51 protein-coding genes (2 of these 51 running past the window's edge) are annotated in these 57,671 nt (G+C 44.9%); 27 read left to right on the top strand and 24 right to left on the bottom strand.

The window, feature by feature from the left end:
* The 3 genes from WH95_RS06955 to mnmC all read left to right on the top strand — a co-directional run.
* Positions 1-577, top strand: partial view of an OmpA family protein gene (locus tag WH95_RS06955; RefSeq protein WP_046504901.1) — the 3' portion only. Its footprint begins 281 nt before the window's first position; the window shows 577 of its 858 coding nt (coding positions 282-858); its start codon lies beyond the left edge, outside the window; the stop codon is at positions 575-577.
* Positions 578-721: 144 nt separating this feature from the next.
* A complete protein-coding gene (locus tag WH95_RS06960; RefSeq protein WP_052741850.1) occupies positions 722-2,761 on the top strand; it encodes an AsmA family protein in 2,040 nt (679 codons plus the stop codon).
* A 126-nt stretch (positions 2,762-2,887) separates the two neighbouring features.
* Positions 2,888-4,897: a bifunctional tRNA (5-methylaminomethyl-2-thiouridine)(34)-methyltransferase MnmD/FAD-dependent 5-carboxymethylaminomethyl-2-thiouridine(34) oxidoreductase MnmC gene (gene mnmC / locus WH95_RS06965; RefSeq protein WP_046504904.1), complete on the top strand. Its 2,010-nt coding sequence runs from the start codon at positions 2,888-2,890 to the stop codon at positions 4,895-4,897.
* A gap of 38 nt (positions 4,898-4,935) precedes the next feature.
* Here mnmC and hutC read toward each other — a convergent pair whose 3' ends face one another.
* Both hutC and folE read right to left on the bottom strand, forming a co-directional pair.
* The gene (hutC, locus tag WH95_RS06970) at positions 4,936-5,658 is read right to left on the bottom strand and encodes a histidine utilization repressor (RefSeq protein WP_046504908.1); all 723 of its coding nucleotides are present in this window, start codon (positions 5,656-5,658) and stop codon (positions 4,936-4,938) included.
* A 358-nt stretch (positions 5,659-6,016) separates the two neighbouring features.
* Positions 6,017-6,628 (bottom strand): GTP cyclohydrolase I FolE, encoded by a 612-nt coding sequence (gene folE, locus WH95_RS06975; RefSeq protein ID WP_046504911.1) that lies wholly within the window; start codon positions 6,626-6,628, stop codon positions 6,017-6,019.
* A gap of 134 nt (positions 6,629-6,762) precedes the next feature.
* On the opposite strand from folE, the gene hisI reads away from it, so the two are divergent.
* Positions 6,763-7,155, top strand: coding sequence for a phosphoribosyl-AMP cyclohydrolase (gene hisI, locus WH95_RS06980; RefSeq protein ID WP_455349764.1), 393 nt, complete (start codon positions 6,763-6,765; stop codon positions 7,153-7,155).
* A gap of 219 nt (positions 7,156-7,374) precedes the next feature.
* On the opposite strand, the gene hutH is transcribed toward hisI, so the two are convergent.
* Both hutH and hutU read right to left on the bottom strand, forming a co-directional pair.
* Positions 7,375-8,910 (bottom strand): histidine ammonia-lyase, encoded by a 1,536-nt coding sequence (gene hutH, locus WH95_RS06985; protein ID WP_046504916.1) that lies wholly within the window; start codon positions 8,908-8,910, stop codon positions 7,375-7,377.
* Positions 8,907-10,571: a urocanate hydratase gene (hutU, locus tag WH95_RS06990; protein WP_046504919.1), complete on the bottom strand. Its 1,665-nt coding sequence runs from the start codon at positions 10,569-10,571 to the stop codon at positions 8,907-8,909. Before hutU ends, hutH begins: the two co-directional genes overlap by 4 nt.
* A 160-nt stretch (positions 10,572-10,731) precedes the next feature.
* Here hutU and WH95_RS06995 point away from each other — a divergent pair, with 160 nt between their 5' ends.
* The 18 genes from WH95_RS06995 (at position 10,732) to WH95_RS07080 (ending at position 32,828) form a co-directional block, all read left to right on the top strand.
* Positions 10,732-11,820, top strand: a complete 1,089-nt coding sequence (locus WH95_RS06995) for an aminoglycoside phosphotransferase family protein (RefSeq protein ID WP_046504922.1) — start codon at positions 10,732-10,734, stop codon at positions 11,818-11,820.
* Between the two features lie 80 nt (positions 11,821-11,900).
* Positions 11,901-12,764 (top strand): pyridoxal kinase, encoded by an 864-nt coding sequence (pdxY, locus tag WH95_RS07000; protein ID WP_052741851.1) that lies wholly within the window; start codon positions 11,901-11,903, stop codon positions 12,762-12,764.
* Positions 12,765-13,101: 337 nt separating this feature from the next.
* Entirely contained in the window at positions 13,102-14,553 is a 1,452-nt protein-coding gene (gene cysG / locus WH95_RS07005; RefSeq protein WP_046504924.1) for a siroheme synthase CysG, read from the top strand.
* Between the two features lie 28 nt (positions 14,554-14,581).
* Complete coding sequence (locus WH95_RS07010) at positions 14,582-14,896, top strand: DUF2849 domain-containing protein (protein ID WP_052741852.1); 315 nt, start codon at positions 14,582-14,584, stop codon at positions 14,894-14,896.
* Positions 14,897-14,900: 4 nt separating this feature from the next.
* A complete protein-coding gene (locus WH95_RS07015; RefSeq protein ID WP_046504926.1) occupies positions 14,901-16,553 on the top strand; it encodes a nitrite/sulfite reductase in 1,653 nt (550 codons plus the stop codon).
* Complete coding sequence (locus WH95_RS07020) at positions 16,546-17,316, top strand: phosphoadenylyl-sulfate reductase (RefSeq protein ID WP_046504929.1); 771 nt, start codon at positions 16,546-16,548, stop codon at positions 17,314-17,316. Before WH95_RS07015 ends, WH95_RS07020 begins: the two co-directional genes overlap by 8 nt.
* A gap of 90 nt (positions 17,317-17,406) precedes the next feature.
* Positions 17,407-17,940 (top strand): DUF934 domain-containing protein, encoded by a 534-nt coding sequence (locus WH95_RS07025; protein WP_046504932.1) that lies wholly within the window; start codon positions 17,407-17,409, stop codon positions 17,938-17,940.
* A gap of 49 nt (positions 17,941-17,989) precedes the next feature.
* Positions 17,990-18,346 carry a ferredoxin FdxA gene (gene fdxA / locus WH95_RS07030; RefSeq protein WP_046504934.1) on the top strand — a complete coding sequence of 119 codons (357 nt, stop codon included), beginning with the start codon at positions 17,990-17,992 and terminating at the stop codon, positions 18,344-18,346.
* Between the two features lie 186 nt (positions 18,347-18,532).
* Positions 18,533-18,856 carry a hypothetical protein gene (locus tag WH95_RS07035; RefSeq protein ID WP_157845910.1) on the top strand — a complete coding sequence of 108 codons (324 nt, stop codon included), beginning with the start codon at positions 18,533-18,535 and terminating at the stop codon, positions 18,854-18,856.
* Between the two features lie 68 nt (positions 18,857-18,924).
* On the top strand, positions 18,925-21,441 hold the full coding sequence (gene hrpB, locus WH95_RS07040; protein ID WP_046504938.1) for an ATP-dependent helicase HrpB: 2,517 nt from the start codon (positions 18,925-18,927) through the stop codon (positions 21,439-21,441).
* 118 nt (positions 21,442-21,559) lie between these two features.
* The gene (locus WH95_RS07045; protein WP_046504939.1) at positions 21,560-22,321 is read left to right on the top strand and encodes a DeoR/GlpR family DNA-binding transcription regulator; all 762 of its coding nucleotides are present in this window, start codon (positions 21,560-21,562) and stop codon (positions 22,319-22,321) included.
* 293 nt (positions 22,322-22,614) lie between these two features.
* A complete protein-coding gene (locus WH95_RS07050; protein WP_046504941.1) occupies positions 22,615-23,571 on the top strand; it encodes an ABC transporter substrate-binding protein in 957 nt (318 codons plus the stop codon).
* A gap of 107 nt (positions 23,572-23,678) precedes the next feature.
* Positions 23,679-24,710, top strand: a complete 1,032-nt coding sequence (locus tag WH95_RS07055; protein WP_046504944.1) for a quaternary amine ABC transporter ATP-binding protein — start codon at positions 23,679-23,681, stop codon at positions 24,708-24,710.
* Positions 24,711-24,835: 125 nt separating this feature from the next.
* A complete protein-coding gene (locus tag WH95_RS07060) occupies positions 24,836-26,716 on the top strand; it encodes an ABC transporter permease (protein ID WP_245622942.1) in 1,881 nt (626 codons plus the stop codon).
* A gap of 14 nt (positions 26,717-26,730) precedes the next feature.
* Positions 26,731-27,618: a phosphotransferase gene (locus WH95_RS07065; RefSeq protein WP_046504947.1), complete on the top strand. Its 888-nt coding sequence runs from the start codon at positions 26,731-26,733 to the stop codon at positions 27,616-27,618.
* Positions 27,615-30,074 (top strand): GcvT family protein, encoded by a 2,460-nt coding sequence (locus WH95_RS07070; protein WP_046504949.1) that lies wholly within the window; start codon positions 27,615-27,617, stop codon positions 30,072-30,074. Before WH95_RS07065 ends, WH95_RS07070 begins: the two co-directional genes overlap by 4 nt.
* Positions 30,075-30,287: 213 nt before the next feature.
* Positions 30,288-31,466, top strand: coding sequence for an iron-containing alcohol dehydrogenase (locus tag WH95_RS07075; RefSeq protein ID WP_204247735.1), 1,179 nt, complete (start codon positions 30,288-30,290; stop codon positions 31,464-31,466).
* 633 nt (positions 31,467-32,099) lie between these two features.
* Positions 32,100-32,828 (top strand): hypothetical protein, encoded by a 729-nt coding sequence (locus WH95_RS07080; RefSeq protein ID WP_046504951.1) that lies wholly within the window; start codon positions 32,100-32,102, stop codon positions 32,826-32,828.
* 181 nt (positions 32,829-33,009) lie between these two features.
* On the opposite strand, the gene WH95_RS07085 is transcribed toward WH95_RS07080, so the two are convergent.
* Both WH95_RS07085 and WH95_RS07090 read right to left on the bottom strand, forming a co-directional pair.
* Positions 33,010-34,236, bottom strand: a complete 1,227-nt coding sequence (locus WH95_RS07085; RefSeq protein WP_204247736.1) for a TIGR03862 family flavoprotein — start codon at positions 34,234-34,236, stop codon at positions 33,010-33,012.
* A gap of 108 nt (positions 34,237-34,344) precedes the next feature.
* Complete coding sequence (locus tag WH95_RS07090; protein WP_046504956.1) at positions 34,345-34,584, bottom strand: hypothetical protein; 240 nt, start codon at positions 34,582-34,584, stop codon at positions 34,345-34,347.
* A 278-nt stretch (positions 34,585-34,862) separates the two neighbouring features.
* On the opposite strand from WH95_RS07090, the gene WH95_RS07095 reads away from it, so the two are divergent.
* The 3 genes from WH95_RS07095 (at position 34,863) to WH95_RS07105 (ending at position 37,469) form a co-directional block, all read left to right on the top strand.
* On the top strand, positions 34,863-35,591 hold the full coding sequence (locus WH95_RS07095; protein ID WP_046504958.1) for a hypothetical protein: 729 nt from the start codon (positions 34,863-34,865) through the stop codon (positions 35,589-35,591).
* 25 nt (positions 35,592-35,616) lie between these two features.
* Positions 35,617-36,435, top strand: a complete 819-nt coding sequence (locus WH95_RS07100) for a hypothetical protein (RefSeq protein WP_046504960.1) — start codon at positions 35,617-35,619, stop codon at positions 36,433-36,435.
* Between the two features lie 122 nt (positions 36,436-36,557).
* Positions 36,558-37,469, top strand: coding sequence for a tetratricopeptide repeat protein (locus WH95_RS07105; protein ID WP_082114030.1), 912 nt, complete (start codon positions 36,558-36,560; stop codon positions 37,467-37,469).
* Positions 37,470-37,507: 38 nt separating this feature from the next.
* Here the strand turns inward: WH95_RS07105 and WH95_RS07110 are convergent, their stop codons facing one another.
* The 8 genes from WH95_RS07110 to WH95_RS07145 form a co-directional block, all read right to left on the bottom strand.
* Positions 37,508-38,488 (bottom strand): type II secretion system F family protein, encoded by a 981-nt coding sequence (locus WH95_RS07110; protein ID WP_046504964.1) that lies wholly within the window; start codon positions 38,486-38,488, stop codon positions 37,508-37,510.
* Entirely contained in the window at positions 38,485-39,501 is a 1,017-nt protein-coding gene (locus tag WH95_RS07115) for a type II secretion system F family protein (RefSeq protein WP_052741853.1), read from the bottom strand. The genes WH95_RS07110 and WH95_RS07115 overlap by 4 nt, the downstream gene beginning before the upstream one ends.
* Positions 39,498-41,129: a CpaF family protein gene (locus WH95_RS07120; protein WP_046504966.1), complete on the bottom strand. Its 1,632-nt coding sequence runs from the start codon at positions 41,127-41,129 to the stop codon at positions 39,498-39,500. Before WH95_RS07120 ends, WH95_RS07115 begins: the two co-directional genes overlap by 4 nt.
* Positions 41,129-42,373, bottom strand: coding sequence for a P-loop NTPase (locus WH95_RS07125; RefSeq protein WP_046504968.1), 1,245 nt, complete (start codon positions 42,371-42,373; stop codon positions 41,129-41,131). The genes WH95_RS07120 and WH95_RS07125 overlap by 1 nt, the downstream gene beginning before the upstream one ends.
* Before the next feature lie 14 nt (positions 42,374-42,387).
* Entirely contained in the window at positions 42,388-43,119 is a 732-nt protein-coding gene (locus WH95_RS07130; RefSeq protein WP_046504971.1) for a CpaD family pilus assembly lipoprotein, read from the bottom strand.
* Positions 43,120-44,502, bottom strand: a complete 1,383-nt coding sequence (locus WH95_RS07135; RefSeq protein ID WP_052741854.1) for a type II and III secretion system protein family protein — start codon at positions 44,500-44,502, stop codon at positions 43,120-43,122.
* The gene (gene cpaB, locus WH95_RS07140; protein WP_052741855.1) at positions 44,502-45,395 is read right to left on the bottom strand and encodes a Flp pilus assembly protein CpaB; all 894 of its coding nucleotides are present in this window, start codon (positions 45,393-45,395) and stop codon (positions 44,502-44,504) included. The genes WH95_RS07135 and cpaB overlap by 1 nt, the downstream gene beginning before the upstream one ends.
* A gap of 155 nt (positions 45,396-45,550) precedes the next feature.
* A complete protein-coding gene (locus WH95_RS07145; RefSeq protein ID WP_046504974.1) occupies positions 45,551-45,742 on the bottom strand; it encodes a Flp family type IVb pilin in 192 nt (63 codons plus the stop codon).
* A gap of 296 nt (positions 45,743-46,038) precedes the next feature.
* Here WH95_RS07145 and WH95_RS07150 point away from each other — a divergent pair, with 296 nt between their 5' ends.
* Positions 46,039-47,532 (top strand): cobyric acid synthase, encoded by a 1,494-nt coding sequence (locus WH95_RS07150; protein ID WP_046504976.1) that lies wholly within the window; start codon positions 46,039-46,041, stop codon positions 47,530-47,532.
* A gap of 40 nt (positions 47,533-47,572) precedes the next feature.
* Here the strand turns inward: WH95_RS07150 and WH95_RS07155 are convergent, their stop codons facing one another.
* The 8 genes from WH95_RS07155 to WH95_RS07190 form a co-directional block, all read right to left on the bottom strand.
* Positions 47,573-48,259, bottom strand: coding sequence for a fumarylacetoacetate hydrolase family protein (locus WH95_RS07155; protein WP_046504978.1), 687 nt, complete (start codon positions 48,257-48,259; stop codon positions 47,573-47,575).
* Positions 48,260-48,332: 73 nt separating this feature from the next.
* Positions 48,333-48,704, bottom strand: a complete 372-nt coding sequence (locus WH95_RS07160; protein ID WP_046504982.1) for a HesB/IscA family protein — start codon at positions 48,702-48,704, stop codon at positions 48,333-48,335.
* A gap of 75 nt (positions 48,705-48,779) precedes the next feature.
* The gene (locus WH95_RS07165; protein WP_046504984.1) at positions 48,780-49,181 is read right to left on the bottom strand and encodes a DUF59 domain-containing protein; all 402 of its coding nucleotides are present in this window, start codon (positions 49,179-49,181) and stop codon (positions 48,780-48,782) included.
* Positions 49,181-50,464, bottom strand: a complete 1,284-nt coding sequence (locus WH95_RS07170) for an aminotransferase class V-fold PLP-dependent enzyme (protein WP_455349763.1) — start codon at positions 50,462-50,464, stop codon at positions 49,181-49,183. The genes WH95_RS07165 and WH95_RS07170 overlap by 1 nt, the downstream gene beginning before the upstream one ends.
* A 29-nt stretch (positions 50,465-50,493) precedes the next feature.
* Positions 50,494-51,819, bottom strand: a complete 1,326-nt coding sequence (sufD, locus tag WH95_RS07175) for a Fe-S cluster assembly protein SufD (protein WP_046504987.1) — start codon at positions 51,817-51,819, stop codon at positions 50,494-50,496.
* Positions 51,819-52,568, bottom strand: coding sequence for a Fe-S cluster assembly ATPase SufC (gene sufC / locus WH95_RS07180; RefSeq protein WP_046504989.1), 750 nt, complete (start codon positions 52,566-52,568; stop codon positions 51,819-51,821). Before sufC ends, sufD begins: the two co-directional genes overlap by 1 nt.
* Positions 52,569-52,620: 52 nt before the next feature.
* Entirely contained in the window at positions 52,621-54,078 is a 1,458-nt protein-coding gene (gene sufB / locus WH95_RS07185; RefSeq protein ID WP_046504992.1) for a Fe-S cluster assembly protein SufB, read from the bottom strand.
* A gap of 35 nt (positions 54,079-54,113) precedes the next feature.
* Entirely contained in the window at positions 54,114-54,575 is a 462-nt protein-coding gene (locus WH95_RS07190) for an SUF system Fe-S cluster assembly regulator (RefSeq protein ID WP_046504994.1), read from the bottom strand.
* Between the two features lie 358 nt (positions 54,576-54,933).
* Here WH95_RS07190 and upp point away from each other — a divergent pair, with 358 nt between their 5' ends.
* Positions 54,934-55,566, top strand: a complete 633-nt coding sequence (gene upp, locus WH95_RS07195) for a uracil phosphoribosyltransferase (protein ID WP_046504996.1) — start codon at positions 54,934-54,936, stop codon at positions 55,564-55,566.
* A 55-nt stretch (positions 55,567-55,621) separates the two neighbouring features.
* On the opposite strand, the gene WH95_RS07200 is transcribed toward upp, so the two are convergent.
* Positions 55,622-56,371: a substrate-binding periplasmic protein gene (locus tag WH95_RS07200; RefSeq protein ID WP_046504999.1), complete on the bottom strand. Its 750-nt coding sequence runs from the start codon at positions 56,369-56,371 to the stop codon at positions 55,622-55,624.
* Between the two features lie 134 nt (positions 56,372-56,505).
* Positions 56,506-57,671, bottom strand: partial view of an MFS transporter gene (locus tag WH95_RS07205; protein WP_046505002.1) — the 3' portion only. The gene runs 28 nt beyond the window's last position; 1,166 of the gene's 1,194 nt are visible here — the last part of the coding sequence; its start codon lies off the right edge, out of view — the gene reads right to left on this strand; its stop codon occupies positions 56,506-56,508.

Consider the following 57,671-nt stretch of genomic DNA (forward strand, 5'->3'; position numbering starts at 1 on the left):
TCTTTCTTCCGCACATGATCGTTTGGCATCTGCCTTGGCAAATGGTGCCGCTAATGTTGCGCCAACATCTGCTGCGAGTGCACAGGTAATGTTTGATTGCTGGATCCAAGAGCAGGAAGAGAACATTCAACCTGATCACATTGCCGCTTGTCGTGATGGTTTCCTGGCTGCAATGGCTAAAGTTGATGCCGCCATGGCTCCAAAGCCAAAAGCGCCTGCTCCGGCACCTGCTCCCGCTGCTGCGCCTGAACCATATGCAATTTACTTTGATTTTGATTCAGACGTGCTGACTGTTGATGCACAGGCAGAGGTTTCTGTTATCGTGGCTGCTGTGAAAAAGCATTCACCTTCAAAAGTGATTGTTGCTGGCCATACAGACACTGCTGGTTCTTCCGAATATAACCAGAACTTGGCAAACAGACGTGCTGCTGCAGTTGTAAGTGCGCTAGAAAGTCACGGCGTTGCTGCTTCTATCGTTCAAAGTCAGGGCGTGGGTGAGAATGCTCCGGCTGTTGATACAGGTGATGGTATTTCTGAATTCAGAAACCGTCGTGTTATCGTGACACTTGTGAAGTAATTCACATGTCTGGCTGATAAGTGCCAGAATCAAAAGGCGGTACTGGCTTAATGCGGGTACCGCCTTATTGTTATATTCGTCTATACCCTTCAATAAACCGTGTCATTTGCATGATTTTCACCAAATCGTGTAATGGAGACTAAAATGAAAAAAATACTCTTATCAATCGGCGGCTTAATTTTATTGGTCATTGCTGTTCTATTGATTGCTCCCTTCTTTATTTCTCTTGAAGATTACAAGCCTGAAATCGCAGCAAAAGCAAAAGAAGCGACAGGACGCGATTTGAAAATTGGAGGGGAAATCTCTCTTAGCCTTTTCCCGACTGTTGCTGTCGAAGTTAATGACGTTGCTTTGGCAAACTATGAACAGGGGCAAAGCAAAGATATGGTAACCCTTGAGCAGATGGCGCTTGAACTACAGGTTATGCCATTGCTATCAAGTCAGGTTGTGATTGATCGCTTTGTTCTTATCAAACCAGTGATTAATCTTGAAGTTGATAAAACTGGCAAACCGAACTGGGAACTAGAAGGTGCGCAAACATCCTCAACTGATGCCACAGCGACTGACAGTTCTGATAGTTCAGGCGGGGAAAGCGGTTCTGGCCTTAGTGGTCTGTCTTTAGGTGATGTTCGTATTCAGGACGGTGAATTGCACTTCACTGATCTTGCATCTGGCACGAAAGAAGATATCGAAGCGCTTAACCTTGAGGTGTCACTCGAGGCACTAAATAAACCGCTGTCTCTTGACGGTCGATTGGACTGGAAAGCTGAGACGATTAACCTGAAAGCTGATGTTGCAAACCTGGAAAGTTTGATGAACGGCGGCAGTACAGCGCTTGAGGCATCTGTTACGTCATCACCAGTAAACTTTAGTTTCAATGGAACCGCTCAACAGGCTACTGCTTTTGCGCTTGCTGGTGCTCTTGATCTTGATGTGCCATCGGTGAAGAATCTAACCAACTGGGTTGGTGCGCCGATTGAAAGTCAAAATGAGGAAACTTTTGGTCAACTGTCTGTAAAGGGGCAACTTGATCTGAATGGTCCTGTGGTTGCGTTTGATGATGTCTCACTTGCCTTTGATGCTTTAACCGCTCAGGGAGCCTTGAAGATTGATAGTTCTGGTTCGGTGCCAAATATCGTCGCAGCTCTTTCTACTGGTGTTCTCGATATTACACCTTATCTTCCTCCTGAAAATGCTGCTGCGAATGATGTATCTACTGAAAGCTCTACGGGTAGTGCTTCGACAACACCAAGTTCCGGCGCTGATCAGGGATGGGATGACACGCCGATGGATTTTTCAGGTTTGAAGGCTGTGAATGCAGATCTTGCTCTTAAATCCGAGGGTGTACAAATTCGCAAGATCACAATCGGTGTCAGTGAACTTGCTATTTTACTTCAGGGCGGTAAGTTAACCGCAGATCTGAAACAGCTCGCACTATATGACGGGCAAGCGCGTGGTAAAGTTGTTCTGGATAGCTCTAAGGCGACCCCGACAACTGCAATCAATTTTGATTTATCTGCTGTTCAGGCTGAACCACTGCTTTCAGATAGTGCTGATTTTGAAAAGCTTCTGGGGACCCTTAGTTCCAAAGCAAGCCTGACAACACAGGGTGCTTCTCAGAAGGCAATGGTATCTAATCTCAACGGAACCGGAGACTTTATATTCCAAGATGGCGCGGTTAAGGGGGTCAACATTCCTGGGCTAATTCGTAATGTGTCATTGGATGCCTTACAGAACTCTTTTGATGATGCACAATCAACTGATTTTGCAGAACTATCTGGTACTTACACAATTCAGCAAGGTGTCGTCAGCAATCAGGATTTAAGCATGATTGCGCCTTTGTTCAGGCTTTCTGGTAAAGGTACTGTGCCGATGCCACCCAAGACCCTGAATTATCGTGTCGAGCCTAAACTCGTTGGTGATCTCGAAGGGCAGGGCGGTGATACCGGTGCCAAAGGTATTGCTGTGCCTTTAATGATTACCGGATCTTGGAGCGATCCTAAGATAGCACCAGATCTTGCGGGTGCGCTAACTGATCAGCTGAAAGATCCGTCAGCTCTTATTGAAGGCGTTGCAGGTGGCGAAGGAGGTGCAAAGCTTCCTCTTGGCGATGGTGATGCTGGTGGGGTTGAAGAAGTCATCGAGAAGCCAAAGGATGCATTGAAAAAGCTCTTTGGTAACTAGGTCGCCCCCTAGAATTAGAAGCCAGCTATCATATCGATAGCTGGCTTTTTCTATTTTATGATGACTGTTCTTTCCTTTAATCGCTCAAAAAGTTAAAAGTCATCATCTCCTTTTACGAGCTTTTGTATGACTGAATGTAATAAAGCCGAACTTGAATGGCGGGATGATTTCGTCCCGGTATCTACCAAATATGACGATGTCTATTATTCTCTGGCCAATGGGTTAGAGGAAAGTGCCTTTGTTTTTCTTGAGGGTATTGGTGGCAAAGGTCTTTGGGAAAACAAACAGAATGTTGTCATCGGAGAAACCGGGTTCGGAACGGGGTTAAACTTTTTAGTTACATGGCGGGAATGGAAAAAAACATCCGGGCCAGATCAACACTTAACTTTTGTTTCTGTTGAAGGCTTTCCACTTGATCGTGATCAGTTACATAAAGCGTTGGAACCATGGGATGGGCTTGGGGGTATTAGGGAAGCGCTAGTTAATGCTTACCCTGATCTAAGCCCCGGTTTTCATACCGTGGAGTTTGAGCAAGATAATATTACCTTAATTCTTCTTTTTGGGGATGTAAGGGATGTTTTGACCAAGTTTACCGGAAAGATTGATGCCTGGTTTCTGGATGGTTTCGCCCCAAATAAAAATCCTGATATGTGGAATGCAGAAGTTTACGAACTCTTGGCAGCAAAATCAAAGCCCGGTACAAAATTGGCCAGCTTTACAGCTGCGGGGCATGTCCGGCGTGGATTAGAGGATGCTGAATTTAGAATTGAAAAACGTAAAGGCTATGCCTTTAAACGTGAACGTATTGTTGGTGTTTTTTCTCCAGATAAAATTGATGAAAATAACGAGAGATTTCATCCGGGATCTTTACCTTGGTTTGATATTCCAAAAACAAACAGCAAACCTAAAAAAGTAGCTGTTATTGGGGCTGGAATAGTCGGTAACTGTCTGGCCTATAGTCTCTCGCGTGCGGGTGTCGAGGTTACTCTAATCGACAAAGCGTCGTCTGTTGCCGAAGGGGCATCAGGGAACCCGGCTGCGGTATTTGAGCCTAAATTAATGCGTAATGGTACGGTATTGGGGCAATATCTGGCGTCTTGTTATCTTTTTGCTTTGAGGTTTTATGAAAAACTTGCGGAGCAAACGGGGTTGGATATCTGGCATCATCAATGCGGGTCTATGGATCTGATCAGAGACGACAAAGAGATTCAGCGTCGTCAGTCTTTTGTTTCTTCCAATGTTCTTCCCGGGGATCATTTTTCTATTGTGGATGCCAATCGTGCATCTGAAATTGCGGGTATTGAGTTGGCATCACCCGGTGTTTGGTATCCGCACGCTGGGTGTCTTAATACGGCAACGCTTGCCAGGGCTTTAACTGATAAGATCGATGTCCGGCTCAATTGCAAAGTGACATCGCTGGAGCAGTTTACAGAGCAAGGAAAATGTAAATGGAAACTCTCTGTTTCAGGCAGCGGCGAAGATTTGCAGTTTGACAGTGTTGTCCTTGCCAATGCCTTTAATGTCAGGAATTTTGCTCAATCTGAAAGCCTGTCTGTCATTATGAACAGGGGACAGGTTAGCATGTGCCTTCCAAATAAGATCAGTGCTAACTTAAAAACCATTGTGAATGGCAGTGGGTATATTACGCCTGCGATTAGGGGACAGCATGTTTTTGGTGCTACTTTCGAACGGCTCTATTGCTATGATGAGGCAGAAGAAAGATCTGTTACAACAGAACGCCACGACCATAATTTGTCACTTCTAGACGAAATTGTTCCTAATCTTTCTACGCAGATAGATGCGACCGATTTGGATGGAAGAACCTCAGTTCGGGGAACAACTTTTGATCGTCTGCCGTTGGTTGGCCCGGTTTATCGCGAAGAGCAATATCGTACTGATTATGCTGGCCTGAAAAATGGTGTGAAAAGCAAGCCTCTGTGGCCACGGGGCGAGTATCATGAAAATCTGTTTTGTGCCGTAGGCTTTGGGTCCCGAGGTTTTTTGACGGCACCCTTAATGGCAAACTATCTGGTGAAATTGATAACCGGGTGTAATGCCTTGCCAATCCCGAAGGATATAAGAGATGCAATTCACCCTGCGCGTTTTTTGATGAGAGATCTCAAAAAAGGATTATAAACGGCCGATGAATGTAATGTGGTTTCTCTAACGCCACATTACCCCTGAAATGTTCCGCCCAGGCTATAGCGATCACCCGGGTGAATAAGCTTGGCATAGGTAACGGTTTTCCTCTCTGACCACGTCCGTCGTCTTAGTAACAGACATGGCGTTCCCAGCGGAATTTGCAGTAACTCAGCCTGTTTATCTTCTGGCGCAATCGCAAAAATGCTGTGCTCTGCGTTATCTAACGGCGCGGCTTTCACCAGATAGTCATAGGGGGTGATATTGCTAAAATCCTGATTTAGATAATCGGGTGCAGCGGCGGGGTTAACGAAACGATCTTCTAGTTGAATGGGGACGTCGTTTTCCTTGTGAATAATAATCGAATGGAAAACAGGTGCATTCAATTCAAGATCCATCACGCCCGCGATATGGGCAGAAGCCTTTTCCTGGGCGAGCAGAATGATGTCATTACTATACTCGCTATTACGGGATCTGACTTCTTCGGCAATACTTTTGATTGAAAGTACAGCAGATTGGGGGCGGGGTTCAGCAACAAAAGTACCAGCACCTTGAACCCGCATCAGCCAGCCATCAGCAGTCAATTCTCTCAAAGCCCTGTGAATAGTCATGCGAGACATATTTTGGCTTTGGGTCAGCTCGTTTTCGGATGGAATTTGAAAACCAGGCTTCCACTGACCGGATTGGATGTGTTCAATGATGTGCTCTTTCACCTTTTGGTAAAGAGGTACTTTTTTGTCGAGACTCCCAGCGTCCATATCGAAATTCCCACGCGGTTAAGCGTTACCTGAGGTATTTATTATTTTTTGTCGTTGTGCAATAAATGCATGTTTTTACAGTGTATTTCCAGCAAAAACTCATCTAGTTGCTGAAAATACACTGTATTTATGTCATTCGCCTACAAAAAACAATTATCAGTTATTGAATTTCGTTCGCTTATTATTTCGGCTTTCTGCTCTAAAATTGTCCAAAATCAACTAGGGAGATGTTGTTAAAGGCACTGTCCCATGCTGGGTTTTTGTTGACGCTCGTTTATTTGTAAAAGAAGCGCCAAATAGAAACAGATCCTGTCATGATCCTTCTTTATTTCGATTAGTATCTATGAGAGTTCGGGTTTCAAATTTTTGTTATTAGGTTCATAAATTCAGCTCTAGTGCGGGGGTCTTTTCTGAATAAACCTAACATACGGCTTGTGACTGTACTGGTCTCGGTTTTATGGATGCCGCGTGTCGTCATGCATTGATGTCCGGCATCAATAACAACTGCAACACCCCTCGGTTTTAGTACGCGTTCAAGGGTATCAGCAATTTGAGCTGTCAAGGTTTCCTGAGTTTGTAGGCGTTTAGCGTAAACATCTACCAAGCGAGCAAGCTTACTTATACCTACTACTCGTTTGTCAGGAATGTATGCAACATGTGCCTTACCTAAAATTGGCACAATATGGTGTTCGCAGTGCGATTCCAACCGTACGTTTTTTATGATGACCATTTCATCATAACCTTCGACTTCCTCAAATGTTCTGGCAAGTATCTCATCTGGGTTCATTCCATATCCAGCAAAGAACTCCTTATAGGCATTTATCACACGTTTAGGTGTGTCAATTAATCCTTCGCGATTAGGGTCATCACCTGCCCATGAAATAAGAGTTTTTACGGCTTGCATTGCCTCTTCACGGCTAGGGGAATTTTGATGCTCCGAGGAAACATTAGGCTTCGCTACTTTTGTCATATAATTTTACCATTGATTGATGTTTGTTATGTTATAACATATCATTATGAGGTTGATCTATTGTTGGCAACCCTGAAGTTAAGAGATTAAAGGGTAAAATATACAGAGTTCCAACTAAGCTGTGGTTACTTAAAATACGGGAGAGCGGCATGAATGCCGATATTGCAAAATTAATAAATTATAATGAAGCAGGGTTGGTTCCCGCTATTGCTCAACAGTACGATACAGGTGAAGTACTAATGCTTGCCTGGATGAATAGTGATGCTATTCAAGAAACGCTGGAAACTAACCAGGTTTGTTATTGGTCGCGCTCGCGTAAAAAACTTTGGCGTAAAGGGGAAACCTCGGGCAACTGCCAAAAGTTAATAGAATTTCGTTTTGATTGTGATGACGATACGATCTTGATGTTTGTTGATCAAACCGGACCTGCTTGTCACACGGGCAGACCAAACTGTTTTTATCATTCGGTTCAAGATGGACAAGTTTCGGTTATCAGTGAACCGCTTAAAGAAAACATACAAAGCTAAAACTAATTTTGCTTGTTTAGAACAACCTTTAATGATGCCTTATCTTATTTTGTTGGTGGCGAGATCGATAAATTAGGTAGAGAATTGTAATTTTCAACTTCATTGTGGTTCGATTTATTGTTGATGATAGTCCCTAATTCAGTGGAGTTGGGCGGATGTTATAGCCCCTTTGAAAGGAGCTATAACATCAATGACTAACAATTACAGTTTACAAGTAATTTATTGTTCTAGACTTGGCAGAAAGTCAGCTTTTGATATGTTGTTGAAAGTTCCATCCCAAACCAGATTTTCTGCAGATTCCAAGTCATCCGCAAAATAGCGATCCTGTTCAAAGAAGGCTACGTCTTTACGGAGCCTTGCCATAACTTTCTCCAGTGTCGGAGAGGTCTTCAACGGCTTGAGGAAATCAATACCTTGGGCTGCTGATAAAAGCTCAACTGCTAACACACCTGCTGTATTTTTTGCCATGTCTGACAAACGCCTTGCGGCAAAGGTCGCCATGGAAACATGGTCTTCCTGGTTTGCTGATGTTGGCAGGCTGTCAACACAGGCGGGATGGGCAAGAGATTTATTCTCTGATGCCAGGGCCGCAGCGGTAACTTGCGCAATCATAAAGCCAGAGTTGAGACCGCTTCCTGCAACGAGGAATGGGGGCAGGCCGGACATGGAGCTGTCCATCAAGAGTGCAATACGACGTTCTGACAGAGCACCCATTTCCGAAATAGCAAGGGCGAGAACGTCAGATGCCATGGCTACGGGTTCTGCATGGAAGTTACCGCCTGAAAGAATGTCACCTTCTTTTGTGAAAACCAATGGGTTATCAGATACGGCATTGGCTTCACGTTCAAAAATTGTCGCTGCAAAACGGAGGTGATCAAGGCAAGCACCTAATACTTGAGGCTGACAACGTAGTGAATAAGGATCTTGTACCTTTTCGCAATCAGCGTGGCTGTCTTTAATAGGGCTGGCATTCAGGATGTCTCTGAAAACTTCAGCGACATCGGCCTGACCAATCTGTCCTCGGGCTTCTTGGATACGCGGGTCAAATGGTACATGCGATCCTTTTGCTGCTTCAACGCTCATAGAGCCTGCAACGGTGCTCGCTATCATCAGGTTCTCAGCACGGAATAAACCGACAAGAGCAAGTGCAGTTGAAACTTGAGTTCCGTTTAACAAAGCCAAACCTTCTTTGGGGCCTAGCACCTTTGGTTTTAAGCCAATGCGCTCCAGCCCTTCCTTGGCAGACATAATTTCACCTTTGTACCGGGCTTTTCCTGCACCGATTATCAAAGACGACATATGGGCGAGAGGCGCTAGATCACCAGAGGCTCCAACGGATCCTTTTGAAGGGATACAAGGATAAAGACCTTCGTTGTAGAAGGTGATCAGGTAATCAAGAACTTCCTGTCTGATGCCTGAAAATCCTTGCGCAAGTGACGTCACTTTAAGTGCAAGAATAAGGCGTACAACTTCATCATCAAGCAACGGTCCCATACCCGTTGCGTGAGACAGGACAAGGTTGCTCTGTAATTCTTCCAGCTGTTCGTCATCAATCCGGGTTGAAGCAAGGCGCCCAAACCCGGTGTTGATACCATAAACGGTTCTGCCATCTCTCAGCACATCGCGAACGGTTTCTGTTGATGCCGCAATTTGTGCTTTGCAAGCCGGATCCAGCTCGATTTTGACATTGTCAAATGTCAGAGACCGAAGGGTCGCGAGTGTTAATTGACGGGGTGTCAGGACCAGTGATTTCATTTATCTGACTCCATAGGAAGGTCGAGATTGTTATCCCGAGCACATTTTTTAGCAATTTCGTATCCGGCATCTGCATGACGCATAACACCTGTTGCGGGATCATTCCAGAGAACGCGTCCCAATCGTTTGTCCGCTGCTTCTGTGCCATCGGCACAGATTACCACGCCAGAATGTTGCGAGAAGCCCATGCCGACACCTCCGCCGTGATGAAGGGATACCCAGGTTGCTCCACCGGCTGTGTTCAACAAGGCGTTGAGCAAAGGCCAGTCTGAGACTGCATCCGATCCGTCCATCATACTTTCTGTTTCACGGTTCGGGCTGGCAACGGATCCTGAATCCAGATGGTCGCGCCCGATAACGACGGGGGCTTTAAGTTCGCCATTGCGAACCATTTCGTTAAAGGCGAGGCCTAGTTTATGGCGTTGCCCCAATCCAACCCAGCAAATACGGGATGGCAGGCCTTGGAAATGAATGCGTTCACGCGCCATGTCCAGCCAGTTGTGCAGATGCGGGTCATCCGGGATAAGTTCTTTGACTTTCTGATCCGTTTTATAAATATCCTCTGGATCACCGGAAAGTGCAGCCCAACGGAATGGTCCGATACCCCGACAAAAGAGAGGACGGATATAGGCAGGGACAAAACCGGGGAAATCAAATGCGTTCTCAACACCTTCTTCCAGCGCCATTTGGCGGATGTTGTTACCGTAATCAACTGTGGGGATGCCCTGTGCGTGGAAATCAAGCATGGCTTGGACCTGAACTGCCATGGATTTCTTTGCCGCAGTTGTGGTCCCTTTGGGATCTTTTTGAGATCGTTCAACATACTCACCCCAAGTCCAACCTTGTGGGAGGTAACCGTTCAGGGGATCATGTGCGGATGTTTGATCCGTTACAATATCCGGGCGTACGCCACGTTTGACAAGTTCCGGGAAGATATCTGCTGCATTGCCAAGCAAACCAACCGAGATAGCCTTTTTGTTGGCGACGGCATCGTTGATGATGTTAAGTGCTTCATCAAGGTCACTGCATTTTTTATCCAGATAACCGGTGCGGATACGCATATCAATGCGGTCTTCCTGACACTCGACTGCCAGCATAGAAGCCCCAGCCATTGTGGCGGAAAGAGGTTGGGCACCGCCCATACCGCCGAGGCCACCCGTGAGGATCCAGCGACCGGAGAGGTCACCGTTATAGTGTTGGCGTCCGGCTTCTACAAAAGTTTCGTACGTACCCTGAACAATACCTTGGCTGCCGATATAGATCCATGATCCTGCGGTCATTTGGCCGTACATCATCAAGCCTGCTTTATCCAGCTTGTTGAAGTGCTCCCAGTTTGCCCAGTTTGGTACAAGGTTAGAGTTGGCAATAAGAACACGAGGGGCATCTGGATGCGTCGGGAAAATGCCAACGGGCTTGCCGGATTGTACAAGAAGCGTCTGATCGTCTTTGAGTTTTTTCAGGCTTTCGACGATTTTATCGTAACATTCCCAGTTTCGGGCTGCGCGGCCAATTCCGCCATAAACCACCAGTTCTTCAGGGTGTTCGGCGACATCTGGATCCAGATTATTCATCAACATTCTAAGCGGTGCTTCACTTAGCCAGCTTTCACATGAAAGTTCTGGGCCGTGCGGGGCGCGGATTGTGCGTGTGTTCTTTTTCATTTGTCCAACTTTCCGACTCAGGAATATGTATATACAAAATAACTTGTCTATACATCTTGTCAATATCCTGAATGGTACATCTGCTGTTTTTCCTTTTCTCTTTTGGATATAAGGTGAAAAGCTATTGAGAATATGTGTGTTTTGTTAAGTGGAGTTATTGGTGAACATTACCGCCGATCAAAGAGAACAACAGAGAATCGCTTTTATAAAGAATGCAGGTTGGGAAGGTGCGGCCGTCGAGGCTTTGCCTGTTGATGCTTCTGCACGGTGCTATTTCAGGTTAACCAAAGGACGTGAGACAAGAATTGTTATGGACGCACCGCCGGGGATTGCGGAACCTGTCGCCGTATTCGCGCAGGTCGGGCGTCATTTATTCTCCTGTGGGGTTTCCACACCTGTTATCCATCATGAGGATATTGAGAACGGCTTTCTGTTATTGGAAGATTTTGGCGATAAGACCTATGCAAAGCTTTTGAAAGCAGGGTGGGATGAAGAAAAGCTCTATGAACTTGCCGTTGATGTGCTGGTTACAATGCATTCATCCCAAAAGCTGGCTCAAATTGATATGCCGCCCTATGATCTGGCTTTTTTAATAAAAGAAGCGCTCATAATGGCAGACTGGTATATACCAAGCGTAAAGGGCGAAGCCTTGTCTGTTGAGGCACGACAAGATTATGTATCTGCTTGGTGCCAGGTTTTTAAGTCCCTTCCAGAGTTACCTATAACGTTGGTTTTGCGGGATTTTCATATTGATAATCTTATGATTCTGGATGGGCGCGAGGGGGTTGCATCATGCGGCCTTTTGGATTTCCAGACGGCTGTACTTGGGGCTGCGCCTTATGATCTGATGTCGCTGGTGGAAGATGCCCGCCGTGATATTGACGATGGTTTGAGGATAAGAATGATCAATCGTTATCTCAAGGCGATGGAAATAGACAGAGAAAGCGACGAAGGGCAGACGTTTATGTCCTGGTATTATGTGCTTTCTGCGCAGCGCCATGCCAAGGTGCTCGGGCTATTTACCCGTCTCTATTCGAGGGATCAAAAGGATGCCTATTTAAAACATGTAAAACGAGTTAGCAGTTTGATGAGTATCTCATTGCAAAATGATATTTTAAAACCTGTAAAGAGCTGGTTTGACACATACTTCCCTGATTATGTGGTTGAGCTTGAGTCTCAAACTATTGATCAAGAAAAGGTTCTGAGGTCAGCTACTTTAACGGAAGGTTATCCTGTCTCGCTCTCTTGATTGTGTCTGAAGAGAACTCTGGGAGAAATACTTTTAGTAAGTCAACGGGTGACTGTTGAATGGATGTAAGGGAAATAGCCATGCCATCAATTATTTCTGCCCAGTCTCATGTCTGCTATGGGCATGTTGGAAATTCTGCAGCGGCATTCCCTATGCAAAAGCTTGGGGTCTCTGTTCATTCTGTTCCAACGACAATTCTATCTAACCATCCTGCACACTCTAGCTTTTATGGGCAAGCTGTCGAGTGTGAGCTGTTACAAGATCTCTTTTTCGGGCTGGAAGAACGGGGGGCTTTTCACGGAAGTGCAGGATTTCAGAGTGGTTACCTTGCGACACAGGATAATGGAAATGTCATTGAGAAAGCCGTTAAGCGATTTAAAATTTGTAATCCCCAGGGGATATATTGTCTGGACCCGGTTATGGGGGATGTTGGAAAAGGTTTTTTTGTGCAGGCGGGAATACCAGAGTTAATTGCGCAAAACTTATTGCCGCTAGCTGATATTATAACGCCGAATAAATTTGAGTTTGATTATCTTGCTGCAACGAGCTGTCAGAGACCGGTTTGTCAAAGCCATGGTGATATGGTCGCTACTGCCCGAAAGCTCATGGATGATTTTGCTCTACGCTGCGTGGTGATTACTTCTGCTGATTTTGGCAACGAAGACACAACACATACGTTGGTGGTTCGTCCAAATGATGCAATGTTGTTCTCCACGCCATTTATACAAAACGGCCCTTCGGGGACGGGGGATCTTTTCACCGGCATGTTGATGGCCAGAATACTTCTGGGGCAAGATGAGATTGATGCTGCCGAGCTATCTTTGAATGCTGTGTATTCCATAATAAAGCATACTGTGGTGTCTGGTTTGAAGGAACTGGATATAATCACACATCAAAACTGTATTATTGATGTTGGCGATGAAATTACACGAAATAAAGTGTAGATATGAAAATAATTTTTTCTGGCGGATTTATATTTTTCTTGCTTGAAAGGGGGCTAAAGACCTTTTCTTGTAGAATAGGTTTTTGTTCAAAAAGTCACATATTTTCAAGTAATGTATTGAAATTGTTGATATAAATCATTTTGAACAAAAAATAGAACCTTATTTTTTTAGGTATCTCACTTATTAGTTTTATATTTTACTTATTTTTAGTGTTGAAATTTAAAAAATTTCATTTTTACTTGTAATTTTTTCAAAACGTGTCATCTATTCACTGTGAGTTAATGTAATTGAGAAAATAATTTCTCCAAATTATGTGTAAAATGGATGTGAGGGTGTCATGGATCACTTTCCGATTTTCCTGTCTCTTAAGGGGCAGAAAGTTGTTTTGGTTGGTGGCGGCGACTTAGCTGCAAGGAAACTGCGTCTGCTTCGTAAGGCTGATGCAGCAGTAACTGTGATCGCACCTTCACTCTGTCCTGAGATTGAAGAGCTCGTTGCGCAGGCTGAGATTGATCATGTCGGGCGCAAGTTCCTGAATGACGACGTTACGGGGGCAAGCCTTGTGTTTGCGGCAACCGATATCGAAGAGATTGATGCGGCAGTTGCACAGGCTGCGCGGGCACAGGGTATCAAGGTTAATGCCGTAGATCGCCCGGAGCTGTCTGATTTCATTATGCCTGCAATTGTTGATCGTTCTCCGATTGTTATTGGTATTTCCAGTGGTGGTTCTGCGCCAATTCTTGCCCGTAACCTACGCGAGAAGATCGAAGGTATGTTGCCGCCGGCACTCGGGCGCCTCGCATCTTTTGCGGATAGTTTTCGCGGGGCTGTAAAAGGCACGATTTCTAGTGGTAATGAGCGCAGAAAGTTTTGGGAAAATTTCTTTGATGGCCCTATCGCTGAATCTGTTCTTTCCGGGCGTGAGGTTTCTGCTCGCGAGAATATGCTGGGGCTGATTAATCGGAACTGGAAACAGGAAAATGCCGATGGGCATGTTGCCATCGTAGGTGCTGGCCCCGGTGATCCGGACCTTCTTACCTTTCGCGCGATGAGATTTATGCAACAGGCTGATGTCGTTGTATATGACCGACTGATTAGCGATGAAATTCTGGATTATGTACGCCGCGATGCCGATCGTATTTATGTCGGCAAAGCGCCGGGACAGCACAGTCATAGCCAGGACGAGATTAATGACATCCTTGTTCGCGAAGCACGCAAAGGACTGCGTGTCGTTCGTCTGAAAGGTGGCGACCCGTTTGTCTTTGGTCGTGGCGGAGAAGAAATGGATGTCCTGCAATCTGCGGGAATTGAAGTTGATGTTGTGCCGGGTATTACGGCTGCAGTCGGCTGTGCCGCGGCATCGGGTATCCCCTTAACCCATCGCAAGCATGCATCAATGGTGACTTTTGTTACCGGGCAGGCGGGTGATGATATGACGGCTGCTGATTGGTCAGGGTTGGTCAACAGTCGTCAAACGCTGGTCTTTTATATGGGGCTGAAAAATGCCGGGCAAATTTCTGATCGCTTGATTAAACACGGCCAGGATCCAAAGACCCCAATCGCGATCATCGAGAATGGAACGCGTGTTGATCAAAGGGTTCTTCCCGGACAGCTTTTTGAGGCTGCTGAGATGGTTCAGCGGCATCAGGTTACAGGCCCTTCATTGATCGTTGTGGGATCAGTCGCGGCCTATGCCGATAGATCGGATTTACAGCAGATTACAAATGCTGCGTTGGAAAATAAAAATACGGCTTCCTTTTTGAATGAAGTCGCCGTTGCCGCTCAATAAACGGTACGTTTTGGAGAGAGTAAAGAAAATGTCATTGCAAATTATGACTGCGAACAGACTGCTGGGTGGTGGTGTTGTCTATTTGGGTGAAAATCAAGAATGGACAGATCATTTTGCCGCGGCAAAGGCCGTCGAAGATAATGATGGCGCAGAAGCGTTATTGGCCGAGGCAGAAAAGGCCGAAGCAAATCAGCTTATTGTTGGTCCTTACCTGATTAAAGTTGAGCGAAGTGACACCGGGCTTCAGCCGCTTTCAGTCAAGGAAGGTATCCGGGCGAAAGGCCCAACCGTTGAGTATGGCCACGGCAGCAAGGCCAACTCTCTCGGACAAGCGAAGGAATAACGACATGTATCGCTATGACGAATTTGACTATGACTTTGTTCAACAACGTGTTGCACAGTTTGGTGATCAGGTCGAACGCCGTATTGAAGGTGACTTGACGGAAGATCAATTCAAACCTTTGCGGTTGATGAATGGCCTTTATTTACAGCTCCACGCCTATATGCTCCGCGTTGCTATTCCCTATGGAACTTTCAATTCGGCGCAAATGCGTAAACTGGCCCATATTGCCCGCAAGTACGACCGCGGCTATGGTCACTTTACAACGCGTCAAAACATTCAATATAACTGGCCTGTGCTTAAGGATGTTCCAACCATCCTCAAAGAGCTTGCCGAAGTAGAGATGCATGCGATCCAGACCAGTGGTAACTGCATAAGAAACACGACATCTGATCAGTACGCAGGGGCTGCCGCAGACGAGATCGAAGATCCGCGTGTATACTGTGAGATCATTCGTCAGTGGTCTTCGTTGCACCCGGAATTCACTTTCTTGCCTCGTAAATTCAAGGTTGCTGTGACAGGCGCAACAACTGACCGTGCTGCGATCCGTGTTCACGACATTGGCTTGGCGATTGTTAAAAATGATGATGGTGAAGTCGGCTTTGAAGTTCATGTTGGTGGCGGTCAGGGGCGTACGCCAATGATTGGCAAGGTTGTTCGTGAATTCCTGCCTAAAGAACACCTGTTATCTTATCTTGAAGCCATTTTGCGTGTGTATAACCAGATCGGTCGCCGCGATAACAAATACAAAGCCCGTATCAAAATACTGGTGCATGAAACAGGTATTGATGAAATCCGTCGCCTGGTCGAAGAAGAGTGGAACCGGATCAAGGATACGGCCTTGAATCTGCCGTTGGAAGAAGTTGATCGCATTAACGATTACTTTGCGCCACCGGCTTTTGAGACACTGGATGCGACATCCCGTTCGTTTGAGGTTAAACGCTTTGAAGATCGCGGCTTTGCAACCTGGGTTCGTGCCAACGTTGTAGCACATAAAAAGCCGGGCTATGCCATTGCGAATATCTCTTTGAAGCCTGAAGGCGAAGCGCCGGGTGATATCACTGATGATCAAATGGAAGTCGTTGCAGATCTGGCCGAAAAGTACAGCTTTGATGAAATTCGGGCGACACATGAACAAAACCTTGTTTTGCCACATGTAAAGCTTGATGACCTGTATGATGTGTTCCTTGGTTTACAGGAAGCAGGCTTGGCAACGGGTAATCTGGGTTTGATTTCCGATATGATCGTCTGCCCCGGGCTGGACTATTGCGCCCTTGCAAATGCACGATCAATCCCGGTTGCTCAGGCCATTAGCAAACGTTTTGCTGATATTGAACGCCAATACGATATCGGGGAACTAAAGCTAAAGATTTCCGGGTGTATCAATGCCTGTGGTCATCACCATGTGGGACACATTGGTATTCTGGGCGTCGATCGTAAAGGCGAAGAATATTACCAGATTACCTTGGGTGGAAATGCCAACGAAAATGCTGCGATAGGCAAGATCATCGGGCCGTCATTTGCCTATGATAAAATTGTCGATGCTGTGGAGACTGTGGTGAACACCTATCTCGAAATCCGTGACAGTGCCGAGGAGAGCTTCCTTGATGCTTATAACCGGGTTGGCATGGCTCCGTTCAAGGAAAGACTTTATGCTTAAGGCATCGACCTTGTTACCAAAAGAAGGAAGCGCACGAGAGCGTCTTGAGACGACTAAATCCCGCGCAGCAGAATTGCTGGACAGTGTTCGGAATTTGTCGACCCATGATGCGCTTGTCCGTTTGATTGAAGATGAATTTAAAGGCCGTGTTGCACTTGTCTCTTCTTTTGGGACAGAGTCAGCCATCCTTTTGCATCTGGTTGCCCAGGTCAATCCAAACACGCCTGTCATTTTTATGGATACAGGAAAGCTGTTTGGTGAAACCCATCGGTATCGGCGTCAGTTGACTGAGTTTCTTGGGCTTACTGATGTGCGTCAGATTTTACCCGAAGAAGCGAAAGTTTCTGAAAAGGATCCCAAAGGTATTCTTTGGAATCAGGATACGGATATGTGTTGCTGGGTGCGTAAGGTTGAACCGATGAACCGTGCGCTTGATGACCTTGATGCCTGGATTTCCGGCCGCAAAAGGTTCCAGTCTGTCACACGAGCCAAGTTGGAACTTGTCGAGGCAGAAGGGTCCCGAATCAAAATCAATCCGCTTGCCTATTGGGAACGCGACGAGATTACAGCTTATTTCAATAAGTATAATCTGCCGCGGCACCCGTTGGAAGCTGATGGTTATCCCTCTGTCGGCTGTATGCCTTGTACGGATCGGGTTGAACCGGGTGAAGATCCACGCAGCGGGCGCTGGAAAAATCAGGATAAAACCGAATGCGGTATTCATTTCCTTGATACAGGTGCTGCAAGAAACAAAACAGCATAAGCTTTATGGTTTTTGTTGGACGAAATTTTAACCTAGCCGAAGCTGGAGAAAGTTCTTGGTTCGGCAGATTGAAGAGAAAAGAGAAGTAAAATGCCGCTCATAAAAGATGGTCGTCAGATTGCTGATACATGGACCAAGTTGGATGATGAAGTCGAAGTTCCTGCCGGGGCGTCAATTATTGTATCCCTTGATCGCTGGCAGAATGAAAAAGAGACTTTGATTGGGCTTGGCCTTGAACTTGGCGTTTTGCTCGAAAGTAATCAATCGCCAGAATTGATCGAAGATGATTTAGATAAGCTCTCTTTGGTCGCCTTGAATTTTCCGGCTTTTGGTGACGGTAGAGCCTATTCCTATGCACGCGTTCTAAAAGAGCGTTACGGGTTTGAGGGTGAAGTCAGAGCTGTCGGTGATGTGTTGTATGATCAGATCCAGCTTATGCAACGTTGTGGTTTTGATACCCTTGAAATCGAAAGTGAGGCGACGCTTCGTTCTTTGAACCGGAATAAATCTGCGGATGTGAATGTGTTTTACCAGCCGACAGGTGATGGTGAAGCAACGGCGTCTTCTTTGCGTAAACGCTTGATTGAAAGCCATAAAGAGCTTGGTTACGACAAAGCGTCTTAATTTTATTTTGTCAGTCATTTGCATTTTTGGCTGATCACTGGAGTACGTTATGACCTATGTCGTTGCGGATAATTGCATTAAATGCAAATACATGGATTGCGTCGAAGTTTGCCCAGTAGATTGTTTCTACGAGGGGGAAAATACGCTTGTCATTCACCCTGATGAATGTATCGATTGCGGGGTTTGTGAGCCGGAATGCCCTGCGGAAGCAATCTTGCCGGATACAGATCCTGAAGCTGAAAAGTGGTTGGAAATGAATACCAAGTATGCCGAGATCTGGCCCAATATTACTGAGCAGGGGCAGCCACCCGCGGATGCTGATGAATTCAACGGCATGCCCGGGAAATACGAAAAGTTTTTCAGCCCGAACCCGGGTGGTCAGGAAGCAGAGAAAAAAGCTAGCTAAAGTTTTGTTTCAGTCTGTTAGTTATGAGGGGCATCCTGTCGGGTGCCCCTTTGTGTTTCTTGTTTATGGAAAGCAGTAAGAGAAATAAGGCATTATTGGTTCCTTTACCATTCTGGGATATCAAGAATAATATAGCCGTACGAAATGTGTGGTTTCCTTATGCCTAGAAGCCACGGAATTCTTGATATGATAAATATGTTAAACAAAGCATTTCTTCCACTGATTATCGGAGGGATTATCAGTGGAGTCCTTTGGACCAATCCGGTTTTGGCTGAGTGTCAAAAACCGGATTATGATCCACCTAAATGCACGAACCAGTATATTGAAATTCAATTTCTGGATGCCAAGGATTTTGAGAGCTGTAAAAAAGAAGTCACTTACTTTCTAGAACGTTTGGATATATGGTCGAAGTGCGTTGCCGATGAAGCGCGTCTAAAGGGTGATGAAGCTATCAAATTGTTTAATTGCAAGGTAAATGGGACTGTAAATTGTCTCGAGACTTCTGGTTAGAAGCAATGGGGGATCTTTTCTTGCCTAATCTCTAGATATCTCAGAGTTAGTGATGATATAAGCCTGACATGACTGGCTTACCCATAGATTCCGTTCTTCCTCAAATCGCTCAAAAACTTGCTGAAAACCCTTCGCTTGTGCTTCAGGCCCCTCCGGGTGCCGGTAAGACAACGGGTGTGCCTTTGCATCTTTTAGGATCAGATTGGCTTGGCGATAATAAAATAATTATGCTTGAGCCAAGGCGATTGGCTGCACGAACAGCTGCGACCCGAATGGCAGATTTGTTGGGTGAAGATCCGGGGGAGACGGTTGGCTATCGTATTCGTTTGGAGACAAAGGTCAGTGCCCGAACCAAAATCGAAGTTGTTACAGAGGGTGTTTTAACCCGGATGTTACAAAGCGATCCTGAACTATCAGGCGTGGGACTGGTTATCTTTGATGAGTTTCACGAACGAAGTTTGCAAGCCGATTTAGGGCTTGCACTTTGTTTGGAAGTTCAGGCTGCACTTCGGGACGATCTCAGGCTTTTGGTGATGTCGGCGACTTTGGATGGGCAGGCTGTCTCGCGCCTTATGGATGAAGCACCTGTTATTACCAGTGAGGGGCGGAGCTTTCCCGTTGATATAAGGTACGGACGGGAAACTCAGCGCAAGAATATCCCGTTTGATATGGCTGACAAGATAGAAGATGTTCTTCGGGAAGAAGAAGGGAGTATTCTTGCTTTTCTGCCGGGTGTTGGTGAAATTAAGCGGGTTGAAAGCCTCTTAAAGGCAAAACAGGGGATAACAGGCGTGGATGTCTATCCTCTCTATGGTGATTTGCCTATGGCGAAACAGCGAAAAGCCATTGAACCTGCCGGGAATGGTAAACGCAAAGTTGTTTTGGCTACTTCTATCGCTGAGACAAGTTTAACCATTGATGGCATTAAAATAATTGTTGATTGCGGTTTTCGGCGCAGTCCCCGATTTGATCCGTCATCTGGCTTGACTAGACTGGAAACTATTCGTGTTTCAAGGGCATCAGCAGACCAAAGAGCTGGTCGCGCCGGGCGATTGGAACCGGGTATTTGTTATCGTTTGTGGCCTGAAGCTCAAAACGGGGCCTTGGCATTACAGGACAAACCTGAAATTCAAGATGCTGATCTCTCTTCGCTCGTGCTTGAGCTTTTGAATTGGGGGACGAGTGATCCTGAAGATTTAAGTTGGTGCACGGTTCCCCCCCGGGCCGCATGGAAACAGGCAATGGAGTTGCTCCGGTCCTTGGGGGCTATAGATCATAGTGATCATATTACGGATCACGGCAAAAAAATGTCTGGGCTTCCGGTTCACCCCAGACTTGCTCATATGCTTGTAACCGGCAAGAAAGAGGACGCTGGGTGGCTTGCCTGTATTATTGCGGCGTTATTAACCGAAAGAGATATTTTTCAACAGGGTACAAGTAAAACACCGACCGATCTTTTGGTGCGTATTGGTGCCTTTACATCAAAATCGGATGATAAAGGCTTTCGGTTAGATTCTTACCGCGTGAAACAGGTTAAACGCACAGCAGAACAATATGCCAGAGCGTTGGGTGTAAAACCGGCTAAAGAATTCGATACAGCCTTTGCCGGAGGGCTTGTCTCGCTTGCCTATCCTGATCGTATTGGAAAGCTGCGTAAAAGTGCTGTGGGGCGTTTTAAACTTTCTGGCGGTAAAGGCGCAGAAGTGGACGAGCTTGATCCATTGGCATCAAAACCTTACCTCGTTATGACCGAGATTGGGGGCGCTGGGGCTTCTGCCCGTGTTTATCAGGCAATTGAGGCGTCAGAAAATCAAATTCGGAAGTTTCATGCCAAAAGCATTGTGTCCCAAGACCGGGTACGTTTGGATGATTTAAAAGGCGTTTTCTTGGGCGAGAAGGTCGAACGCATTGGCGAAGTCATTTTAAAGGCAATACGTGTTAAAGAGCCCGATCAGGACGTAATCAAACAGGAAATCCTGACGTTGGTTCGCGGCAAAGGCATCGCGCTTCTTGAGCCTGATGCTGACTTTGAGCATTTGTGTCGTCGGGTTATTTCAGCTGGTGTATTAGCAGAGAAGGGGGATTGGCCCGATTTTTCTGAAGCCGGGTTAATTTCTACTCTTGAAAGCTGGCTGTCACCCTATCTGGATGAGGTTACCACGCTGAAAGCACTACAGTCATTGAACCTTAAAGACATTCTGCTTTCATTTCTGGATTGGGATAAACGTCAGTTTCTTGATAAAAATTTTCCAGAGCGTATAGAGCTTCCAACCGGCAATAGAGCGCGGGTTAATTATGTTGATCCCAAGTTGCCCATTCTCGAGGTCAGACTGCAGGAACTTTTTGGATTATCGGTCACTCCCTCAATTTTTGGCGGGCGTATTCCATTACGTCTTCATCTATTATCACCCGCAAGACGTCCATTGCAGGTAACCAGTGATTTGGCAGGTTTTTGGGCGAATACTTATCATGATGTGAAAAAGGATATGAAGGGTCGGTATCCCCGTCATTATTGGCCTGATGACCCTTTAATCGCTGAGCCAACATCCAAAACCAAAAAGAATATGAATAAGGCGCGCCGTTGATTGACTTCAATTCAAGAGTTCAGTGGCTTATTGAGTAAAGTATTCCGGATGTCAAAAATTTGATTTTTGAAACGAATTATCTTATTTCTTGGATAATTGAGAGAGGGTAATCAGTTTTATGCATTCAACAACAAGACAAAAAGAGATCTTGAAAGCAGTCCGGCATAAGGGGCTTTGTACAATCCTTGAGCTTGCCGATCAGTTTTCAGTATCTGACGAGACCATCAGGCGTGATGTCAAGCCAATGGTTAGTGCTGGGCTTGTTGAGAAGGTGCATGGTGGTATTGTTATTCCTGACGAAGGACACGAGCCTCCCTTTCAATACAGGATGGTTGAAAACCACGAGGCAAAACAACGCATTGGTTTTGAACTTTCCAAGATAATACAAAGCGGTGATTCCTTAATTCTGGATACGGGAAGTACAACCGCTATTGCAGCGCATGCATTACAAGAGCACTCAAATCTGTTGGTCGTCACCAATTCTGTCGAAACTGCACGGGCTCTGGCAACGCGTAACGGGAACAGGGTTTATATTGCTGGTGGAGAATTGCGCGCAGATGATGCTGCTGCTTTTGGACCTTCGGCCATTGCGTTTATTAAGCAGTTTGATGTGAAGTATGCCGTCTTGTCATTGGGGGGGGTGGACCCAGTTAAGGGATTAATGGTTGATCATCTGGAAGAAGCCGAGTTTTCACGCACGGTGATGGAACAGGCACAGAAAACAATTGTTGTGGTTGATCAAAGTAAGTTCAATCGCTCTCGTTTGGTTAAAGTTGCGCCTTTGGATGTTATCGATGTGTTAATTACTGACGGAGAACCTGACCCTGATTTGGCCGCCTGCCTTCGCAATGCGGAAGTAGAAGTGATCGTGACAGGCTAAGTATTTTCTTTGTTTTGTAATAGTTTTCAGCCGAAAGTTTTCAGCCGAAAATTATCAAAAAATTATAGATTTAAAACCTAGGCAGTCTGGATTATTCCAGACTGCCTTTTTTTGTGTGACGTTGGTTAAGTCCTATTAAATCCACAATATTGTTTGGAGCAAGAGGTGAATCGAAAGGAGATGTTGTTTTTGTGTTGACTTGTGATGATATATGTTGATATTTTTGGATATTAAAGGTGTTTATGTATCCAAAATAAATAAAAAAACTCGAAATCCTTACAGGGAGTAGGTTTATGATTAAAACATCGCGGTTTGCATTGGCTTTATTGGGAAGTCTTGCACTGTCAAATATTTCAACAACTGCCTCTTTTGCAGATGTTGAATCGAATGATCCTATCAAGCTAACGTTACATGATTGGACTGGGCAGCTTCTGACAACCAAAATTATGGGGTCAGTGCTTCAAGAAGCTGGTTATAACATTGAATATGTACAGGCTGACTATATTGCTCAGTTTGCCGGACTTAAAGAAGGTGATCTTCATGTCGCAATGGAGATATGGGAAACCACAGGTCGCGAAGCAATGGATGAAGCTACAGCGACGGGTAAGGTTGAAAACCTAGGTGAAACAGGAATGCAGGCCATCGAAGAGTGGTGGTATCCTTCTTATATGAAAGAAGTATGTCCAGGCTTGCCGAATTGGGAAGCTCTGAATGACTGTGCGGAAGAGTTTTCAACCCCGGAGACTGCACCTAAAGGGCGCTATCTCGGTGCGCCAGTAACATGGGGTGGCTTTGACGATGAGCGCGTTGAAGCGCTTGAAATGGACTTTGAAGTCATTCATGCGGGTACCGATGCTGCTCTTTTTGCTGAGCTGGAATCTGCTTATCAAAGAAAAGCGCCTATTGTGTTGTGGGTTTATGCTCCTCACTGGGCGCCTGCAAAGTTCGAAGGCGAATGGGTTGAATTTCCCAAGTATACTGCGGAATGTTACAATGATCCTGCGTGGGGGTCTAACGAAGATTCTGCTTATGACTGTGGTAAGCCCACAGGGCCAGTTTGGAAGGTTGCTTGGTCAGGTTTGAAGGATAAGTGGCCTGGTGCGCACAAAGCAATTGAAGGCTTTAACATTTCCAACGATGAAATGTCGCAGATGATTGTTGAGGTTGATCTCGATGGCAAGGATATGGATGCCGTTGTGAGTAACTGGGTCGACGCAAATAAAGACCGTTGGGCATCTTGGATTAAATAGGATGCTGATTTGCTCGGGGAAGGGGAATCTTTTGTCCTGCGCCCCGGTGTCCCCGAGCAGTCATTAAATATCGGAATATAAACTGTATTAGTATAGGTCCTGTGGGTATGAGCTCATCAGTTAAATTGTCGTGCCGTGGTGTCTGGAAAATTTTTGGTCCTGACGCAAAGAATTTCCTCGCCAAACATAATGGCAAACCTAAATCTCGTGATTTGAAGGCGGCAAACCTTGTTGGCGGTGTCCGGGACGTTAATATAGATATTCATTCTGGTGAAATTTTTGTCATCATGGGGTTGTCTGGTTCTGGTAAATCAACCCTTGTTCGGTGTTTATCGCGATTGGTCGAGCCTACTGATGGCGAAATTCTGTTTGATGGACAGGATCTGCTAAAAGCCAGTGATGATGAAATGATCGAGATCCGCCGCCATAAAATGGGGATGGTTTTTCAGCATTTCGCGCTTCTTCCGCACCGTACTGTTCTGGGAAATGTGGCATTTCCTCTGGAGATACAGGGGATCTCTAAAGCAGAGAGAGAGCAAAAAGCGTTCGAGATCATCGAGCTTGTGGGGTTATCTGGGCGGGAAAATTACTACCCCCGTGAACTTTCTGGTGGACAGCAGCAACGTGTAGGTATTGCTCGTTCTCTTGCTGTGGAACCTGAAATCTGGTTTTTGGATGAACCTTTCTCTGCGCTCGACCCCCTTATTCGCCGTGAGATGCAGGACGAGTTTATTCGCCTGCAAAATGTTCTGAAGAAAACCATTGTTTTCATCACCCATGACTTTGATGAAGCTATTCGTCTTGCTGATCGAATTGCGATTATGAAAGACGGCAAGGTGATACAAATTGGAACGCCAGAGGATTTGGTTATGAACCCGGCGACAGATTATGTTGCTGAATTTACACAACATATACCAAGGGCTAAAGTTCTTACAGCCGGTTTGTTGAAAGATAGTTTTGATGCATCAGTTGCCACGGCCGGATCTGTTTCTCATGATACTGTTATTGCCGATATCGCCGATGATATAGAGCAATCTGATAAGCCATTTACAGTTACTTCAACCCAAGGAACACCAATCGGTCTTTTGGACCGAAAAAGAGTTATGGATGTCCTAGTGGGGCGCGAGGTATCGTTGTGATCACCGCAATGAAGAACAGGGTTCTGGATATCCAGTCCTTTAAATCAGCAAAAATATTTTGGATATTGGCGCTGTTTGTCTCAGTTTTTTTATATCTTGAAGGCAAGGGATTGTTGCCGAAGTGGATGTTTAAGGTGCCACGCAAATCCCAAATCCCTGTTAAAAATTATATCTCTGACTTCATGGATTGGTTGGTTGAAGAGGCCAATTTGGGCTTTTTCACCTTCAAGGAGTTAACACGCGGAATTTCGACCTTACTGGACATTCCCCTGTCTTTTGCCACCAGTCTCTTTTCTTCCGGATTTATGGAGGGGCAGGGGTCGCAGGCAATTCAAGTTCTTCCGCCATTGTCGTGGATTGCAGTGATTGCAGCAGTAATCGCAATGGGACATTTCGCAAAGGATTGGAAACTTGCTGGGTTTATTGGGGGATGTTTTCTTTATCTGGCTGTTTTCGGCCAGTGGGATAGTGCGATGGTTACTTTGGCATCTATCGTCATTGCTGTTCCTTTTGGTGTCTTTGGCGGGTTGTTGTTGGCCATAGGTGCTTATCGTTTTCCATGGTTCGAGAAAACAATCTCGCCTGTTCTGGATTTGATGCAAACGATCCCTGTTTTTGCCTATCTGGTTCCGATCCTGTTTTTGTTCGGGTTCGGCCCTGTAGCGGCAATGATTGCCACGATCATTTATGCGATGCCGCCAATGACACGTATTGCCATTATGTCATTAAGAGGCGTGCCAAGCGAGATCGTTGATTTTGGGAACATGGCCGGGTGTACCAAGCGGCAACTGATGTGGAAAGTACTTGTTCCTTCTGCTGCTCCAGGCCTTATGGTTGGTGTTAATCAGGTAATTATGTTGTCTTTGAATATGGTCATCATTGCTTCGATGATCGGGGCAGGTGGGCTTGGTTACGACGTGTTGTCATCCCTTCGCCGACTGGATATTGGCGGTGGTCTGGAAGCTGGTGTTGGTATCGTCGTTTTGGCCATTGCACTGGATCGTTTGAGTCAGGCTTTTGCAACCAGAACAGAAGCTGTGCATTTGGACGGGCATTTGAATTTTGTCAAACGTCATCCATGGCTTTTGACTGTATCGACTATCGTTTTGTTAACCTTGGTACTGGGAATATTTGTCCCAGCAATCCAAAGTTATCCTAAGTCTTTAGAGCTAGGTGTTGGTACATCGCTTGCCGAGTTCGTGGCATGGATTAATGTTAACTTCTTTGATGCTCTGGAAAGCTATAAGACCTTCGTCTTGGTTTATTTCATGGTGCCTGTGAAACTGGTGTTGTTGAAAATGCCCTGGATCTGGACCATCCTTTTGCTCTGTGTCGCTGCGTGGCAGTTAGGGGGCAAGAAACTGTTTTTTCTCACGCTTTTGTTGAGCCTGTTTATTGTCGCAACAGGGATGTGGGAAAAAGCAATGATCACTGTATACCTCTGTGGTGTGTCGGTTGTGATTGCATGTTTGATCGGTATTCCAATCGGCATTGCTGCGGCGGAAAATGATCGGATGGGACGTGTTGTTCAGGTGGTTATTGATACGCTTCAAACATTACCAAGTTTTGTTTATCTGATCCCTGTTGTCATGCTTTTCCGTGTGGGTGATTTCTCGGCAATGGTAGCTGTTGTTCTCTATGCAATTGCACCAGCTATTCGTTACACGATCCATGGAATACAGCAAATTCCATCGGCCTTGATCGAGGCTGGTATAACATCAGGATGCACGCGGCGCCAACTCCTTTGGAAGATCAAGCTTCCACTCGCTCTTCCCGAAATTCTGTTGGGACTTAATCAGACAATAATGCTTGCCCTTTCCATGTTGGTTATCACCGCATTGGTTGGAACACGGGATTTGGGACAAGAAGTTTATATCGCGCTGACCAAGGCAGATACCGGGCGCGGACTTGTTGCCGGTCTCTCTATTGCCTTCATAGCCATTATTGCAGATCGCATGATTGCTGCTGGCTCTCGTAAAGCAAAAAAACGCCTGGGATTGGGCTAGGGATAGGAAACCCGATGACAAACAAAGAAGATATCATAAGGCAGCTTCCCTGCTGGGATGGTGCGGTAGATCCTGAACCATTGGGGGGCGGGATTACCAACCATAACTATACCGTAAAGGACAGTAGGGGTAAGTACGTCGTTCGTTTCGGGGAAGATATTCCAGTGCATCATGTGATGCGCTTTAACGAACTGGCAGCCAGCCAGGCAGCTTATCAGGCCGGGGTTTCGCCCGAGGTGGTTTTTGCAGAAAACGGCATTATGGTTTTACGCTTTATCGAAGGAACCTGCTTCGATGAGAGTATGGTTCGTGATCCGGAGAACTTGAAAAAAATTATTCCACTGATCCGACAGGCACATAGGGAAATACCAAAATACCTGCGTGGGCCTTCCCTCGTATTCTGGGTTTTCCATGTCATTCGAGACTATGCAGCAACTCTCAAAAAGAGACAGAGCCGTATGGTTAATGAAATCCCTTGGTTGTTGGATAGTTCGGAATCTTTGGAAAAGGCAGTTGGGCAAGTCGACCTTGTGTTCGGGCACAATGATTTATTGGCAGCGAATTTTATAGACGATGGTGACCGTGTCTGGCTTTTCGATTGGGATTATGCCGGCTTTAATTCCCCGCTCTTTGATCTGGGTGGGCTTGTGTCCAATTCAGAACTGGATAAGTCGTCGGAAAAGTGGGTACTCGAAAGCTATTTTGAACGTCCTGTTACGGATGAACTTCTCTATAGATACGAGGCAATGAAGTGTGCCTCTCTCTTGCGAGAAACCATGTGGAGTATGGTATCGGAAATTCATTCCGATATTGATTTTGATTATCAGAAATATACCGAGGAAAACCTCGATAAATTCAGAGTGCAGCTTCAAGCCTTCCAAAAAAGTGAGATACTAAAATGACCGATTCAAAATCTGATACCCTGCCAAAAGATGCTCGGATAGTAATTGTTGGCGGTGGTATTGTCGGGACATCCACAGCCTACCATCTTGGAAAAATGGGATATAGTGACACGATACTGATTGAGCGTGGTAAGCTGACGTCTGGTACGACCTTTCATGCTGCTGGATTAGTGGGACAGTTACGTTCCAATGCAAATATTACCCAGCTTTTGGGCTATTCCGTTGATCTTTATAAGAATCTGGAAAAGGAAACGGAACAGGCAACGGGCTGGAAGATGAATGGTGGGTTGCGTCTGGCCTGTAATCAAGAGCGTTGGACAGAAGTAAAACGCCAGGCAACTACGGCACATTCTTTTGGTTTGGATATGCAATTGCTTACGCCAAAAGAGGCGCAAGAACTGTGGCCGATGATGACGATTGATGATGTTGTGGGGGCTGCTTTCCTGCCGACAGATGGTCAGGCTAACCCTTCGGATATAACCTTGTCCTTGGCTAAGGGCGCGCGAATGAACGGTGTCTCAATTTTCGAAGACACCGAAGTCCTGGATGTTGAAGTTGAAAATGGCAAGGTTGTTGCCGTTGTGACGTCAAAGGGTCGGATTGCCTGTGACAAGGTCGTCAACTGCTGCGGGCAGTGGGCGCGTCAGGAAGCGAAAAAAGTTGGTGTGAATGTTCCCTTGGTATCAGTTGAGCATCAATTTATGATTACCGAAAAAATCGAAGGAATTACACCGGATCTACCGACATTGCGTGACCCGGATCGCCTGACATACTACAAAGAGGACGTTGGCGGTCTAGTCATGGGGGGGTATGAACCCAACGGTATCCCGTGGGCGACAAAGGGCTTTCCAGAAAAATTTCATTTCTCGTTACTGGATTCAAACTGGGATCATTTCGAACAGCTTATGGAACTTGCTTTGGGGCGTGTTCCTGCTTTGGAAACGGCTGGCGTTCGTGAGCTTATCAATGGGCCTGAAAGCTTTACACCAGATGGAAATTTCATTCTGGGTGAAGCGCCTGAACTGAAAAACTACTTTGTTGGTGCCGGCTTTAATGCCTTTGGTATTGCAGCTGGTGGCGGGGCTGGTATGGCTTTGGCTGAATGGGTTGTTAATGGAGAGCCGCCGTATGACCTATGGCCTGTGGATATCAGAAGGTTTGGTCGGGCACATTTTGATACGGATTGGGTGCGCAAACGTACACTGGAAGCCTATGGCAAGCACTACACAATGGCATGGCCATTTGAAGAGCATTCATCAGGGCGTCCAAATCGTAAGTCTCCGCTTTATGACGTCTTGAAAAAACAAGGGGCTTGTTTTGGTGAGAAGCTTGGTTGGGAAAGACCAAACTGGTTTGCTGGCGAAGGGCAGGAAGCTAAGGATATTTATTCCTTTGAGCGTCAAAACTGGTTTAAGAATGTTGGTGAGGAACATTGTTTAACACGTTCTAATGTCACTGTTTTTGATCAATCTTCATTCGCAAAATTCAAGTTGATTGGCCCGGATGCTGAAGAAGCGTTGAGCTGGATATGTGCCAACGATGTTGCTAAAAAAACAGGCGCTTTGATCTATACGCAAATGTTGAATGATCGTGGTGGCATTGAATGTGATTTGACTGTCGTTCGTGTTTCTGAAAACGAGTTTTATATTGTGACGGGGACAGGGTATGCCACACATGATTTCGACTGGATTAGCAAAAATATACCAACTGATTTAAATGCGCAGCTTGTTGATGTGACGTCCGGTTATTCGGTTCTTTCCGTGATGGGGCCTGATGCGCGAAACGTACTGCAGAAGATTTCATCTGATGATCTTTCGAATGAAAACTTTGCCTTTGGTACCATGCAAACTATCGGTGTTGCCGGGGCACCGGTGATGGCCCTGAGGGTTACCTATGTTGGCGAGTTGGGCTGGGAGCTTCATATACCGACTGAATTTGCCATTAATGTTTATCAGGCCTTGATGAGCGCCGGGGAAGAATATGGTATTGGTAATGCGGGTTATCGAGCGATTGAAAGCTTACGCCTGGAAAAGGGGTATCGTGCCTGGTCTTCGGATATTGGACCTGATCATACTCCATTAGAGGCCGGTATGGCTTGGGCTTGTAAGCTCAAGAAAAATATCGACTTTAAGGGGCGAAAGGCTTTGGAGACACAAAGAGAAGAGGGCATTAAAAAAAGTTTGTGCTGTTTCACGATTGATGATGTTGATGTCATTCTCTTGGGGCGAGAAACAATTTATCGCAACGGTGAGCGGGTTGGATGGTTAACATCGGCAGGTTTTGGATTTACGGTTAACAAGAACATTGGTTATGGCTATGTGCGAAATCAGGATGGTGTAAATCGGGCCTATCTAGAATCTGGTGAGTATGAGTTAGAAGTGGGAACCGTGCGCCATAAATGTGAAATACACTTTGGCGCATTGTTTGATCCGAAAATGGAAAAAGTAAAGCAGTAACCGGGCTTTACAGTATAATCTTCAAGTGTTTTCTTTGCTAATGACACAGCCAGTCCAGTCAAAGAAAATGCTTGAAGATTTATTTGTTGGTAATTCTTCAATTTTTGTCTTAGATATCTTCGTTCGATCCCCAAGGTTCGATAAACTTGGAGTTCGATAAATAAGCAAATACGTGAAAAGCGTAACGCCTTCCACTTCATACGGAGAAAAACCGTGAACGATAAAATTGAAAATATGCAGGGTAATTGGAATTACCCGACGACTGTTCGTTTTGGTGTTGGTCGCATCAAGGAAATTGCTGATGTTTGCAGCGGCCTTGGTATGAGCAACCCCCTTCTTATTACTGATGCTGGACTTGCAGCGTTGCCGATGGTTGCGGATGTTGTTGCAACCTGTAAAGCAGCTGGTCTTGGGTGTGATGTTTTCAGTGACATCAAACCTAACCCTATTGGGCAAAACATCATGGACGGTGTTGCTTTCTATCATAAAGGTAAACACGACGGTGTTATCGCTTTTGGTGGTGGTTCAGGTCTGGATGCAGCAAAAGCTGTTGCCCTCATGGTTGGACAGGATCGCCCGCTTTGGGATTTTGAAGATGTTGGTGATAACTGGACCCGTGCCAATGCCGACAAAATTGCCCCAATCGTCGCAGTACCAACGACTTCTGGTACAGGATCAGAAGTTGGTCGTGCTTCTGTTATTACCCATGAAGAAACACACGTTAAAAAAATCATTTTCCACGCTAAGATGATGCCATCTGTTGTGATTGACGATCCTGAGTTGACTGTTGGTCTGCCTGCAAAATTGACTGCGGCGACTGGTATGGATGCGCTTTCACATAACCTAGAGGCATTCTGTGCACCGGGATATCACCCGATGGCGGACGGTATTGCTGTTGAAGGTATTCGTCTGATCCAGAAATCCTTGGTGAAAACTGTCGAAGACGGTACTGATCTGGTTGCCCGTTCCGATATGATGATTGCATCAAGCATGGGCGCGACTGCTTTCCAAAAAGGTCTAGGCGGTATGCATGCACTGGCTCACCCACTTGGGGGGATTTATGATGCGCACCACGGCATGTTGAATGCTATTCTGATGCCATATGTTCTGGTTGCGAACCGTTCTGTTATTGAAGAACGTGCGGCATACTTGGCGCGTTGTCTCGATCTTAAAGACGCGTCGTTTGACGGATTGCTACAGTGGGTGATGGATCTTCGTACAACACTTGATATTCCAAATGCTTTGTCAGCAATTGGTATTGATGAAGATAAGGTTGATGAAATTGGTGTTCTTGCAACACAGGATCCATCAGCTGGCGGGAACCCTATTCAGTTCACACCTGAAGAATATTCAGCTATTCTTCTAAAGGCAATCCGGGGCGATCTTGGATAAGGCCTGAGAGTAAAGATACTCAAAGATTTAGCGGTATTGGAAACCGGGGATGTTAAACATTCCCGGTTTTTTGTTTCTGAATGGCTGATCGTTGATTTCTTAAGACTGTCCCTCCACAGCCCTGTAAAATAATTGATTGCAAAGGGTTCCTAAAGACAGGAGGGGGTGTCGTCGGTGACACCCCTCTTGAGATCAGCCTACCTTGTGAGACACAATTACGATGCAGTTATAATACGGACTTGGAAGTTCTCTCTCTCTGGCTCTCGATACGTTGAGGTTGCACGTATGATCTCGGTTACAAGTAACACCAAAGAATTCATTCTTCTAAAAAAACATTCAACAAATGAACCTTTATGGCTTTTGCTACGACTAAAGTTTAAAGGAGAGATTTTGCCACCTTAATTCTATTCTTTAAATTTATAAATATTGAAGAATAATATGTATCGTATAGGTGTTATTTGGGAATTCGAAAAGTTTCATATAGTCGAAGCTGGATTGAGAAACGGTATAGCTCAGGGAATTGAAAATGTGCATACGGGATCTTGACCTTGGACATCCAGGGTTTTCAGACGTTTACTATCTCCAAAGTGTTTCTATTCAAAGAAAAGAGTTGCTCTACAATAAGGTATGAATATGTGGAAACATCATTTCATTATCAGCGGCGTTCTTATTTTGCTCGCTATACCGATCTATCTTATGGACAAACATTTTCTAAAGCCGTCTCAAGGTAGCTTTATCGCCTTGGATTTTCGAGGGATTCTTGCTCTAGGCTATCTGATTCTTCTGGTTCTGCACTTATCTTTTTCAACAGCGTGGCTGTATTTTGGTAAGGATGTGTCACTGCCTCGCGCCCATTTAATAAGTTTTCCTGTATCGATTGTTCTACTCGCTGTCGTGTCTTACGGGGCTATCATTTTTTTCGAAAGTGCTGAAAGAAGACAACGGGCGGCTATTCTAGAGAACCGAAAAAACCTTTATGACGTCATCAGTCTAAAAGAATGGTGGTATGCCCCAAATGCTGACCACCCAGAAGAAGTGTATGTGAAACTAACATTCGGAAAAAAAGGTCGCTTTGCCGCAACTATAGAGGGGTGGGAAGAAGGGGAATATGGAGAACAGATTTTTGTTGGCTCACTGGATCATCAAATCAAGGTCGAGAAGGGCGAAACAGTGACTGCAATTTTGAAAGTTAAGCATTACAATCCGGGAGATGTAAAGGATATACGAATTTTCTTCTATTTATTTGATAAAGACGTGGGATCTTCTGTAATGGATCTATCAAAATTTTATTTTGATAACCCCAAATCACAGGGGAATGGTAAAGATTTTTATGAACAATTACCCCCGCCATCACCCATGTAAAAGGTTCGTGTTCAAGTCATATAGGCGAGCACCCCGTGACGAGGAAGCGTTTGATTTATAAATCACCCGTTTTTTGAAGTCATGTAAATACACAAACTGTTCGGGGGGGGGGCTGTTTCATGGAACAGTGTTCACTAAGAACATTAGTGGACACTTTAATATTTATAAGCGGGGCAGATGGTTACGACTGTTCTCGCAGATACTGATCAATACCTTGGGCGACATGTATCGCCATGGAAAAACATCCTTGAAGTAAATATCCGCCAGTCGGTGCTTCCCAGTCCAACATTTCCCCGGCAACAAAAATACCCGGCAGTCGCTTTAACATTAGGTCATTTGTGCAAGCGTTAAATTTAATACCACCTGCTGTTGATATTGCCCGGTCAATCGGCCTTGCTTTATGAAGTGTAACGGGCAGGGCTTTTATTTTTTTGACTAGCGTATCTGGGCAGCTAAACTCTTCTTTGTTGGTAAGAGCTTTGAGAAGATTAAGACTGGTGGATGATACACGCAGTTCTTGTTTCAGGAATTTCCCGAGGGCCAGAGTTTTTGCTCTTTTTTTAAGAGCCTTAGCCAATTTTTCTTGGCTATGGTTGGGTTTTAAATCTATGAAGACTGTTGTTGATTGATCTCTGTTTATAGCTTCACGGATTGATTTGCTGAGGGCATATATCGCACCGCCCTCCAGGCCATAGGAAGAAAGCATGATTTCTCCCTTTGTTGTTCTGTCCTCATGAGTGAGAGAAATATTTTTAAGAGGTTGCCCAAAGCAGCTTTCTTGTAACGTTTCGGGCCAATGCGTTTCGTATCCGCAATTTGCTGCTTCCAAAGGCTCTATGTCGATTTTTTCTTTCGCCAGAATTGGAACCCATGCGGCATCAGAGCCAAGTTTTCCCCAGCTGGCACCACCAAGGGCCAGAAGGGTTGCTTGTGGCGATATCGTGATAACTTGATTATCGTTATTTTTGACAAGCAAGTTTTTTTGACTATCAAAGCCGATCCATTTATGCCGCGTAAAGAGCTTTAAGCCCTTATGGGATAAGTCGGCAAGCCAGGCTCGTAAGAGTTCTGTCGCTTTAAATTTGGTTGGGAAAACCCGGCCGCTGGACCCGATAAAGGTTTCCTGACCCAGGGTAAGGCAAAAACCTCTTAGGTCTTTTGGTGTGAATTGTTGTAGGAGAGGGGTGAAGCGGGCTTCATTCTCGTAATAACGCGTGGCAAAGGTATCCAGAGGTTCGCTGTGTGTCAGATTAAGGCCGCCACGGCCTGCAAGCTGGAATCTTCTGGCTACGGAGGGCTTGGTATCATAGAGATGAACTCTGTGCCCCATTTCCAGTAACTGGTGCGCCGCCATAAGGCCAGCAGGGCCGCCCCCTATAATAGCAATAAATTTCGATGTATCGTTCACATAACTCTCCTGCAGAAAGAGTTATATAGGCAATTGATAAAGGCCTGTCATCCGTTTCTGGATAAATTGCTTTTCAGGACATTCGTTGAGCAAACTCTGACATTTGAATTATTTATTGTCTTCTTCCTGATCTTTTTCTTTTAGTGCATTAAGAACTTTCTCTGCAAAAGCCCCTTGATCATGTCTGGCGTGAAGAAACAATTCTACAGTCTTCCGCGCAGATTCTTTGTCATAGGGAACCTGACCATTCATACGTAGCTCTACTTCTTTTAGAATTTTTGGGTCAAGTTTACCACGAAGAGACCTTAAATCGTTGAGGACTTTTTCCTTGATATCTTCATCTGCCATTGGTGGTTCCCTTGAACAGAGGTTATAGGGTTATTGTTATACTACACCATTTTGCCATGGAATGGACACAACTAGGGTATATTTTTCGAAATAACTATTATGTTAGGTACAACACGGTCTTTTCTGATGGATATTCCTATTGTAGCTTTATACTTTGTTCAACAGGGCAAAAGCTGTAATTTAGGTTGCCATTCAGTAAGTTTGTTGTATATCAACGGTTAGGCGCGTAATAGAGGCGCAGCTTGATCTTAACACAATTAGTATGGATAAAAATATAGATGTCTCTCGGTCTTCGTGAAACCCGTCGCCGTCGTTCAAACAATTTCCGTTGGGCGGTTTTCAAATGGACAATCGCATTAATTCTTGTCGGGGCCGCTGGTTGGTATTCCTACCGCGCTGGGCTCGAGCTAGCAAATCGTAAAGTTATAACCCTTAACGATAAAAATAGTGAGTTGGAACAAACCGTTCAAGAACTTATGGAATTAAGAGACGAGCTTAATAGCAATCTAGAAGCGACCAAAGAAACTGCTGCTGGCTGGGAAAGTCGTTATCATAAAGATGTCCCGACGGGCGAGCTAAAAGTTATTGTTACTGACTTACAGGCAAAGATCGAAAACGGGGTTTCTCTGGATCGTCTCAAGTTTTTGATTGCCAGTGCTGAGAACAAGCGGGTATGTGACAACAACCCAATCGAAAAGCGCTTTTATGTAAATACACCGATCTATACAGGTGCTAATGACAATGTTAGTTTTGCCCGCGGTAGTGTGACAATCACAGCTCGGGGTGAGTCTGCTTACAATGCCGAAAATAAAGTTGAAGCATGGTACGACCCGGCCAAGCCGCTGGATTTTGTTTTTACGACATTGGGCGGTAAAGCCGTTAAGTTATCTGGCAAGCTGCCTTTGCATAAATCAATCGTTGTGAATGGTTCTGAGTACAAGTTTACTTTGAAAACAGGCGCAAAGGGCTTTGTTCAGGTTATCGGTGACCGCTGTGATTATCCCTGATTTATTCATTTATCAGAGTTTATAGATGCTATCCGAAGCGTTCAGTTTTCTTTTTGCCAAGTGCGAGAGTAAGTTCAGACGCTTCGGATATTTACATGAAGCCATAGCCATAGATGCCAGATATCGTAGATGTCGGTTGGCATGGTCTTCTCACCTTGAAAATACTCGGGCTGAAATCTCTTCTGCCATTCTTAATGTTTCTCAACACAAGAAGGTTGTTATTCTCGGGGCAGGGGCAGGGTACGATATTCCTCTGGAAGATTTAGAGCGTCATTTTGAAACTATTGTTCTTGTGGATGTGGTTTTTTTAAGCAGCATAAGGAAAAAGGCCAAAAATAGCTCTCAGATTTTGTTGGTTGAAGCTGATCTTACTGGTCTGGTTTCTTTTTTTGAAAATGTAAGTCCTGATTTTGATCTTAATAGTATTCAAACTCAGCCGCCCGTAGGGCTTTTGTCCGGGGCTGATCTTGTGATTTCATGCAATGTTTTATCTCAACTGCCGATCGCCATTCAGAATTGGCTGATTAATGCTGGCTTTGATGAAGACAGTCTCGAGTTAAAGAGATGTTGCCACAAGATAATTCTAGATCATCTCAGGTGGTTGGAAGGTTCTGATTCTGCCGTTTTGTTAATCACAGATCTAGAGCGCCGTATTCTGTCAGTAAAAGAAACAACAGAGAGTGAAATCAGGGATAATGCACTCTTTGGTTTGAAATTTAACAAACTTGATAATAGTTGGATCTGGGATATCGCGCCCAGCCCGGAAATTGATAAGGAATACCATCTGAAGCATCTGGTAGGTTCCGTGTTTTTAGACCGAAATGGGGTTTTTGATGTTTCTTGATAGGTTTTGTCTTTGATCAACAACATAAGTTCTATGATATAGGTGTTACTTAACCAAAGCTTAAGCAGATCTCCGGTACCTTAGCATGTATTTTGTTTTGTGTGTCTGAACGGAGAAAAGATATGTCCTTAATGTTTGCCAAAAGGATTGTGATCCTTGGGGGGATATCCTTTGTGCTGTCTGGTTGTTCAGTGGTGCACGACATTTCATCTGCTGTTGGGATTAAGAGCCCCAAAGACGAAGTTGCTCAAGGAAGTGTCGATCCAGACGAAAAACATGGGTTTGACAAAGAAAGTCAGCAAGTTTTTGATGTTGCCGAAGCTACATACAATCGGGGAGATTACCGCACAGCGATAGGGCTTTATCAGCGGGTGTTTGAATTAAATCCTGATAACCCTGAACCCATGCTGAGAATTGGATCAATTCTCAATAAAAGGGGGGAGCCATTAGCCGCGGGGCAGGCATACAGACAGGTGTTGGCTGTGGATCCAATGAATGTTGAGGCAAAAAGAGGACTTGGACTCTCTTTTATGGCGCGGGGACAGATGGATCTTGCTATTGAGCAGTTCTCGGAAGGTCTTGGTATTGAAAAGAATACCAAGTTATTAAATGCTATGGGCGTTGCCTATGACAAAAAAGGTGAACGTCAAACTGCGCAAAGGTACTACAAAGCTGGATTAGAGATTGATAAGGATAATCTTACTCTTCTTAGTAATTATGGGCTGTCTATGTCATATGAAGGGCGCCATGACGAGGCACTGGCAATCTTGTACCCCTTGTCTAAAAATCCAAAGGCAACTGTTCAGCATCGACAAATTCTGGCGATGGCCTACACCCTTTCGGGCGATTTGGATGCGGCTGAACAAACATCACGTATCGACATGGACGACGCCGATGTGGCGAAAAGAATGCGTTACTTTAATTCTTTATCTCCCAAAGTATCGTCCCCTTCATCTTTGGCTGTGAACGATACGACAATCAGAGAAAAAGCAAAAAGCCCTGTGGAGCCGATTGATAGCGAAGTAATTGATTAAAATTGGCATTTATCAAAGTTTTGTTAGTGCTTTATTACTTAATAACGGTTGATAAAGCTGTCTAGGGTTCGCATGATAGCTGGCCCTAGAAGAACGATAAAAAGGGGTGGTAGAATAAAGACCACCATTGGCACGGTCATAATAGCGGGAAGTTTAGCGGCTTTTTCTTCTGCTTTCATTAAACGTTCATGCCTCAATTCATTACTCATAACCCTAAGTGATTGCGATAAGGGTGTACCAAATTTCTCTGACTGAATTAATGCGTTTACCAAGCTTCGCATCATGGATATATCAACTCTGCTAGCGAGGTTATTAAGCGCTTTTTTTCTGTCAGGTAAAAAGCCTAACTCAAGCGAAGTAAGGGATAGCTCGTCCGCAAGTTCAGGTGCTGCATCGGCCATTTCTTTGGATACTCTTGCAAATGCTGCATCCAGGCTAAGACCTGCCTCTGTGCAAATAACCATTAAATCCAGCCCGTCTGGCAGTGACTTTCTGATAATTTCTTGCCTTTTAATAATTGAGTTTTTTAAAAGAATGTCAGGAAGCTTTGCACACAGAAGCGTTGCGCCGATCGTAGCAACTGCTTGACCCATTGGGGCAAGGTTTATTGCTTTAAGCACATAGATGTATAAATAAGCAAAAGAGGCTCCAGCGATTGGAGAAATCAGTTTGAAAAAGAGATAACGGTATAGTGCTTCAGGTGTCCGTTTACCGGCTCTGGAAAGCATAAATGCATATTTTTCAGCCTGATCATTTTTCATCAATTTGAAAAAATCAACGACTTGCCGCATTAGATTTTCAGATTTTGGGGTCAGGCTTCGGCGCTGTTTCGGGGTAAGATAACTTGTGCGTAAACCGTCTCGGAGCTTGGCTAGTTCAGCCGTCTTCTTTGTGCTCGGGTCTCTTTCCAGTAAGGAATACCATATCGCAATAAAAATAGCCAAGACGGTCAGGCTTGCGCTTAAAATTAAAAATTGTTCTTCGGTGAAACCGGCTGGGATTATGTCTGGTAAATTCATATTTCAAACTTCACCATTTTGTACATGACCCCACAGCCCAGTGCGATCATAAATAGCCCCACGCCCAGTGCAAAGTGTCCTCTGGGGTCGGTTAAAAGCTGTGATGTATATCCGGGGTTCATTGTGTGAATGAGCGCAAACATCACAAAGGGGAGCGAGCCGATAATATAAGCGGATGCTTTAGCTTCGGAAGACATGGCTTTGATCTTGAGCTGCATCTGTTTCCGTTTACGCAAAATATCGGACAGGTTTGCAAGTGTTTCCGATAAGTTACCACCTGTTTCCATTTGTATGGATAGAGCAACAGTGAAGAATTGAAACTCTTGAAGGTCAAGACGATTTTGCGCCTTGGCGAGTTCATCGGGTAACTTTCCGCCAATCTTTACTCCGTTCGTTACCTTAAGGAGTTCTGTGCCAACGGGATCGGCAATTTCTTCACCGGCGTTTTTTATTGCTTCAGTAATTGGCAAGCCAGCTTTTAGAGCCCTTACCATCAAATCAATTGCATCCGGAAAGAGAGCAAGAAACTTTTTTTGCCGTCTTTTTTTCAATACGTACAGGCCAAAGTGAGGCGCACCAAGTCCAAAAATTACCGCTAATAGTGCTTTAAGTATAAGCGGATGGCTTGTTGTGAGGTGAAACAGGCCAAAAAATAGAACACCTACGATGATGGATATGATTAACAAGCGTCCAAGATTTGGATGCAAACCTGCTTTTTGCATATTTTCTCTTAGTAGGTCAGGCTTTGGCGTTAAATGTCTTATGATTTCGTCTAGTTTTACATTGCCGCTGCCTTCGGTTTGCCGTCGAATACTTACGTGTTCAGTGGGCAAAGAGGATTGGTTTTTGGCATTGTTAACAATGGTATTTATTCTGGCTTTGGTTTGTTTGTTATCTGGTTTTAAAATCAAATAAAGTAAAATCATAAACATAAGTAGTACTGCAGAAATGACTGTCATTATCTGCAAATCAGTGGCGCGGCCGGCGGCAATATCTTGAAATAATTCAATCATCCCATGGCATCCATCAAATGTTTACCCAGACTAAAATACTCTGCTTTCGGGAAGAAGAAGGGTCTCAAACCAGTAGATTTAAAATCTCCAGTAAGATTTCCATCTTTATCCTCACCTGTGAAATTAAAGGTAAATAAATCCTGTGTCGTGACGATGTCACCTTCCATACCGATGACTTCGGTTACATGAGTAATTCTTCGCATGCCATCACGCATACGAGAGACTTGAATTATCATGTCAAGTGCGTCAGCTATTTGGGTGCGCACGGCTTTGGCGGGAAGGTTGATCCCAGCCATACCCACCATATTCTCAAGACGGGTAAGTGCTTCTCTTGGTCTGTTGGCGTGAACTGTACCAAGTGAACCGTCGTGACCAGTATTCATCGCTTGAAGCATATCCACAGCCTCTGATCCACGGATCTCACCCAAAATGATTCGATCTGGACGCATACGGAGCGAGTTCTTAACAAGATCCCGCATTGTGATGGCTCCTTCACCTTCAAGGTTTGGGGGACGTGTCTCCAGTCTGACTACATGAGGTTGTTGTAATTGGAGCTCAGCAGCATCTTCAATAGTGACGATGCGCTCTCCGTGGTCAATCATTTGGGACAGAGCATTCAACAGTGTTGTTTTACCGGAACCTGTACCTCCGGAAATCAGGATATTTAATCTGCTTCGCGAAGCAATTTTCATCACTGTTGCCATTTCCGGGGAAATATTCTTTTGCTTTTTCATCACATCCAGAGTGATGTTTTGTTTTGCAAATTTACGAATAGAGATAGACGAGCCATCAATAGCGAGTGGTGGAATAATAATATTTACACGGCTGCCATCAGCGAGGCGCGCATCACAAAGTGGTGTTGTTTCATCGACGCGACGGCCTACATGAGCAACTATTCGTCTGGCAACATTCATTACATGATCATTATCTCTGAAGATAACGTCTGTTAGTTGAAGCTTACCACCCTTTTCAATATAGACTTGGTTCGGCCCATTAACCATTATATCGGTGACGCCTTCGTCAGCTAACAGAGGCTCTAATGGTCCCAACCCCAGCATATCGGCTATTATAAGCTCTATTACGGCTGTTTTTTCTGGGGCATTCAGGCGCAATTTGTCTTCAAAAAGAATTTCTCCAACAATTTCCCCTAACTGGCTTGCAAGCTCTTCTTTCGGCAACTTTGAAGCCGCAGAAATATCTAGTCTATCCATTACTTTAGGCTGGATAATAGATTTGGCTTCTTCAATTGTACCAGAAGCTGAACTGGCCTGCTGTTCTGTAACTGGTGTTGTATGCTTTGGCTTGTTTAAGGGATAGGGGCGGCTCTCAAATTTTGAAAGCGAGGCCACGGGTACAACTTCTGCTTCTGTTTGGTTTTCTTCGTCTTTGCAAACATCGGTTACATACCAGTCGATAAGATGGGTAATGAGTGCTCGTCTTTGCAATAGATTTAAATCACTACTTTGACGTTCTAGCTCTTCCGTGATTATTTGCCCAATTTTCAAGCTAAGTTCTGGACGCGACATTACAGATGCAGGCTTATCAGCCAACTTTGATTTTAGTAATGCTTTTAGCTGCTCGTTTTGTTGATTGTTGTCGGCTTGCTCAGTATTTTGTTCGTGCTGCATTACGAGAGACCAATTAGTTTACGCCAGGTAGCTTTTTTCGATTGTGTATTATCTGTTGGAGCAACGAGTTTAGCGAGTTTCATAAAGGCTTTTGACAGTTTGGCTTTTGGGTCAAGTGCAACCGATGGCTTGCCATTATTTGCTGCCTTTATTGACAATTTTACGTCTTCTGGAATTTCAACATCGACGTTTACCCCTAAAGCTTTTGTAAACTCTGATGAAGGAATCGCAGACTGGTTGCTACTTGTTTTGTTCGCAACAACAATGACCCGACACTCTTCGTTTATTGTCTTAATCAAACTCTGTGTTCGTATCGTATCCCGCAGACACGGCAGATTGTATTCTGTAACAAGAATAACGGTGCCAGCTTCTGAGAGAATATCTTTTCGCAGTTTTACTGCTGATTTGGGTGTGTCGACAATGAGTTGCTGATGTTCCCTGGAAAGGGCTTCCATCAAAATTGCAATCCCGTCATGTGTAAAGGAAAGGTCTTCTGTTAAATTTTCTTCAGTTGCCATAATGGCAAGATTTTCAGATAGCTTGGCAGTTGTGCTGGATATAAAAAGGCTGTCCAGTCGTTCTGGGTTTTCTAATGCTTCTCTTAGGCCTTGGGTTGGTTCTATGTCCAGCGTGAGAGCGACAGTACCAAACTCAATATCCATATCTAAAAGAGCCGTTTTTATTTTTAACTCTTCGGCGAGCAACCAAGCCAGATTAACTGCAACCGTGCTCGCGCCAACACCACCACGAACACCAAGTACAATCGTTTTATTATTTTCTGATGGAATAATTTCGTCGTCTTGAGAAATATAGACAACATTGGATTTGTCTGCATTGTTAACAGCTGTAAGCAATGCTTTCTCTGTTAGTGGCTTGAGAACATAGTCCGAGACGCCAATTTCAATCATTTCCCTGTAAAAACCGATGTCATTGATTGATCCAACAGAAATAAGCTTGGTATTTTCAGGAAGAGCCGTAACAAGTGAAAACAAAGACGTGGCCGCTGATAGTTCGTCATTCCCAATATCGACTAACAGATATTTGGGGGCCGGATTGTCACCGAGGTAAGACATTGCATCTTGGCATTGCCCATCTCTTACCTCTGCAGCAAAACCAAGTTGTCTTGATACCGCGAGTGCGACGTCATGGGTTTGTCCATCACTAACAAAAGCAACAAGTTCGGCAGCTGTGTCCAGCTCCTCGTTTAAGTCCCCAAAAATATCATCGATTTCATTTGATGCCATTGTGTGTTTATGCCCTATTCCGAAATCCCGCTTGTGCTTAATCCGCTTATCAAAGGTGTTATTTCACCCTTTCTATATCTTTCAATGCCAAGGGATACAGCAGTAGAGTCAGCAGAAGTGATAGGTTGGGTTCCATCCAGTGCATCAGGAGAAACAACCATATTGGCCAAGTTAACTTCCTGGGCGCAGCCAAGGGTTCTTTTTACTGGCCTTGTACCTTTTGGGTGTTTTTTTACGCTGCACTCTGGCGGAACAATAATCTTTCTGTGGATCAAGATTGCAGCATTATGTGTGCCTTCAATAAATATCGCGATAGGCTTTTTGGCTACACTGCTTTGATAACCAAGTTCTGTCAGTGTGAACTTTAGTCTATTGACGGCATTAATCGCAGTTGGGGTTTTTGTGCCTGATCCATCGCGTAAGCCATCCAGAATAATCGTATCTTGTGTATTCACTTTATAGCTTTGAAGGAAGTTCTGTACTTCTTTTTCTAATATAAAGGAGTCTGTTGCATCATTGGGGATGTAGAAGCCTTCTGTTGCTATGTAGCTGTGCGTTCTCGTTCTATTGCTTGTGGAAATCGGACGCCACCGCCCTAAATCCATGAAATTTACCGCAGCTTGAGAAATTTGTTGTTTTGCGGGGACAGTTTTAAATCCCTCTTGAGAGGTGCAGCCCAATGTAAAGGTGGAAAATGAAAAAGCGAACCAAAATCCAGCCGTTGTAGGTGATATTTTTCTCATCATCTATTCCACAATAAAAGTTGGCTCTGAGTTTGGATATAACGTTGTTGTTCCATCGTTTGTCGTCGATGTTGTTGTTTCTAATGTTTTGGGTGCCGTTACGGGATTGATCTGCTCTACATAAGGATCAGTCGGAAGAGCAATTGGGGTATTTGATGGTTTGACGAGATAGGGGGTGACAACAATAACCAACTCGCTTTCACTGTTTTGAAAGCGTTCGCTTTTAAATAGTTTACCAAGTACAGGGATATCCCCTAAACCAGGTACTTTATTGGCAACTTGAGTCTGATTGTTCAAAATAAGTCCTGCAATTGCAAAGCTTTGCCCGGATCCCAGATCTACCGTTGTTTCAACTCGCCTTGTCGATAACGCAGGGATTTCAATGTTTGCTAATACCACAGCTCCGTCAGATGATAATTGACTGACTTCGGGACGTACTCGAAGTGATATTCTATTTTCTGATATGATTGTTGGCGTAAATGCTAAGCTAACACCAAATGATTTAAAGGCGATTGAGACAGTTCGTACCCCATCTTCAATTCCAGAACCAACTGGGACTGGAAATTCACCTCCTGCGAGGAATGTTGCTGTTTCTCCTGATACAGCAGTTAAATTGGGTTCTGCTAGTATCGTGACCAACTCGTCTTGAGCTAGGGCGTCAATAAGAACGTTTAAATTGAAATATTTTCCAATGGTTGAAGTGATGCCCAAAAGGTTTGGTGGGTTGGTTCCCAATAGGGTTGATGTTGTTGTTGTTAATGAAGCGTTTGTTAAGCCATCATTGAACCTTGATCCAGACCAATCAAAACCAAATTGTTCTAGCACGTCGTTTCGCACTTCTGCTATTCGTACGCGTAAATGAATTTGGTCAGAGGCAAGAACAGACATTTGGGAAATAACTTGTTCTGTTTCCGCTGCGATGAATCGTTCTGCAATACGCTTTGCACTATCCGCATCAACTGCATTATTAACTTGGCCAGTTAGAAGAATGCCATTGTTGATAGAGCTTACGTTTATTTTATGGGCAGGTAAGGCAGTATCCAGTGTTTCTCTTAATTGTACCAGATTATGGGTTACTTTTATTGGTATGCTTGCGATGACTTGATCATTTGTGTCTATTGCAAATACGCTTGTTTCGCCTGACTTTTTTCCGAAAACATAAACTAGTTTAGCGGACTTAACATTCAGGTCTGCAATTTCTGGGTTAGCAATAAAGATATTCGACGCAGAGCGGGGGAGCTTTAGTAGCTTCCCTTTTCCAATCTCCACTTCCATGATTTCTGAATTTGTATCAACGGTTTGAAAGGATTGGGCTTGGGCGACATTCAAGCTGGCGATCAGAGCAAAGTTTGTTATGTGTAAGAGGATGACTCTTAGAAAGTTCATTAGTCTCCTCCTGCTTTAACAGATGTGTTTCCTCTAGAAATTACGAGTGAACTTTCTGTTGATCCACCTGTATTGCCTGTTAAGACCTGTGTTGCCTCATAATCCCATGTGTAGCTATCGCCTTTTTCAGGGCTTTCATCTGCCGCAATGTTTCCTGTCTCGATCATTTCCTGTAACTCTTCTTCATCTTTTGCAAGGGGACGTAAGGCTAACGAAATTGTGCCAAGAATTTTTGCGACGGTAACGATTTCAACCTGATCCGGTTTTAGCTCTACCGTGACAGTTTTTGCACTGATACTGTTCTTGCCTTCCGGTGTATTTATCGCCGCTCCGAGGGCTAAAACACGCACATTGGTCATCACAGTTTCGCTGGCTTTTCGTGTTGTCGCCGACTTGTCTTCGTCATATTGAATTGAGAGGGAAACGATAAGATCAACACGATCACCTGGAAAAACCAGTCCACTTACACCAGTTGCACCAGATATGGGAATTGATAAAGCCCGATGCCCTGGCTTTAAGACTGCGGCTAAGAAGCCTCTTTCTCCTGGACGGACAAATTTTTTAATATTAATAGGCTCCCCCGCGGCGATTTCCTTGCGGGCAACACGTCCTATTAAGTCTTCAGTTTTAAAGTTTTCTTTGAGTAGGTGATGGTCTGATGCATAATCTTCGGGCCAGTCTTGCCATATGAAATCTTCTTCACTTATAAATTTTCCGAGGGGAATATCTATTTTTGCAGTCAATATTTGAACAGATTCTTGTGGTGCCAAAGCTACGGTTTGGGCTGACTGGATAGGGCGTTTATTTGCATCAAGCCAGGATTTGGCTAGAAATGCGGTGCCGCCACTTAGCATTAATGCTATGAGTATCAGGATTAATTTACGTGCCATCATATGTGCATTCTATGCGGATATGGTAAACGCTTTGTAAAAGAAGTGTGAGCGACTTACGTAAATTTGTGGATGAGAGTAATTTTAAATCAATTGTTTAAAAAATAAAAACAGCCGGCTATAAAAGCCGGCTGTTTTCTTTAATAAGCCAATTTTAATTAGCTTGTTTTTGCTGCCTTCGCTGCATCGTCCAAAGAACTCTTTGCTACGCCAAAAATGTCTTTAAGTGATGTACCAAGTGCTTCAAGTGTTGCAATCGCGGCAACGGAAACAAGCGCAGCGATCAAGCCATATTCAATAGCAGTAGCGCCAGATTCGTCAGTAAGAAAGTTTTTTGTAAAGTTAAGCATGTTCAGGGCTCCTATTCCTCGTAAACTTGGGATCATAATGTCATTCAACTATTAATAAAGAGTAAAGATATCTGTTAATTGTTGAGAATTTAAGAATAGAATATTTTTACTTATTTAATACTGTTTATTATTAAAGTAATGAGAAATTTTTTAAGCATTATTCTTTAATTAATATAAATTTTTATGTAATTTTTACTTTGTTGGTTTTTTGTTGTTTTAAGGTTGCTCGTGCGTGTGTATTCCTGTGATTAAATATTAAACTCTTCCACAATTCTTTTGCGCATACAGGAATTCTTATGGCTGTTGCAATCATGTTTCAAGGTACTGGGTCTGATGTTGGCAAATCTCTTTTGGTTGCCGGGATTGCCAGGGCTTTCTCTAATCGTGGCCTCATGGTTCGCCCATTTAAGCCACAGAACATGTCAAACAATGCTGCTGTCACGCCCGAAGGTGGAGAGATTGGTCGTGCCCAGGCGCTTCAGGCCAAGGCCTGTCGTGTTGAAACCTCCACGGATATGAATCCCGTTTTACTTAAACCTCAAACGGACATGGGGTCTCAGGTTATTGTGAAGGGGAAGATATGGGGAAATACCAACACAGGCAACTATTGGGGCCGCCGCCATGAATTGATGCCAACCGTTCTTGAGAGCTTTCATCGTTTGGCCGATGAAGCCGACATTGTTCTGGTCGAAGGGGCGGGCAGTCCGGCGGAGGTAAACTTAAGGTCTGGTGATATTGCCAACATGGGCTTTGCGATTGCAGCGCAGGTGCCCGTTATTCTTATTGGGGATATTGACCGTGGTGGTGTCATTGCGTCAATCGTCGGAACGGGAGAACTTTTGCAAGAGGAAGAAAAAGACCTTGTTAAGGGTATTGTTATTAACAAGTTCCGCGGCGATCTCAGTCTATTTAAATCGGGTGTAAGTATTATAGAAGAAAAGAGCGGTTTTTCTTCTCTTGGGGTCGTGCCTTATTTTAAGGACGCGCGTAAATTGCCTGATGAAGATGCGGTATCTGTTCAGTCCGGTATTTCAAATGGTGGTAGAGATACTAATGACAAAGAGGTCATTCGTATTGCCGTACCCTTGATTTCGCGTATTTCCAACTTTGATGATTTTGACCCCCTTATTACAGAAGAAGATGTTGAGTTGACGTTTGTTCATCCCGGCGATGTTATTCCTGCTGAGACGGATTTGATTATATTACCGGGATCAAAGGCGACAATCGGTGATCTGGAGTTCTTCAGGGCGCAAGGTTGGGACATTGATTTGCTCGCACATGTGAGAAGAGGTGGTCAGGTCCTCGGTATCTGCGGGGGCTATCAAATGCTGGGAACTTTAATCTCTGACCCGGAAGGAATTGAAGGGGAAGTGGCGTCCGTACCGGGTCTGGGGTTGCTACCTGTGACAACTGTATTAACGGGTGATAAGAAACTTACAGAAGTTAAGGGACTCGATATTTCAAGCAGAGAAACTGTAACCGGATATGAAATGCATGTTGGTGTGACTGACATTGCCGAGCCCCGAACGGGTGACATATTACCCATGCTCTCTATTGGCGACAGGGAAGAGGGTGTACAGCTTGCTTCCGGGCAAATATCAGGATGCTATCTGCACGGCCTTTTTGTATCCGATAGCTACAGGGCTGCTTTTTTGAACCGTATTAAAAAAAGAGAAGCCAGTACTCTGTCGTTTGAAAAAGAAATTGATGGAACTCTTGATGCTTTGGCCCAGCATATGGAAGAGCATGTCGATCTTGATAAGCTGCTGTCTATTGCCGGGTATAACTAAAAGCTAAGTGAGATAGTAAAATTCTCATTCAACTTAAGTTTCATGTTAGTCGAAATTCGAGATCTGAAAGGCCTTCTATTGAGCAGGTGATTTGATCGCCGGATTTGATTGCCCCGACACCTGCCGGTGTCCCTGTCATGATAATATCACCTGAACGCAGATCAAACAGGCGGCTCAGGTGATAGATGATCTGTTCGACGGGCCAGATCATATCCCCAAGTGTTGCGTGCTGACGAATCTCATTATTCACACCAAGCGAAATCGAGGAAGATCCGGAGAGTAAACTCTCTGTGTGTGGTGTGATCGCACTACAGGGGGCCGAGTTTTCAAAGCCTTTTGCAACATCCCAAGGGTGACGTTTGTCTTTGCAGATTTTCTGTAAATCTCTTCTGGTTAGATCGACACCGGTCGCATAGCCAAAAATATGTTCGCTCGCCTGTTCTGGTGAAATATTGCTGCCGCCGCTTTTTAGTGCGACCACAAGTTCAACTTCATGATGGAGATCTGTTGTCGCGCCGGGATAAGGAATTGATCCGCCTTCGGCAGCTATAGATTCAGCAGGCTTTATAAAGAACATCGGGGTTTCAATATCGGGATTGCCTCCCATTTCTTTTGTATGCTCGGTATAGTTCCGGCCCACGCAGAAGATGCGTCGCACAGGAAACAAGAGATCTGATCCGACAACGGGGAGTGTGACAACGGGAGCGGGATCAAATGTGTAGGACATGGTTTCTTATTAGAACTCTGAACGTGGGCGTGGTGTCAGGGGAAGTCGGTCGGCAGACAGGACAGGGCTAAGATCAGGTAATTAATTCTGCTTTGTTACTTTCGGGAGCAACGTGAAAACTTTCCCCGCATCCGCAACGGCCTGCTTCATTTGGATTGTTGAAAACAAATGAGCTTTGGAATTTGTCCTGAACAAAGTCCATCTCACTGCCAATCAAATACATAACGGCAGTTGGTTCAATAAAGATTTTGACGCCCTTGTCTTCAACAACGTCTTCAAATTTCTTTTGTTCTTTAGCGTATTCCACGACATAGCTGAGACCGGAACAACCTTTTGTGCTGATGCCAACACGCAAACCAAGAACGGCTTCGTCCTGACTTTGGTCCATAAGCATTTTAACGCGATCCGCGGCAGCATCTGTAAGGGTGATGAGTTTTGGCATCATCGGATTATGTCTCTTAATTTCCAGTTTCTGGTCTTACTATATCATTATATGGGGGTAATGCCCCAAATAAAAAGGTTACATAAACAGGCCAAGCGCAAGTTGTGCATCTTCGCTCATCATATTTTGGTTCCACGGGGGAGACCAGGTTAGAATAACGGTAACTTCCCCAACCCCTTCCACAGCGGCAACGGCTTCTGCTACCTGCATGGGTAGTTCACCCGCTACCGGGCAGTTCGGGGCTGTGAGTGTCATACTGACATTAACATTACCTTCTTTATCCATCTCATGGCCGTAGATCAGACCCAGGTCATAAATATTCACGGGAATTTCCGGGTCGTGAACACTTTGGAAGGCATCAATAATGTCGTCTTTGCCGGCAAAGGCAGTTCCCTTGGCCAATGGCGTGCCCGCTGTAGCTTTAAAACCTTCTTCTGCCTTGGGGAGAAAGTCGCTTAAGCTTTTACCATCATCAAACATTAGCTAAAGAGTTCCCGTACTTTTTCAAGGGCGTCGGCAAGGGCGTCAACCTCTTCACGGGTGTTATAGATCCCAAAAGAGGCACGGGCCGTCGCAGGCAGATCAAAGCGTTGCATCAGCGGTTGAGCACAGTGATGTCCGGCCCTGACCGCAACACCTCTGCGATCCAGGATTGTACCGATGTCATGGGCATGGGCTTCTTCCATGGTGAAAGACAGAATACTCGCCTTTTCCTTGGCCCGACCAATGATATTCAGGCCGGGAATTCTGCTCAGGCGTTCTGTTGCATAGGCAAGGATACCGTTTTCATGGGCAGCAATATTATCTTTGCCCAGCGCTTCAATGTATTCAATGGCCGCGCCAAGGCCGATGGCCTCTACAATTGCGGGTGTTCCAGCCTCGAAGCGATGCGGTATCTCTTTGTAGGTGGTTTTCTCAAAGGTAACGAGATCAATCATTTCGCCACCACCCTGATAAGGCGGCATTGAATTGAGAAGGTCTGCTTGTCCATAGAGGATGCCAACACCGCTGGGGCCGTAAACCTTGTGGCCGGAAAAACAGTAAAAATCAGGCTTGAGATCCTGCACATCAATGTGAGCATGCGGGGCAGCCTGACAACCATCAACCAGAACCTTTGCACCATGTGCGTGAGCAACACGGATAATATCTTTGATCGGGGTTACAGTACCAACAGCATTTGAGATATGGGTAATGGCAACCAGTTTGGTTTTTGAAGTAAAAAGACTTTCATATTCTTCAAACAGGAAGTTTGCATCCCCATCAATTGGCACGACTTTGATTTCGATACCAATTTGATCCCTGAGAATTTGCCAGGGAACAATGTTGGAATGGTGTTCCATATGGGAAATGATGATTTCATCGCCCGCTTTGAGGAAGCTTCGTCCATAGCTTTGGGCGACCAGATTGATAGCTTCTGTCGCACCCTTTGTCAGAATGCATTGATCCGGGCTTTCTGCATTTATAAAACGTGCAGCAGCATTGCGCCCGGATTCAAAAGCTTCGGTACAGGCCTGGCTCAGGCTGTGGACACCACGATGAACATTGGAATAATAGGTTTCATAGGCCTCTTGCATCCGCTCTAGAACTTGACGGGGCTTTTGTGCCGATGCAGCGCTGTCGAGATAGACGAGGGGACGGCCATAGATTTCACGTTGAAGAATAGGGAAGTCTTCGCGAATGCGATGGACATCAAACGCCTGTAGTGAATTGTCACCGGCTTTGATGGTTCCCATATCAACGTTCTTTGCTGTACCTATGCTCATTGTGGTGTCCTTATGCCCTTGATTTCAAATCAGGCTGGTTTGTTTGGGTTGTTTTCAAGCCAGTCAGATATTCTAACCAGAAAGAGATCCTTTAGATCTTCATTTTGCACCGCTTCAACTGCATCGGCCAGAAATGCATTCACAAGAAGAGCTTGCGCTTGTTCCTGCGAGAGACCACGAGAACGCAGGTAAAACAGGGCATCTTCGTCGATCTGACCCGATGTGCAACCGTGGCTGCAGATAACGTCATCAGCAAAGATTTCCAGTTCAGGCTTCGCATCTACTTCTGCTTGATCGGACAAAAGCATGGCGCGGTGAGATTGGTTACCAACAGTTTTCTGGGCCTGTTCATGAACAATGATCTTGCCTTGAAAAACACCTCTGGCACTACCGCTCAAGACACCCTTTATGACTTCGTCACACGTTGTGTGGGGTGTCTTGTGATCAACGCGTGTTGTAATGTCACAATGCTGGTCGTCGGTACCCATATAGGTGCCGTTTAAATGACAGGCAGAATTCTCAGCTGCCAGGCTTACATTAATGTCTGATCGTGCCAGTCGTGCACCGGTGTTCAGCAGGAAGCTGTCATATGTCGCGCCTTTGCCAACTTCTACTTCTGTTGAAGAGATCAAAAAGGCCGATCTGTTGCTTTCTTGAACGCGATAATGGTGCAGGGTGGCGTTTTCATCAACGCTGATATCTGTGGCTGTATTAGAGAAATATACGTTCTCGCCATGATCGGTATTGTGCTCGACAATCGTTGCCTTGCTGCCTGATCCAACAGAAATGATATTTCTTGTGTGATGCGTACTTTCAGCCTTACCACTGCCGAGATGAAGTATCTCGATTGTCTTTTCTACAGAAACATCTTTGGCAACAGACAGGATATATCCATCGGCCATGAGGGCTGTATTCAAGGCCACAAGTGGCTGCTCTTCCGCGCGGGGACGTGACATGCGTGTTTGGTCGAGATTAGTGGTCCCGTTATCAAGCACTGCCGCCAAACTTTCCATGGTAACACCGCTTGGCAAAGAAGTGTCTGAAAGAGACGCTGAGTATTTACCGTCGATGAAAACAAGGCGAACAGAGCTTGTTGCATCAAAAAGCCTTGGCAGGTCATCGTTGGCTGCCTGTCCTGAGGTTTCTGGCGCAGAGAAAGCCTGTTTCTTTAGCGGATTAAGGCTGGTGAACTTCCAAAGCTCTGTTTTTGCCGATGGTAATCCGATGTCGTTGAACAGCGCGATGTTTTTCGCTCTTGTTTCATTGAGCCACGCAAGATTACGGCCGGGCAAGTGGTCCTTGGTCTGGTCGTAGTGGGCAACGAATGCCTCTTTATCTGATGGAAGTGTTACCATTAGGCTGCCTCACCAGAATAGTCAGCATAACCCTTTTCTTCCAGCTCAAGAGCCAGTTCCTTGCCACCGGAACGGCGGATTTTACCATGTGCCAAAACGTGTACCTGATCAGGTACAATGTAGTTCAAAAGACGCTGGTAGTGCGTGATAACCAAAATGGCGTTGTTTTCGGCTCGTAGTTTGTTCACGCCTTCGGCAACAACTTTAAGGGCGTCAATATCCAGACCTGAATCTGTTTCATCCAAAACGGCAAGTTTGGGATTGAGAACAGCCATTTGCAGAATGTCGTTACGTTTTTTCTCACCACCAGAAAACCCGACATTAACGGCGCGTTTCAGCATATCATCCTTGATGCCAAGCTCTTTGGTTTTGCCGCGGATCATTTTCACGAACTCCATACCGTCCAGCTCTTCTTCACCGCGGTAACGACGTTGAGCATTCAGAGCTTCTTTCAGGAATGTCGTGTTGGTCACGCCAGGAATTTCTACTGGATACTGAAATGCGAGGAAGATACCTTCGCCGGCACGCTCTTCAGGCTCCAGGTCGGAAATGTCTTTGCCATCGAAAAAGATACCGCCTTCGGTGACTTCATAGTCATCACGACCGGCAAGCACATTTGCAAGTGTTGATTTACCAGAGCCGTTAGGGCCCATGATGGCGTGCACTTCGCCTTTGTTGATATTCAGGTCAATGCCCTTAAGAATGGATTGTCCGTCAACTTCTGCATGAAGGTTTTTGATTTCTAACATCTTTTTGCTCTGTTCTCTTTATCTAGGTGTCTAATTGGAATAGGGCGCTTCGTTATCCGACGCTGCCTTCCAGACTGATTTTGACAAGCTGTTGCGCTTCAACAGCAAATTCCATTGGTAATTCCTGAAGTACTTCGCGACAGAAGCCGTTGACCACAAGACCGACAGCATCTTCTTCAGAGATACCGCGTTGACGACAGTAAAAGAGTTGATCTTCACTGATTTTGGATGTCGTCGCTTCGTGTTCCAGTCTTGCCGATCTGTTTTTGCTTTCGATATAGGGAACGGTGTGCGCTCCGCAGGTATCGCCAACCAAAAGCGAATCACACTGAGTAAAGTTACGCGCTCCTTCGGCCTTTGCGGCAACTCTGACCAACCCGCGATAGGTGTTCTGAGACTTACCAGCGGAAATACCCTTCGAGATGATGCGTGAGGTTGTGTTTTTACCCAAATGGATCATCTTGGTGCCGGTATCGGCCTGTTGACGGCCATTGGTGATTGCAACGGAATAAAACTCGCCAACAGAGTTATCACCTTGCAGGATACAGCTTGGATATTTCCAGGTAATTGCTGAACCTGTTTCAACCTGTGTCCAGCTGATCTTGGAGTTTTTACCCTTACATATACCGCGCTTGGTCACGAAATTATAGATACCGCCTTTGCCGTCTTCATCACCGGGATACCAGTTTTGAACCGTGGAGTATTTGATTTCGGCATCATCCATCGTTACCAACTCGACAACCGCGGCATGAAGTTGATTTTCATCACGCTGAGGCGCGGTACAGCCTTCCAGATAACTCACATAAGAGCCTTCGTCGGCTACGATAAGTGTGCGTTCGAACTGTCCTGTGTTCAGTTCGTTAATTCTGAAATAGGTTGATAGTTCCATCGGGCAGCGAACGCCCTTTGGAATGTATACAAAGGAACCATCGGTAAAGACGGCTGAATTCAAACAGGCATGTTTGTTGTCACCTGCAGGAACAACCGAGCCAAGATACTTCTTGACCAGTTCCGGATATTCCTGAATTGCTTCGGAAATCGGGCAGAAGATAACACCGACTTCTTTCAGCTGTTCACGGAAAGTGGTTGCAACCGATACAGAGTCAAAAACGTAATCAACGGCCACACCCGCCAATACCTCTTGCTCTTTAATTGGGATGCCCAGTTTCTCATACGTACGAAGCAGTTCTGGATCGACTTCGTCCAAACTCTGTGGACGGTCTTCCATGCTTTTGGGGGAAGAGTAATAGTATGAATCCTGATAATCTATTTCAGGAATCTCCAACTTTCCCCATTTGGGTTCAGGCATTGTCTGCCAAAGACGGAATGCTTTCAGGCGCCATTCCAAAAGCCACTCTGGCTCATTCTTCTTGGCAGAGATGAAACGGACAGTTTCTTCACTTAAGCCTTTAGGGGCTTTTTCAGATTCAATATCTGTAACAAAGCCATATTTATATTTGTCCATCTCAAGGGATTGGACCTGTTCGACTGTTTCTTGTGTGGCAGCCATTCTTTTACTCTCCTATCGGACTTTAGTTGAATTGATCAGGTAAGCTCTACTGAGCTCGCGTCCGATTTTTGTTTGTCTATTATGAAACTGTCTTGGAAATCAATCATGTCGGCGAGTGTCACTGTTTTCAGAGCATTGGCGACAACTTGATTTACTTTGTTCCAATTTCCGCGCATGGGGCACATGGTCTCTACTGAACAGTTATCGACTGCGCCCTCGACACAGGCCGTTAAAGCAATTGGGCCTTCGATTGACTGGATGATATCTGCAACGGTTATAGAGGCGGCATCTTGATGGCTTATATAACCACCACCCGCTCCGCGAAGGGATGTTATTAAGCCTTGCCGGGAAAGCAGACCAAGAATTTTGGCAACAGTTGGCAAAGGCAAGCCTGTTTCTTCTGCAATTTGAGGGGCCGTAACGACCTGCTCTTTTTGCGAAGACATTTGCCCAAGAACGACAACTGCATAATCTGTTAACCTCGTAAGGCGGAACATAGCTTTTCTCCATACCGGACTAAAAAGGTCCGATTTTTTAAATAGCTCAAAAAAACGAAATTGCAACCTCTTTTTAAGAGTTTTTTAAAGTTCCAATATACGGTGTAAGGCTCCGTAATTAATCAACTTAGTTATGTATTCGTGGAAAGTATAATAAAGCCAGACTGTTAGAAAAGAGAGAACCATTTGATCGCGACAAAATGTCGTATATGAAATGCATCTTTAAGAGTGTGAGTGCTTAAGCATACGTGGTCTTCTTGTTTCGAGAATAGAGAGGGGGTCGACATAAAGAGCTTAAAAGGGTAAGTAACAAGAATAATTTGTCGACAATAAAACATCAGACGTAAAGGCTATAAATATGAGCGCAAATGTAACCGTGGTTGAGCATCCTTTGGTTCAGGTAAAACTTACTCAAATGCGTTCGAAAGAAACCGCGACCCCTGATTTTCGTCGGTTGTTAAAAGAAATCTCTCACCTGCTTGCCTATGAGGTTACACGAGACCTGGTTCTCACAGAACGTGAGGTTGAAACACCAGTTGAACGTGCAATGTGCCCGGTCTTACGAGATCTAGAACCTTGTTTTATTTCAATCCTGCGTGCTGGTAACGGTATTCTGGATGGGATGATGGATTTGTTGCCGTCTGCACGTGTGGGGCATGTCGGACTATATCGTGATCATGAAACATTAGAAGCAATTGAATACTATTATAAAGTACCAACGGATATGGCCGATCGTGAAGTTATTGTTGTCGACCCCATGTTGGCAACGGGGCATACAGCTGTAGCCGCTATAGATCGTCTCAAGAAAGATGGTGCAAAGAATATCAAGTTCCTTTGCTTGCTTGCGGCACCGGAAGGAATTGAAGAATTCCAAAAGGGACACCCGGATGTTCCTGTTTACACAGCCTCTGTCGATCAGAAACTAAATGAACATGGATATATCGTTCCCGGTTTGGGGGATGCGGGTGATCGTATTTATGGCACCAAATAGCCTCTGATTTTTTTGTCAAAGTGAATAAGAAAGGCTTCATTTTCGAGGCCTTTTTTTATTGATACTTTTTTCTGATTTCTTCGTACGTGCCATTATGCCTGATGGTACGCAGGCCTTGGTTTACATCATCAATAATACTTTGAACCTTTTCAGATTTTTTAGAAAAACAAAAATAATAAGGATGACTGACCAGTTCTCTGTAGGTTACATGCCCGCTTTTGCCACGATTGGCTAAGGCAAATAATATTGAGTCCCTATAGGAATAAACGGCGTCAACGCGTTTGTTTTCTAGTAAGGTTAGCAAATCGTCGTCATTTGTCGCTTCATAAGCCTTGATACCATTCTCGATTAATTCTTTATGGACCGCATAACCTCTTACACTGGCGACTGATAAGTCTTTGAGATCTGCAACTGAATCAAAATTCCTTAAGCTCACATCTTCTGACAAGAACACCCCTTGGCTGTGGTAACCAAGGATATCTGAGAAAAGGAAATTCTCATCTCTGTCTGGGTGATAAGAACACCCGCAAAGGCCATCTACTTTTCCTTGTTCGACTAATTTGACGGCACGTTTCCAAGGGTAAAACGAGTACTCAACATCCCGCCCTGCGAGGGAAAAAATTTCCAGCATTATATCGACATCCATACCTTTGGGACCTGTGCCGGGATTTTCTATTTTATAGGGGGGGAAAGAGCTGCAAGCCATCGTTACTGGTTGAGCATCAGCGGCAATACTTTTTTTTACCAGTGGAAAAATAAGTAAAAGAGACGCGATAGCAAAGACATGTTTAGGGGGTAATTTCAATAATTATGATCCATCAAATTAACCGCAGATATGGATTTAGTTTTCCATCAAAACGCGGCTATCTTTTGTTATTTAAGATAATCCAGTAGAACGTCTCTATTTTAACTAGGGAAATACTAATAATTCTTTACCGTTCAGGGTAGTTCTTGATGCGTATATTCTTTTGCCGGTGGGGCGCTGCTCGGTGGTACAAACTTTGTAACTATCCATATAATAGTCCCGCCAGTTGCAGCCATCCCCACCATTGCAAGAAAAGCATACGAGGGATCAATATCAAACAGCATGCCCGAAACGAAAATTGATAACCCCATCATCAGACCATTTGCGATGCTGGAATAGAGGCTTTGTGCAGAAGCCGAGACATCTTTTGGGGCATGCTTTGTTATAAATGACATGGATCCCAAATGTGTCAGGCCGAATGTCAGGGCGTGTAAAACCTGGATACCAATGATCAAAATCATACTGTCGCTAAAGCCAAGGGTGCCCCATCTGATCATCCCCGCGATACTACCGATTATGATAAGGTGTAGAGAGCGTGCGCTTTTAAACAGCTTGTTGCTAAACGCGAATAAAAGGACCTCAGCCATAACGCCAAATGCCCAGATAAACCCAACGAGGCTTTTGCTATATCCCAGTGACGTTAAGTATAGAGAGCCAAAGGCATAATAGGCGGCGTGGCTACCAATGATCATGCCAGCCCCAAGAATAAAAAAGAGAAAGCTTGGCTTTCTAAGAAATACTCTTGGATTGCCAGATGTTTTTTCTTGTTCCCCAGGCAGTTGGGGCAGGGTTAAGCTAAAAAATGCTACAATAATAAGGGCGCATAGAATAAGCCATAGTGTCCAGTTGATGTCGATTGTATCTAAAAGGTGGCCGACCCCAAAGCTTGTTGCTATGAATGAAAGCGAGCCCCAAAGCCTTATTCGCCCATAATTTAAATCATACAGGCGGACAGCTTTAAGTGTTTGACTGTCACCTAAAGGAATAAGTGAAAGAAAGCAACACGATGCACCTGCTTGGAGCAATAGATAAAAATAAAAATTTTCAGCGAAATAGAAGGTGAAGAAGAACCCGCTGGAGATTAATGCTGTTGTGAAAAGTACGGTCCTGCTATAGCCGCTTTTTTCTGATATGAAGGCAATCAATGGGGAAACCAGTACCATCAGGAACGGCGGGATAGAGAGTATATTGCCTATTTCTGACTTACTGAGCCCCCTTTCAGATAACCATAGAGGCCAAAACACAAGAATGATGCCCATGGTCATGAAAACAAAGATATAAAAAAGGGAGTAGGGAACGC

It is taken from the genome of Kiloniella litopenaei, assembly GCF_000982415.1.
GTDB lineage: Bacteria > Pseudomonadota > Alphaproteobacteria > Kiloniellales > Kiloniellaceae > Kiloniella > Kiloniella litopenaei.

Bases quoted from the DNA above. Each gene is read 5' to 3' on its own strand.
- WH95_RS07115 (WP_052741853.1), bottom strand. From the start codon at position 39,501: ATGATTGAATTATTTCAAGATATTGCCGCCGGCCGCGCCACTGATTTG.
- WH95_RS07060 (WP_245622942.1), top strand. From the start codon at position 24,836: ATGTTTAAGGTGCCACGCAAATCCCAAATCCCTGTTAAAAATTATATC.
- WH95_RS07105 (WP_082114030.1), top strand. From the start codon at position 36,558: ATGTCCTTAATGTTTGCCAAAAGGATTGTGATCCTTGGGGGGATATCC.
- WH95_RS07015 (WP_046504926.1), top strand. From the start codon at position 14,901: ATGTATCGCTATGACGAATTTGACTATGACTTTGTTCAACAACGTGTT.
- WH95_RS07190 (WP_046504994.1), bottom strand. From the start codon at position 54,575: ATGTTCCGCCTTACGAGGTTAACAGATTATGCAGTTGTCGTTCTTGGG.
- WH95_RS07095 (WP_046504958.1), top strand. From the start codon at position 34,863: ATGTCTCTCGGTCTTCGTGAAACCCGTCGCCGTCGTTCAAACAATTTC.
- cpaB (WP_052741855.1), bottom strand. From the start codon at position 45,395: ATGATGGCACGTAAATTAATCCTGATACTCATAGCATTAATGCTAAGT.
- WH95_RS07065 (WP_046504947.1), top strand. From the start codon at position 26,731: ATGACAAACAAAGAAGATATCATAAGGCAGCTTCCCTGCTGGGATGGT.
- WH95_RS06960 (WP_052741850.1), top strand. From the start codon at position 722: ATGAAAAAAATACTCTTATCAATCGGCGGCTTAATTTTATTGGTCATT.
- WH95_RS07045 (WP_046504939.1), top strand. From the start codon at position 21,560: ATGCATTCAACAACAAGACAAAAAGAGATCTTGAAAGCAGTCCGGCAT.
- WH95_RS07170 (WP_455349763.1), bottom strand. From the start codon at position 50,464: ATGAGCATAGGTACAGCAAAGAACGTTGATATGGGAACCATCAAAGCC.
- WH95_RS07090 (WP_046504956.1), bottom strand. From the start codon at position 34,584: ATGGCAGATGAAGATATCAAGGAAAAAGTCCTCAACGATTTAAGGTCT.
- WH95_RS07010 (WP_052741852.1), top strand. From the start codon at position 14,582: ATGTCATTGCAAATTATGACTGCGAACAGACTGCTGGGTGGTGGTGTT.
- sufC (WP_046504989.1), bottom strand. From the start codon at position 52,568: ATGTTAGAAATCAAAAACCTTCATGCAGAAGTTGACGGACAATCCATT.
- sufD (WP_046504987.1), bottom strand. From the start codon at position 51,819: ATGGTAACACTTCCATCAGATAAAGAGGCATTCGTTGCCCACTACGAC.
- WH95_RS07070 (WP_046504949.1), top strand. From the start codon at position 27,615: ATGACCGATTCAAAATCTGATACCCTGCCAAAAGATGCTCGGATAGTA.
- WH95_RS07025 (WP_046504932.1), top strand. From the start codon at position 17,407: ATGCCGCTCATAAAAGATGGTCGTCAGATTGCTGATACATGGACCAAG.
- WH95_RS07160 (WP_046504982.1), bottom strand. From the start codon at position 48,704: ATGATGCCAAAACTCATCACCCTTACAGATGCTGCCGCGGATCGCGTT.
- folE (WP_046504911.1), bottom strand. From the start codon at position 6,628: ATGACAAAAGTAGCGAAGCCTAATGTTTCCTCGGAGCATCAAAATTCC.
- WH95_RS07125 (WP_046504968.1), bottom strand. From the start codon at position 42,373: ATGGCATCAAATGAAATCGATGATATTTTTGGGGACTTAAACGAGGAG.
- WH95_RS07130 (WP_046504971.1), bottom strand. From the start codon at position 43,119: ATGATGAGAAAAATATCACCTACAACGGCTGGATTTTGGTTCGCTTTT.
- hrpB (WP_046504938.1), top strand. From the start codon at position 18,925: ATGACTGGCTTACCCATAGATTCCGTTCTTCCTCAAATCGCTCAAAAA.
- hutH (WP_046504916.1), bottom strand. From the start codon at position 8,910: ATGAAATCACTGGTCCTGACACCCCGTCAATTAACACTCGCGACCCTT.
- WH95_RS07050 (WP_046504941.1), top strand. From the start codon at position 22,615: ATGATTAAAACATCGCGGTTTGCATTGGCTTTATTGGGAAGTCTTGCA.
- WH95_RS07150 (WP_046504976.1), top strand. From the start codon at position 46,039: ATGGCTGTTGCAATCATGTTTCAAGGTACTGGGTCTGATGTTGGCAAA.
- WH95_RS07135 (WP_052741854.1), bottom strand. From the start codon at position 44,502: ATGAACTTTCTAAGAGTCATCCTCTTACACATAACAAACTTTGCTCTG.
- WH95_RS07100 (WP_046504960.1), top strand. From the start codon at position 35,617: ATGCTATCCGAAGCGTTCAGTTTTCTTTTTGCCAAGTGCGAGAGTAAG.
- hutC (WP_046504908.1), bottom strand. From the start codon at position 5,658: ATGGACGCTGGGAGTCTCGACAAAAAAGTACCTCTTTACCAAAAGGTG.
- WH95_RS07080 (WP_046504951.1), top strand. From the start codon at position 32,100: ATGTGGAAACATCATTTCATTATCAGCGGCGTTCTTATTTTGCTCGCT.
- WH95_RS07110 (WP_046504964.1), bottom strand. From the start codon at position 38,488: ATGAATTTACCAGACATAATCCCAGCCGGTTTCACCGAAGAACAATTT.
- WH95_RS07055 (WP_046504944.1), top strand. From the start codon at position 23,679: ATGAGCTCATCAGTTAAATTGTCGTGCCGTGGTGTCTGGAAAATTTTT.
- upp (WP_046504996.1), top strand. From the start codon at position 54,934: ATGAGCGCAAATGTAACCGTGGTTGAGCATCCTTTGGTTCAGGTAAAA.
- cysG (WP_046504924.1), top strand. From the start codon at position 13,102: ATGGATCACTTTCCGATTTTCCTGTCTCTTAAGGGGCAGAAAGTTGTT.
- pdxY (WP_052741851.1), top strand. From the start codon at position 11,901: ATGCCATCAATTATTTCTGCCCAGTCTCATGTCTGCTATGGGCATGTT.
- WH95_RS07145 (WP_046504974.1), bottom strand. From the start codon at position 45,742: ATGCTTAACTTTACAAAAAACTTTCTTACTGACGAATCTGGCGCTACT.
- WH95_RS07155 (WP_046504978.1), bottom strand. From the start codon at position 48,259: ATGTCCTACACATTTGATCCCGCTCCCGTTGTCACACTCCCCGTTGTC.
- mnmC (WP_046504904.1), top strand. From the start codon at position 2,888: ATGACTGAATGTAATAAAGCCGAACTTGAATGGCGGGATGATTTCGTC.
- WH95_RS07120 (WP_046504966.1), bottom strand. From the start codon at position 41,129: ATGCAGCACGAACAAAATACTGAGCAAGCCGACAACAATCAACAAAAC.
- sufB (WP_046504992.1), bottom strand. From the start codon at position 54,078: ATGGCTGCCACACAAGAAACAGTCGAACAGGTCCAATCCCTTGAGATG.
- hutU (WP_046504919.1), bottom strand. From the start codon at position 10,571: ATGAAAAAGAACACACGCACAATCCGCGCCCCGCACGGCCCAGAACTT.
- WH95_RS07035 (WP_157845910.1), top strand. From the start codon at position 18,533: ATGATAAATATGTTAAACAAAGCATTTCTTCCACTGATTATCGGAGGG.
- WH95_RS07165 (WP_046504984.1), bottom strand. From the start codon at position 49,181: ATGTTTGATGATGGTAAAAGCTTAAGCGACTTTCTCCCCAAGGCAGAA.
- WH95_RS07020 (WP_046504929.1), top strand. From the start codon at position 16,546: ATGCTTAAGGCATCGACCTTGTTACCAAAAGAAGGAAGCGCACGAGAG.
- fdxA (WP_046504934.1), top strand. From the start codon at position 17,990: ATGACCTATGTCGTTGCGGATAATTGCATTAAATGCAAATACATGGAT.